At 45.7% G+C, this 57,671-nt stretch carries 53 protein-coding genes (1 of these 53 only partly in view); 27 read left to right on the forward strand and 26 right to left on the reverse strand.

The annotated features are described in order from the left end of the window. Positions 1-232: 232 nt before the first annotated feature. Together CWO08_RS16235 and aspA are read right to left on the reverse strand one after the other, a co-directional pair. A complete protein-coding gene (locus tag CWO08_RS16235; RefSeq protein ID WP_048659195.1) occupies positions 233-1,540 on the reverse strand; it encodes an anaerobic C4-dicarboxylate transporter in 1,308 nt (435 codons plus the stop codon). Positions 1,541-1,720: 180 nt separating this feature from the next. Next, on the reverse strand, positions 1,721-3,172 hold the full coding sequence (gene aspA, locus CWO08_RS16240; protein ID WP_102433322.1) for an aspartate ammonia-lyase: 1,452 nt from the start codon (positions 3,170-3,172) through the stop codon (positions 1,721-1,723). 284 nt (positions 3,173-3,456) lie between these two features. Between aspA and CWO08_RS16245 the strand changes: the two genes are divergently transcribed. Beyond that, complete coding sequence (locus tag CWO08_RS16245) at positions 3,457-3,981, forward strand: FxsA family protein (RefSeq protein ID WP_108020778.1); 525 nt, start codon at positions 3,457-3,459, stop codon at positions 3,979-3,981. Positions 3,982-4,124: 143 nt separating this feature from the next. Here the strand turns inward: CWO08_RS16245 and trmL are convergent, their stop codons facing one another. From trmL to CWO08_RS16265, 4 genes are all read right to left on the reverse strand, one after another. Beyond that, positions 4,125-4,604, reverse strand: coding sequence for a tRNA (uridine(34)/cytosine(34)/5-carboxymethylaminomethyluridine(34)-2'-O)-methyltransferase TrmL (gene trmL, locus CWO08_RS16250; protein WP_009844716.1), 480 nt, complete (start codon positions 4,602-4,604; stop codon positions 4,125-4,127). Between the two features lie 77 nt (positions 4,605-4,681). After that, positions 4,682-5,299 carry a superoxide dismutase gene (locus CWO08_RS16255; protein ID WP_108020779.1) on the reverse strand — a complete coding sequence of 206 codons (618 nt, stop codon included), beginning with the start codon at positions 5,297-5,299 and terminating at the stop codon, positions 4,682-4,684. Positions 5,300-5,375: 76 nt separating this feature from the next. After that, complete coding sequence (gene cpxA / locus CWO08_RS16260) at positions 5,376-6,755, reverse strand: envelope stress sensor histidine kinase CpxA (protein WP_108020780.1); 1,380 nt, start codon at positions 6,753-6,755, stop codon at positions 5,376-5,378. Beyond that, the gene (locus CWO08_RS16265; protein WP_048659190.1) at positions 6,755-7,444 is read right to left on the reverse strand and encodes a response regulator; all 690 of its coding nucleotides are present in this window, start codon (positions 7,442-7,444) and stop codon (positions 6,755-6,757) included. The genes cpxA and CWO08_RS16265 overlap by 1 nt, the downstream gene beginning before the upstream one ends. A gap of 187 nt (positions 7,445-7,631) precedes the next feature. Between CWO08_RS16265 and CWO08_RS16270 the strand changes: the two genes are divergently transcribed. The 3 genes from CWO08_RS16270 (at position 7,632) to pfkA (ending at position 10,494) form a co-directional block, all read left to right on the forward strand. Next, on the forward strand, positions 7,632-8,141 hold the full coding sequence (locus tag CWO08_RS16270) for a CpxP family protein (protein ID WP_048663014.1): 510 nt from the start codon (positions 7,632-7,634) through the stop codon (positions 8,139-8,141). A gap of 164 nt (positions 8,142-8,305) precedes the next feature. After that, positions 8,306-9,214 carry a CDF family cation-efflux transporter FieF gene (fieF, locus tag CWO08_RS16275; protein ID WP_048659217.1) on the forward strand — a complete coding sequence of 303 codons (909 nt, stop codon included), beginning with the start codon at positions 8,306-8,308 and terminating at the stop codon, positions 9,212-9,214. Positions 9,215-9,531: 317 nt separating this feature from the next. Beyond that, on the forward strand, positions 9,532-10,494 hold the full coding sequence (gene pfkA / locus CWO08_RS16280; protein ID WP_017061160.1) for a 6-phosphofructokinase: 963 nt from the start codon (positions 9,532-9,534) through the stop codon (positions 10,492-10,494). A gap of 150 nt (positions 10,495-10,644) precedes the next feature. On the opposite strand, the gene tpiA is transcribed toward pfkA, so the two are convergent. After that, on the reverse strand, positions 10,645-11,415 hold the full coding sequence (gene tpiA, locus CWO08_RS16285) for a triose-phosphate isomerase (RefSeq protein ID WP_017061158.1): 771 nt from the start codon (positions 11,413-11,415) through the stop codon (positions 10,645-10,647). Between the two features lie 249 nt (positions 11,416-11,664). Here tpiA and CWO08_RS16290 point away from each other — a divergent pair, with 249 nt between their 5' ends. Together CWO08_RS16290 and CWO08_RS16295 are read left to right on the forward strand one after the other, a co-directional pair. Next, positions 11,665-12,012: a 5-carboxymethyl-2-hydroxymuconate Delta-isomerase gene (locus tag CWO08_RS16290; RefSeq protein WP_017061157.1), complete on the forward strand. Its 348-nt coding sequence runs from the start codon at positions 11,665-11,667 to the stop codon at positions 12,010-12,012. Between the two features lie 45 nt (positions 12,013-12,057). Further along, entirely contained in the window at positions 12,058-12,486 is a 429-nt protein-coding gene (locus CWO08_RS16295) for a DUF805 domain-containing protein (RefSeq protein ID WP_048659188.1), read from the forward strand. A gap of 54 nt (positions 12,487-12,540) precedes the next feature. On the opposite strand, the gene CWO08_RS16300 is transcribed toward CWO08_RS16295, so the two are convergent. The 3 genes from CWO08_RS16300 to glpX form a co-directional block, all read right to left on the reverse strand. Beyond that, positions 12,541-12,888: a DUF3135 domain-containing protein gene (locus CWO08_RS16300; protein ID WP_102433318.1), complete on the reverse strand. Its 348-nt coding sequence runs from the start codon at positions 12,886-12,888 to the stop codon at positions 12,541-12,543. Between the two features lie 122 nt (positions 12,889-13,010). Continuing rightward, on the reverse strand, positions 13,011-13,631 hold the full coding sequence (locus tag CWO08_RS16305; RefSeq protein WP_102433317.1) for a metalloregulator ArsR/SmtB family transcription factor: 621 nt from the start codon (positions 13,629-13,631) through the stop codon (positions 13,011-13,013). 198 nt (positions 13,632-13,829) lie between these two features. After that, positions 13,830-14,837: a class II fructose-bisphosphatase gene (gene glpX, locus CWO08_RS16310; protein WP_048659185.1), complete on the reverse strand. Its 1,008-nt coding sequence runs from the start codon at positions 14,835-14,837 to the stop codon at positions 13,830-13,832. 324 nt (positions 14,838-15,161) lie between these two features. Between glpX and zapB the strand changes: the two genes are divergently transcribed. Further along, positions 15,162-15,404, forward strand: coding sequence for a cell division protein ZapB (gene zapB, locus CWO08_RS16315; RefSeq protein WP_008219652.1), 243 nt, complete (start codon positions 15,162-15,164; stop codon positions 15,402-15,404). A gap of 112 nt (positions 15,405-15,516) precedes the next feature. Here zapB and rraA read toward each other — a convergent pair whose 3' ends face one another. From rraA to priA, 7 genes are all read right to left on the reverse strand, one after another. Further along, entirely contained in the window at positions 15,517-16,038 is a 522-nt protein-coding gene (rraA, locus tag CWO08_RS16320) for a ribonuclease E activity regulator RraA (RefSeq protein WP_054542259.1), read from the reverse strand. Between the two features lie 73 nt (positions 16,039-16,111). Next, positions 16,112-17,029, reverse strand: a complete 918-nt coding sequence (locus CWO08_RS16325; RefSeq protein ID WP_017080187.1) for a 1,4-dihydroxy-2-naphthoate polyprenyltransferase — start codon at positions 17,027-17,029, stop codon at positions 16,112-16,114. Positions 17,030-17,184: 155 nt separating this feature from the next. Continuing rightward, positions 17,185-18,525: an HslU--HslV peptidase ATPase subunit gene (gene hslU, locus CWO08_RS16330; protein ID WP_017077598.1), complete on the reverse strand. Its 1,341-nt coding sequence runs from the start codon at positions 18,523-18,525 to the stop codon at positions 17,185-17,187. A 58-nt stretch (positions 18,526-18,583) separates the two neighbouring features. Continuing rightward, a complete protein-coding gene (gene hslV, locus CWO08_RS16335; protein WP_004729692.1) occupies positions 18,584-19,132 on the reverse strand; it encodes an ATP-dependent protease subunit HslV in 549 nt (182 codons plus the stop codon). 222 nt (positions 19,133-19,354) lie between these two features. After that, positions 19,355-19,888: a cell division protein FtsN gene (ftsN, locus tag CWO08_RS16340; protein WP_108020781.1), complete on the reverse strand. Its 534-nt coding sequence runs from the start codon at positions 19,886-19,888 to the stop codon at positions 19,355-19,357. A 122-nt stretch (positions 19,889-20,010) separates the two neighbouring features. Then, positions 20,011-21,015, reverse strand: a complete 1,005-nt coding sequence (cytR, locus tag CWO08_RS16345; protein ID WP_004729690.1) for a DNA-binding transcriptional regulator CytR — start codon at positions 21,013-21,015, stop codon at positions 20,011-20,013. 240 nt (positions 21,016-21,255) lie between these two features. After that, a complete protein-coding gene (priA, locus tag CWO08_RS16350) occupies positions 21,256-23,457 on the reverse strand; it encodes a primosomal protein N' (protein ID WP_102530067.1) in 2,202 nt (733 codons plus the stop codon). Between the two features lie 331 nt (positions 23,458-23,788). On the opposite strand from priA, the gene rpmE reads away from it, so the two are divergent. Both rpmE and CWO08_RS16360 read left to right on the forward strand, forming a co-directional pair. Then, positions 23,789-24,007, forward strand: coding sequence for a 50S ribosomal protein L31 (gene rpmE, locus CWO08_RS16355; RefSeq protein WP_004737142.1), 219 nt, complete (start codon positions 23,789-23,791; stop codon positions 24,005-24,007). 334 nt (positions 24,008-24,341) lie between these two features. After that, complete coding sequence (locus tag CWO08_RS16360; protein ID WP_108020782.1) at positions 24,342-25,631, forward strand: malic enzyme-like NAD(P)-binding protein; 1,290 nt, start codon at positions 24,342-24,344, stop codon at positions 25,629-25,631. Positions 25,632-25,794: 163 nt separating this feature from the next. On the opposite strand, the gene metJ is transcribed toward CWO08_RS16360, so the two are convergent. Continuing rightward, positions 25,795-26,115, reverse strand: a complete 321-nt coding sequence (metJ, locus tag CWO08_RS16365; protein WP_004415993.1) for a met regulon transcriptional regulator MetJ — start codon at positions 26,113-26,115, stop codon at positions 25,795-25,797. 208 nt (positions 26,116-26,323) lie between these two features. Between metJ and CWO08_RS16375 the strand changes: the two genes are divergently transcribed. From CWO08_RS16375 to metF, 3 genes are all read left to right on the forward strand, one after another. After that, positions 26,324-27,505 (forward strand): O-succinylhomoserine (thiol)-lyase, encoded by a 1,182-nt coding sequence (locus CWO08_RS16375; protein ID WP_102433313.1) that lies wholly within the window; start codon positions 26,324-26,326, stop codon positions 27,503-27,505. Positions 27,506-27,507: 2 nt separating this feature from the next. Beyond that, positions 27,508-29,919 carry a bifunctional aspartate kinase/homoserine dehydrogenase II gene (locus tag CWO08_RS16380; protein WP_108020783.1) on the forward strand — a complete coding sequence of 804 codons (2,412 nt, stop codon included), beginning with the start codon at positions 27,508-27,510 and terminating at the stop codon, positions 29,917-29,919. A gap of 276 nt (positions 29,920-30,195) precedes the next feature. Next, positions 30,196-31,095, forward strand: a complete 900-nt coding sequence (metF, locus tag CWO08_RS16385) for a methylenetetrahydrofolate reductase (protein WP_029405383.1) — start codon at positions 30,196-30,198, stop codon at positions 31,093-31,095. A 165-nt stretch (positions 31,096-31,260) separates the two neighbouring features. Here the strand turns inward: metF and CWO08_RS16390 are convergent, their stop codons facing one another. The 3 genes from CWO08_RS16390 to argE form a co-directional block, all read right to left on the reverse strand. Beyond that, complete coding sequence (locus CWO08_RS16390; RefSeq protein WP_017061141.1) at positions 31,261-31,800, reverse strand: PadR family transcriptional regulator; 540 nt, start codon at positions 31,798-31,800, stop codon at positions 31,261-31,263. A 349-nt stretch (positions 31,801-32,149) separates the two neighbouring features. Further along, a complete protein-coding gene (ppc, locus tag CWO08_RS16395) occupies positions 32,150-34,786 on the reverse strand; it encodes a phosphoenolpyruvate carboxylase (protein ID WP_170960799.1) in 2,637 nt (878 codons plus the stop codon). A 251-nt stretch (positions 34,787-35,037) separates the two neighbouring features. Then, positions 35,038-36,174, reverse strand: a complete 1,137-nt coding sequence (gene argE, locus CWO08_RS16400) for an acetylornithine deacetylase (protein WP_050619829.1) — start codon at positions 36,172-36,174, stop codon at positions 35,038-35,040. 154 nt (positions 36,175-36,328) lie between these two features. On the opposite strand from argE, the gene argC reads away from it, so the two are divergent. The 4 genes from argC (at position 36,329) to argH (ending at position 41,681) form a co-directional block, all read left to right on the forward strand. Beyond that, the gene (gene argC, locus CWO08_RS16405; RefSeq protein ID WP_108020784.1) at positions 36,329-37,333 is read left to right on the forward strand and encodes an N-acetyl-gamma-glutamyl-phosphate reductase; all 1,005 of its coding nucleotides are present in this window, start codon (positions 36,329-36,331) and stop codon (positions 37,331-37,333) included. A 12-nt stretch (positions 37,334-37,345) separates the two neighbouring features. Beyond that, positions 37,346-38,134: an acetylglutamate kinase gene (argB, locus tag CWO08_RS16410; RefSeq protein WP_108020785.1), complete on the forward strand. Its 789-nt coding sequence runs from the start codon at positions 37,346-37,348 to the stop codon at positions 38,132-38,134. 113 nt (positions 38,135-38,247) lie between these two features. Continuing rightward, positions 38,248-39,459 (forward strand): argininosuccinate synthase, encoded by a 1,212-nt coding sequence (locus CWO08_RS16415; protein ID WP_017632086.1) that lies wholly within the window; start codon positions 38,248-38,250, stop codon positions 39,457-39,459. A gap of 347 nt (positions 39,460-39,806) precedes the next feature. Next, positions 39,807-41,681 (forward strand): argininosuccinate lyase, encoded by a 1,875-nt coding sequence (gene argH / locus CWO08_RS16420; protein ID WP_017061136.1) that lies wholly within the window; start codon positions 39,807-39,809, stop codon positions 41,679-41,681. Between the two features lie 254 nt (positions 41,682-41,935). Here the strand turns inward: argH and CWO08_RS16425 are convergent, their stop codons facing one another. Further along, entirely contained in the window at positions 41,936-42,184 is a 249-nt protein-coding gene (locus CWO08_RS16425; RefSeq protein WP_080967687.1) for a DUF3624 domain-containing protein, read from the reverse strand. 87 nt (positions 42,185-42,271) lie between these two features. Between CWO08_RS16425 and CWO08_RS16430 the strand changes: the two genes are divergently transcribed. Continuing rightward, on the forward strand, positions 42,272-42,619 hold the full coding sequence (locus tag CWO08_RS16430) for a RidA family protein (RefSeq protein ID WP_004729674.1): 348 nt from the start codon (positions 42,272-42,274) through the stop codon (positions 42,617-42,619). A gap of 240 nt (positions 42,620-42,859) precedes the next feature. On the opposite strand, the gene CWO08_RS16435 is transcribed toward CWO08_RS16430, so the two are convergent. The 3 genes from CWO08_RS16435 to CWO08_RS24255 form a co-directional block, all read right to left on the reverse strand. Continuing rightward, positions 42,860-44,326 carry a dihydrolipoyl dehydrogenase gene (locus CWO08_RS16435; RefSeq protein WP_108020786.1) on the reverse strand — a complete coding sequence of 489 codons (1,467 nt, stop codon included), beginning with the start codon at positions 44,324-44,326 and terminating at the stop codon, positions 42,860-42,862. A 289-nt stretch (positions 44,327-44,615) separates the two neighbouring features. Further along, positions 44,616-45,344 (reverse strand): glutathione peroxidase, encoded by a 729-nt coding sequence (locus CWO08_RS16440; RefSeq protein WP_108020787.1) that lies wholly within the window; start codon positions 45,342-45,344, stop codon positions 44,616-44,618. A 44-nt stretch (positions 45,345-45,388) separates the two neighbouring features. After that, entirely contained in the window at positions 45,389-45,568 is a 180-nt protein-coding gene (locus CWO08_RS24255; protein ID WP_108020788.1) for a hypothetical protein, read from the reverse strand. Here CWO08_RS24255 and oxyR point away from each other — a divergent pair. Next, positions 45,567-46,460, forward strand: coding sequence for a DNA-binding transcriptional regulator OxyR (oxyR, locus tag CWO08_RS16450; RefSeq protein WP_102433305.1), 894 nt, complete (start codon positions 45,567-45,569; stop codon positions 46,458-46,460). The genes CWO08_RS24255 and oxyR overlap by 2 nt on opposite strands. Positions 46,461-46,571: 111 nt before the next feature. Here oxyR and CWO08_RS16455 read toward each other — a convergent pair whose 3' ends face one another. Then, a complete protein-coding gene (locus CWO08_RS16455; protein WP_170960798.1) occupies positions 46,572-49,133 on the reverse strand; it encodes a penicillin-binding protein 1A in 2,562 nt (853 codons plus the stop codon). Positions 49,134-49,284: 151 nt separating this feature from the next. Here CWO08_RS16455 and pilM point away from each other — a divergent pair, with 151 nt between their 5' ends. The 9 genes from pilM to CWO08_RS16500 all read left to right on the forward strand — a co-directional run. Next, on the forward strand, positions 49,285-50,310 hold the full coding sequence (gene pilM / locus CWO08_RS16460) for a type IV pilus assembly protein PilM (RefSeq protein WP_102433303.1): 1,026 nt from the start codon (positions 49,285-49,287) through the stop codon (positions 50,308-50,310). After that, the gene (locus tag CWO08_RS16465; protein ID WP_102433302.1) at positions 50,294-50,893 is read left to right on the forward strand and encodes a PilN domain-containing protein; all 600 of its coding nucleotides are present in this window, start codon (positions 50,294-50,296) and stop codon (positions 50,891-50,893) included. Before pilM ends, CWO08_RS16465 begins: the two co-directional genes overlap by 17 nt. Then, complete coding sequence (locus CWO08_RS16470; protein WP_048659164.1) at positions 50,886-51,497, forward strand: type 4a pilus biogenesis protein PilO; 612 nt, start codon at positions 50,886-50,888, stop codon at positions 51,495-51,497. The genes CWO08_RS16465 and CWO08_RS16470 overlap by 8 nt, the downstream gene beginning before the upstream one ends. Next, complete coding sequence (locus CWO08_RS16475) at positions 51,484-52,002, forward strand: pilus assembly protein PilP (protein WP_048659163.1); 519 nt, start codon at positions 51,484-51,486, stop codon at positions 52,000-52,002. The genes CWO08_RS16470 and CWO08_RS16475 overlap by 14 nt, the downstream gene beginning before the upstream one ends. Positions 52,003-52,061: 59 nt before the next feature. Continuing rightward, positions 52,062-53,756: a type IV pilus secretin PilQ gene (locus CWO08_RS16480; protein WP_102433300.1), complete on the forward strand. Its 1,695-nt coding sequence runs from the start codon at positions 52,062-52,064 to the stop codon at positions 53,754-53,756. Positions 53,757-53,932: 176 nt separating this feature from the next. Next, positions 53,933-54,451: a shikimate kinase AroK gene (gene aroK / locus CWO08_RS16485; protein ID WP_017061125.1), complete on the forward strand. Its 519-nt coding sequence runs from the start codon at positions 53,933-53,935 to the stop codon at positions 54,449-54,451. Between the two features lie 24 nt (positions 54,452-54,475). Continuing rightward, positions 54,476-55,564, forward strand: a complete 1,089-nt coding sequence (gene aroB, locus CWO08_RS16490) for a 3-dehydroquinate synthase (protein ID WP_108020789.1) — start codon at positions 54,476-54,478, stop codon at positions 55,562-55,564. 79 nt (positions 55,565-55,643) lie between these two features. Then, positions 55,644-57,161, forward strand: coding sequence for an SPOR domain-containing protein (locus tag CWO08_RS16495; protein ID WP_055319910.1), 1,518 nt, complete (start codon positions 55,644-55,646; stop codon positions 57,159-57,161). Positions 57,162-57,230: 69 nt separating this feature from the next. Beyond that, on the forward strand, positions 57,231-57,671 hold the 5' portion of the coding sequence (locus CWO08_RS16500; RefSeq protein WP_048659159.1) for a Dam family site-specific DNA-(adenine-N6)-methyltransferase. It continues 405 nt past the right edge of the window; 441 of the gene's 846 nt are visible here — the first part of the coding sequence; it begins with the start codon at positions 57,231-57,233; its stop codon lies off the right edge, out of view.

Below are 57,671 nucleotides of genomic sequence, written 5' to 3' on the forward strand. Positions count from 1 at the left end.
TTAGTTAGCTTGGATTAATATTCGCTATGGATTAAAGGAAAGCGAGGGGGGATTGATTTGATAGGTGTTGTTTCTAGTTGGGTTGAATAATCTTGGAATTTTATTCAAACTTTATTTTTAGGCGGTTTTTAAAGTTTATAATGGTTATTTGATGTGTATCAAACAACACGTTGAGTAGAAAATAAAAAAGGAAGCCGAAGCTTCCTTTTAAATGTTCAATCATCAGCGAATATTAGATAAACAGACCGCCGAACGCGAAGCCTAGTGCTACCGCTGTACTGATTGTTACCACACCTGGAATGAAGAATGGGTGGTTGAAAACGTAGTTACCGATACGCGTTGAGCCTGTGTCATCCATCTCAACCGCTGCTAGTAGCGTAGGGTAAGTTGGAAGTACGAACAGCGCACTTACCGCAGCAAAAGAAGCAACGGCTGTTAGTGGTGCTACGCCAATCGCTAGTGCTGCAGGCATCAGTGCAACCGTTGTTGCGCCTTGAGAGTAAAGCAGCATCGAAGCGAAGAACAGAACAAGAGCCAGCATCCATGGGTAGTCAGCCAGTAGAGCGCCTGCTACGTCTTTGATTTCAGCAACGTGTGCGTTTACAAATGTTGAACCTAACCAAGCCACACCAAGTACACATACACATGCCGTCATACCAGAGCGGAATGTTGGCGCTGAAGAAATCTTAGCTGCATCAATCTTAGTGAACAGAACGATAGCCGCAGCTGCTGCCAGCATCACAGACATGATCGCTTCGTTACGACCTAGCGCAGGGTTTTCAATTAGACCAACAGAGCTAGAGATAGCTGCTGCGTAGCACACCACGAAACCAATCGCTGCTAGGAAGATGTACGTTGCTTTCTTCGCTGTTGGCAGAATTTCGCGTTTCTCTTCTGTTGCTAGTTTGATTAGACCTTTCTCTAGACGCTCTTGGTAAACAGGATCGTCTTTCAGCTCGCTACCCATGTAGTTAGCGACAACCGCGCCAACCATACAAGCGATGAAGGTTGTTGGGATACAAACCATCAGTAGCGTTAGATAATCAACACCGAACGGTGCCAGCATTGCCGCGAAAGCCACAACCGCTGCCGAGATTGGCGAAGCCGTGATAGCGATTTGAGAAGCGACAACTGCGATAGACAGTGGACGAGAAGGACGAACGCCTTGGCCTTTCGCTACTTCTGCGATAACAGGAAGTGTTGAGAATGCTGTGTGACCAGTACCCGCCATTAGCGTCATTACAAAGGTCACGATTGGCGCATAAAAGGTGATGCGTTCAGGGTGCTTACGCAAAAAGTTTTCTGCAATTTGCACCAACCAGTCCATACCGCCAGCAACCTGCATTGCAGCAATTGCGGTGATAACAGACATGATGATCAAGATTACGTCGATCGGGATGAAAGATTGGCTTGTTGGAACGCCAAGAATAAGTGAAAGGGCAATAACACCAGCACCACCGGCAAAACCGATACCGATACCGCCAATTCTGGCCCCCAAAAAGATAAAGAGCAGGACGACAAATAGTTCTACTGCAATCATAAGTAACACCTCATTTAGATTTTATTATGTGAACATTCGCCGCTGGAATGTTCACATAATAGTTCTATGGTTTAGGTTCAATTAAGCAAAAGTGCAACATACAGAAATCCACAAAATAAACATGGTTAACCGTATTGGAGCCTAAAAAAGGGCTCCGTTTGGAGCCCTTTCTCGCTAACTTTATTCGTAGCGCTTCGCTTTATACTGAGGATGCATCAAATTTTCAACAGAGAAAATGTCATCAAGCTCTTCTTCGCTCAATAAACCGCGCTCTAGAACCACATCACGCACGCTCTTACCTGTTTCTGCACAGATCTTACCAACAATGTCACCTTCGTGGTGGCCAATGTATGGGTTTAGGTAAGTTACGATACCGATAGAGTTAAATACGTGAGATTCACACACTTCTTTGTTCACAGTAATGCCGTCTACACACTTGTCGCGTAGGTTCACACATGCGTTTGTTAGGATGTCTAAAGACTCAAACATGCTTTGTGCGATAACAGGTTCCATTACGTTCAATTGAAGCTGACCGCCTTCTGCTGCGAAAGAAACCGTGTTGTCATTACCTAGAACTTTAAAGCAAACTTGGTTTACTACTTCAGGTACAACTGGGTTTACTTTAGCAGGCATGATTGAAGAGCCAGCTTGTAGTTCAGGTAGGTTCAGTTCGTTCAGGCCAGTACGTGGGCCAGAAGAAAGTAGACGTAAATCGTTACAGATCTTAGATAGCTTAACGGCTAGACGCTTAAGTGCGCCGTGCGTCATTACGTATGCGCCACAGTCAGACGTTGCTTCGATAAGATCTTCAGCCGCTACACACTCAAGGCCCGTTACTTCTGCTAGGTGTTTAACTGCTAGGCCTTGGTAGCCAGGAGCTGCATTCAGACCAGTACCGATAGCTGTTGCGCCTAGGTTAACTTCAAGCAGTAGCTTTGAGGTGTATTCTAGGTTTTTGATTTCTTCATTGATGGTTACAGCCCAAGCGTGAAACTCTTGGCCAACCGTCATTGGAACTGCATCTTGAAGTTGAGTACGACCCATCTTCAAAATGGTGTTGAATTCTTGGCTCTTAAGCTCGAATGCACCTTTTAGGTATTCAATCGCGTCGATCAGTTTTAGTACGCTGTTGTAAACAGAGATACGGAAGCCAGTTGGGTAAGCACAGTTTGTAGATTGGCTACGGTTTACATGGTCGTTCGGGTTGATGAACTCGTATTGGCCTTTTTCTTTGCCCATAAGCTCAAGTGCCACGTTCGCAACCACTTCGTTCGCGTTCATGTTTACAGAAGTACCAGCACCACCTTGGAAAACGTCTGATGGGAACTGATCCATGCACTTACCCGTGTCTAGAATTAGGTCACAAGCTTGGATGATGTATTTAGCCACTTCGCTAGGAATTACACCTAACTCTTTGTTTGCTAAAGCCGCCGCTTTCTTTGTCATCACCATACCGCGAACGAATTCAGGTACATCTGAGATCGTTACATTTGAGATGTTGAAGTTTTCAACTGCGCGTAGGGTGTGGATGCCATAGTAAGCATCAGCCGGAACATGACGTTGACCTAAAAGATCTTCTTCGAGACGAGTAGCTTGAGGAGCATCAACTTGTGCTTCTGATAGAGTAGCCATAACAGGATCCTTAGAGAATTATTCTGATTATATAGTTAGTTATTAGCCTATTCTGTGTGCAAATACTCCGTTCGCTAGAATATTGGGCTGATAAATCCGTCCTGACTTATGTGGCACATGATACTGTACTTAGCGCATAAAAATATTAAGTTGATCACCTTTTTCGGTTTTGTTTCGTCAATATTTTGCAAAGTTATTCTCGGTCAATAAACACGCTTATTTACAGGATAAATTTGAGATTGATAGGGCTTTCAGCGTAAACTGAATGCAACAAAGGAGGGCGTGTGTTTCCTATCTTATTATTACTATTTATCTTCGTACCCATCATTGAGATTGGGCTATTTATTCAAGTTGGTGGCTTCTTAGGATTGTGGCCAACTATTGCGTTAGTGTTGATTACTGCATTTGTTGGTGCCTCACTGGTTCGTAGCCAAGGCATTCAGACACTTATGTCTGTACAAGGTCGATTACAACAAGGGGAAATGCCAGCACAACAGATTCTTGAAGGCGTGATGCTTGCGGTTGCAGGCGTATTGCTGCTGACTCCGGGCTTCATGACAGACGCGTTGGGTATGTTGGTGTTGCTACCAGCACCAAGAGCCATGATTGCCAAGAAAATGATGGAAAAAATGGTGGTTAAAAATATGTCTGGTGGTTTCCATACCGGTGGGCAAGCTGGCTTTGGTCAGAGTCCTTTTGGACAAGACCCATTCAATCGCGACCCATTTGACCAGTCAAAAGACGGCAACACCTTTGAAGGTGAGTTTGAGAAGAAAGGCGACGACAACGATCGTAACCGATTAAACTAATTGATTTTTTCTCTTCTTATATAGAGGAAAAACAGAAAAGGCTCTTACCTTTATCCTTCGCAAGCAAGTGATAATGGTAAGAGCCTTTTTTATTGCGTGTTAGCGATCATTGGTAGCAGATAACCGCCCTAGTAAGCGATCGGTTATACCGCGCCTTCAAACCCCATTTGTCGCCACGCTTCAAAAGCAATAATCGCAACCGCGTTAGATAGGTTTAGGCTGCGTGCGTCTGGCATCATTGGAATGCGAATGCGTTGTTCCATTGGCATGCTTTCGATGAACTCAGCAGGCAGGCCGCGTGTCTCTGGGCCAAACATCAACACATCACCTTGTTGGAATTTTGCATCCACGTGGTGACCTGTGGTTTTCGTTGTGCAAGCAAAAATACGGAAGTCACCTTCGCGTTCATTTTCTAGATACTCAAGGAAGGCTTCTAGGTTCTTGTGACGCTTCACACGCGCAAGGTCGTGGTAATCCAAGCCAGCACGACGAACTTTCTTCTCTTCAAAATCAAAGCCAAGCGGTTCAATCAGGTGCAGGTTTGCGCCGCAGTTAGCACATAGGCGGATGATGTTACCCGTATTGGGCGCAATTTCTGGTTCGTATAGAGCGATATCAAACATGTTGGTTCACAAGAATAATCAAAGATAGCCCGAGTATACGGTGGCAAGCTGAGTGAGTACAGTTCACCACCATTCGCTTACGCTTTATTCGTAAGTGCTTGTGCGTAGTTTTCAGATACGGCATTCCAATTCACCACATTCCACCATGCGTTGATGTAATCAGGGCGACGGTTTTGGTAGCTGATGTAGTAAGCGTGTTCCCAAACATCCAGCGCAAGAATTGGCTCACCATTGCTGGCGATGGTATCCATCCACGGGTTGTCTTGGTTTGAGGTTGAGATGATTTTCAGTTGTCCTTCTTCTACCACCAACCACGCAAAGCCTGAGCCGAAGGTATTGATTGCTGCTTGAGCGAACTGATCTTGGAACGTCTTGAAATCTCCGAATGTGCTCTTGATAGCATCACCAAGTTCGCCTGTCGGTTCTCCACCGCCGTCTTGCGACATACAATTCCAATACAAGATATGGTTGTAGTAGCCGCCACCATTGTTACGCACGGCAGGGCTGTGCTGCGAGATGTTAGCGAAGATTTCGGTCAGAGATTGCTGTTCTAGTTCGCTGCCAGACACCGCCGCAACAAACTTATCGTAGTAGGTTCTATGGTGCTTGCTGTAATGCACTTCCATCGTTTTGGCGTCAATGTAAGGTTCTAGGGCGTCGTAAGCGTAGGGTAGTTCAGGGAAAGTGTGCGACATGGTAAATCCTTCATAATTAGAGGATTTACCATAATGATAATAACAATCATTATCAACTGTGATCTTTGTAAGGGTATTACACCGGTAAGATAGGTAGGGTGATTTCGAGCTGCAATCCACCTAACTGGCTGCGGGTTGCTGTGATGGTTCCGCTGTGTTGGCGAATCGCACTTTCAGTAATGGTTAACCCAAGCCCTGTGCCTCCGGTATTACGATCACGGGCAGTTGAGACACGGTAGAAAGGCCTGAAGATAGAATCTAATTCATCATCAGGTACACCATCACCATTATCGTTGACGCAAATTGTTAGCTGATCTTGCACCACGTGGAACTGCACATCGACTTGGTCTTTGCCGTAGTAGATGGCATTACGCGTAATATTGTCTAGCGCACTCATCAGCAGCTTAGGGTTACCCGAAATAGAACGCTCGGGGATCTCCGAGAACGTCAGCTGTTTACCCATCTGCTCGGCTTCAAACTGTGCGTCTTTCAAGATCTCTTCCCACAGGCTCGAGATAGGTTGAACCTCACGAGTAATGTGGCTGTCGACCTGCATACGAGATAGCGTCAGTAGCTCACTGATCATCTGTTCCAAACGTTGTGCTTCGGTGTCAATGCGTTCTAACTCTTGGCTCTCACCTTGTTTACGAATTGCCAAAGCATTGGCCATACGCAGACGAGTCAGTGGGGAGCGGAGCTCGTGTGAAATATCAGAGAGCAGTCGCTGTTGCCCCGAAATCATTTGGTTCACCGCTTCTACCATCTGGTTAAAGCTTTCACCTGCTTGTCTAAACTCTGAAGTGCCTTTTTCAAGTGTTGGATCGACTTCAAATTGACCTTTCGCTACGCGCTGAGCTGCGCGTTCGAGCCTGCGAGCAGGTTGGCTCAAGGCCCAAGCTAACCATAGCAATAGCGGGGTACTTGCTAGCATTACCGCAAGCAATAGTTGTAAAGGTCTATCAAACAGTCGTAGCAAAAATGGCGGTGGTTGATTCCATTTCACTCCTGCGTACATCAGCAACTCTTCACCGGCAAGCGTAATAGGCACAGGCCCAGCCACCATGTAGTGCCCGTATAGCTTCTGCTTCGGCACTTCAGGGTTCTCAATTGAGGTCACAAAGTTTCGAATTGCCTTCAACTTGTAGTCTGAATGTCTCTTAGAGGTAAGGACTGCTCCTTCAAGGTCGGTTAAGTAGATGCGGGCGCGAGAATCCTTGCGGCTACGTGGTGCCTCAAGTTGGAACACAATTTTGCCCAGATTCGGTTCTTTGGCGTAGCGTTTCTCTGTGAATTTAGCGATACGCTCTAACTTATTGAGATGATCCGCGGGCACATCACGTGCTACACGTGGATCTAAATGGGGAAGTGACAGCACCGACAAAAGCACCAGTAACATGGTGAACCAAAAGATAGCAAAGATACGTCCATATAAGCTGGTGATTTTAGGGATACGCATTAATCTTCCTCTACCAATAAGTAACCACGGCCTCGTAAGGTTTTGATGCGAGATTTGCCGTCGCTACGCTCAGGAATCTTTTTACGCAGATTGGAGATGTGCATATCAATTGCGCGGTCAAACGCCGCAAGCCTTTTACCTAACACATCTAGGCTCAATGCTTCTTTGGTGATCACTTGCCCTGGATTTTGGATAAGGTGACTCAGTAGTGCGAACTCGGTTGTGGTGAGGTCGATGAGCTGACCATTGCAGTAGGCTTCTTGTTTACCAGGGAAGACTTCGATGTCTTGATATTGAACCTTGTCACTGACCGCTTTAGGTGCAGTGGTGGTTTGAGTCCGACGCAAAATGGCACGAATACGCGCTAACAACTCTCTGTCACTGAAAGGCTTAGGTAGATAATCGTCTGCGCCAAGTTCAAGGCCAATTACACGGTCGATCTCTTCGCCTTTTGCGGTCAGCATCAGCACGGGCGTTTCCCAATTTTCTCTCAGTTTCTTTAGTGTCTCCATGCCATTAAGACGCGGCATCATCACATCCAAAAGAATCAGGTCAATCTCATCATTGATAGCTTCAAGTCCCGCATAGCCATCATTGGCTTCGGAAACAGTGAAGCCCTCAAAGCTCAGAATGTCTTTGAGTAAGCTGGTTAACTCGGTGTCGTCATCAATAAGAAGAATGTTCGCCATTGGGAAGCCTTAATCGGTTATCTGCTATTTACAGGTTAATAATACTGCTAATTATTCGTCAACTTTCACTCTTTACGATTCTTTACGCTTTCTAAACGTCACTTTACGAGGGAAAGACTAATCTATATTCAAGCGCTGAGAAACAGACGCAACACATGACTTATTATACCGAATTGAGGCAACAATTATGAAAATGACTAAGAAACTTGTACTAGCAGCTGCGGCACTTCCACTTATTTTTGGTACAGCAAGCGCATATGCTTACGGTGGTGGTGATAAAGGCGACCACAAAGGCATGCACGGTAAATGTGGCGGCTTCGATAAGAAAGTGATGCGTCAGCTAGACCTGACTGATGCTCAAAAAGCAGAACTAAAAGAGATGCGAGAAGCGAACCGCGCTGAGATGAAAGCAAAACACTCAGGCAATAAAGCTGACAAGATGGCGAAAATGAAAGCGCATCAAGAGAAAGTTCAAGCATTGGTACTGGCTGACAACTTCGATGAAGCAGCAGCAAACGACCTAGCAAGCCAAATGGTTGAGAAGCAAACTGAGCGTCGCGTAGCAATGCTTAAGAAACAACATCAAATGATGAGCGTACTAACACCTGAGCAAAAGACTCAACTGAAAGAAATCCAACAAGAGCGCATGACTAAGTGTGCTGACAAAATGGAAAAACGCATGAACAAAGACAAGTAATTCATTGCTTGAGAAATCAGCGTTGCATGAAAGTGTTTAGAAAGAAGCGGCCGTGTGCCGCTTTTTTTGATCCTTAAAAATGAATGTTTTACATCATGGCTGTCATATTCAATTGGTTGTTTGCGGGTTATACTTTGTGCTATCAGTCACTTTATAGCCAAGTTATGAAACAAGAATACGCACGTTTAGTTACGCTCGCCGCTTGGGCAGCCACAACCATCGCCACTATTTTATTGATAGTGAAAGTCGCAGCGTGGTGGGTGACAGGTTCTGTGAGTCTGTTGGCTTCCGTCGTGGACTCCATGCTTGATATCGCAGCCTCTGTCGTTAACCTTATCGTGGTTCGCTACTCTCTGCAGCCTGCCGACAAAGAGCACACCTTTGGTCATGGTAAGGCCGAATCCCTTGCTGCATTAGCGCAAGCGATGTTTATTTCAGGCTCAGCATGTTTCCTTATTCTCAATGGTATTGAGCGCTTCTTCCGACCTCATGAACTGAACTCTCCAGAAATTGGTATCTACGTCAGCCTGTTCGCGATAGTGATGACCTTTGGTCTGGTTCGCTTCCAAAAACATGTGGTCAACAAAACGGGTAGCCAAGCTATTGCAGCCGATTCATTGCACTATCAATCAGACCTTTATATGAACGCCGCGATTATGCTAGCACTGGCATTGAGTTGGTTTGGGCTTGGCCAAGCGGACTCTGTATTTGCGGTCGGTATAGGTATCTACATTCTGTACAGCGCTTATCAAATGGCGATGGAAGCGGTTCAATCTCTGCTTGATCATAAGCTACCTGATGAAGAACTAAAGCAGATAAAAGAGACATCATTGAGCGTGGAAGGCGTTTTGGGTGTGCATCAATTACGAACGCGTCGTTCGGGGCCAATTCGCTTCATTCAACTGCATCTAGAATTAGAAGATAATATCCCACTTATTGAAGCGCATCGCATTTCAGACGAAGTAGAGGCTAAGCTTATCTCCGTGTTCCCTGATGCTGATGTATTAATTCACCAAGACCCGTATTCGGTCGTATTTGGACCAGAGAAGCAGCAGAAATTCCACTCGTGGTAATGCGTGCTAAAAATTAGCTGGCAAATGGTAAGTGGGTGGCTTTTGAACTAAAGTGAGTAAAAATTACTAACTCTTTGGTGATTCAAAAAACACCTTAGTAACAATTAATGTTGATTCTGATGTGAATCAACAAAGTTACTGAGTAAAACTGTAATACTCTTACAGAAGTAGAAATGTTACATAAATTTACGCGATTTAAGTGCTATTCCCTTTGAGGAAATGTAACATAAAGCACAAATACAGATTTAAAATCTTGTTGATATACAATCAGCAAGTACAAGAATTGAATAATAGATTCCCAAAAATCGAGGGTGAGCATGATTAAGAAGATCGGTGTTTTGACCAGTGGTGGTGACGCTCCAGGTATGAACGCAGCAGTTCGCGGCGTTGTTCGTACTGCGTTATCAGTTGGCATTGAAGTTTACGGCATTTACGACGGCTACCAAGGCCTTGTTGAAGACCGTATCGAAAAGCTTGACCGTTCAAGCGTATCTGACGTGATCAACCGTGGTGGTACTTTCTTAGGTTCTGCACGTTTCCCTGAGTTCAAAGACGTTGCTGTTCGTGAGAAAGGCATTGAGAACCTTAAGAAGCACGGCATCGAAGCACTTGTTGTTATCGGTGGTGACGGTTCTTACATGGGTGCTAAGAAACTGACTGAAATGGGTTACCCATGTATCGGTCTTCCAGGCACAATCGATAACGATATCGCGGGTACTGACTACACAATCGGCTACCTAACAGCGCTTAACACTGTTATTGATTCAATTGACCGTCTACGTGACACGTCTTCTTCTCACCAACGTATTTCTATTGTTGAAATCATGGGCCGTCACTGTGGTGACCTTACGCTTATGTCAGCAATCGCGGGTGGTTGTGAGTACATCATTACTCCAGAGACTGGCCTAGATAAAGAACAGCTTATCAGCAACATCCAAGATGGTATTGCTAAAGGTAAGAAGCACGCAATCATCGCTCTAACTGAGCTAATGATGGATGCGAACGAACTGGCTAAAGAGATCGAATCTTCAACTGGTCGTGAAACTCGTGCAACGGTTCTTGGTCACATCCAACGTGGTGGTCGTCCTACTGCATTTGACCGTGTACTGGCTTCTCGCATGGGTAACTACGCTGTTCACCTTCTTCAAGAAGGTCACGGTGGTCGTTGTGTTGGTATCGAGAAAGAAGAACTTGTTCACCACGACATCATCGACTGTATCGAGAACATGCAGAACCCAGACCGTTCTGAGCTGTTCCGCGTTGCAGAAGAGTTGTTCTAAGTCACGCCTAGCGTTCGCTTAAAGAATTTAAAAACCGCTGATTGTTCAGCGGTTTTTTTGTGCCTGCCGTTTGAGGTTTCTGGAATGACAGGCAACAAAAAAGGCCAACCTAAGTTGACCTTTCATCTAATCTAAACGGTGACGTTTAAATTAAGCTTTTGCTTCAGCTGCTGCTTTAGCGATAGCTGCGAAGCTTTTCGCGTCTAGAGCTGCGCCGCCAACTAGAGCACCGTCGATGTCTGGTTGTGCGAAGTAAGCTGCTGCGTTTTCTGGCTTAACAGAACCGCCGTATTGGATAACAACTTTCTTAGCAACTTCTTCAGATTTCTCTGCGATGTGTGCACGGATTTGAGCGTGGATGCGTTGTGCATCTTCAGCTGTAGCTGCTTTACCAGTACCGATAGCCCAGATTGGTTCGTAAGCGATGATAGCGCCTTCAAGAGCTTCAACACCTTGAGTGTTGATAACAGCGTCAAGTTGACGAGCACATACAGCAACAGTTTCGCCGGCTTCGTTTTGTGCTTCAGATTCACCGATACAAAGAACAGGAGTTAGGCCGTTCTCTTTTAGGAATGCGAATTTCTTAGCTACGAACTCATCTGATTCGTTGTGGTATTCACGACGCTCAGAGTGACCGATGATGATGTGAGATGCACCGAACTCTTTAAGCATTGCTGGAGACATGTCGCCAGTGAATGCACCGCTGTTGTTTAGGTCAGAGTTTTGAGCACCTAGGATGATCGCGCTGCCAGCTTCAGTAAGCGTACGCTCAGCAAGATCAACGAAAAGTGCTGGTGGAGCAACTGCTACGTCTACGCCTGTTACGCCTTCAAGTTCAGCGTTAAGACCGTTTAGTAGATCAACAACCATTTCTTTGCTGCCGTTTAGTTTCCAGTTACCCATAACTACAGGATGACGCATAGGAATATCTCCAAAGTATTTAAATAAATCGAATGTAAAAAAGTAAACTTTATTACGAAATAATATAACAGATTAATATCAACAGATCATGACTGTGGTCATGACTTTCTTGGATCTTACTCAATGGTCAGAGTAGATTTTGAGCATATATCAGTGATCCGGCAGACAGAATAATAGCTAACTTCTCGGATTTTTCATCGTTAGTTGTTATTAAGGGACAAACGATTGCGTTAACAACAGGAAGTAACAATGCCGAATCTAGTTCTAGAGTACTCCAATTCAGTGGATGAGCGAGTGAATATCCAAGGCTTACTGGAAGATCTCCACCAAGTCGCTCTCACATGTGGCTTGTTTGATGTGCCATCAGTGAAGTCTCGTTCACTGCGTTGCCATAATTGGTTGGTCGGTGATGAGGAAGATAGTGTAGACTTTATTCATATCAGCTTTGAGTTACTTTCGGGACGAACGGAAGAGCAAAAGCGAGAATTGTCACGATCGTTAATGCAGATCCTGCAAGAGCAAGCGAGTCATGTAAGAAGCTTAACGGTGAATATTCGTGATATGGATAAAAGTTGTTTTCAAAAAGTAATAAACTAACCATTGCTGCTGACTTTTAGCGGCGTATAAATTTGAGTATTTAAGATGTCGATGAAAGATTTACTGCTCTCTTTCAAGGGGAGAATTGGTCGTAAGACTTACTGGATTTGGAATATTTTCTACTACATAGCGATTACTGGTTTTGCTTCTGGTATCTCTGTGTTGTTCCCTGCTTATTCGTATATCCTGCTACCAATCTTCCTATTGATGCTTGTGATCCCAGATCTTGCGGTCACCGCTAAGCGCTGGCACGACCGCAATAAGTCGAATTACTGGCTATTGCTAAATGTGCCGCTAGTACTGGGTCGTTTAGCTTCGCCAATGGCTGCGACTACCACAGAGCCTGTATCGCCAATTCATATGGCGGCAACCGTCGCGGCATTAGTGTGTGGCTTATGGATTCTGATTGAGTGTGGCTTGTTGAAGGGCACTGAAGGCCGTAATGACTACGGCGAAGACCCATGTAAATATTGATAGATAAGAAGGGAGCATTAGGCTCCCTTTTTTCTTTTTAATGCCTTGCTACTTTCAGTACATTTTAGGTTCGGTATTCGGCTTAAAAGGCACGACATTTTCAGGCAGAGATTCTTTAAAGCCGCTGCGCCCTTCGAGTGCATCTTGGAACTTACAGACCTGACAGCGTAACTCTTGCATGAGCACGACATTGGCATGGTGTGGGTTTTTACAGCGACTAACCACTAAGTCGATGTGACTTTGTTGAGCGCGAAGCCTACCTTGCATGGTCTCTGAAGCCGAACAAATCATCTGTTCGCACATCTCGTGTTTGAATTGGTTGAATGCTTTAGGATCGCTTTTCGCGAGTTGGACAAGTTCGTCAAAGGGTGGCAGTTTTTGAGCGGGTTGAGGATGCGCCATCATTCCTTCCTTAGCATTAAGCGTGTTTCATATGCTATAAGCTTAAGAAAGAAATCTGTACAAATTTTAATCTATTTGTGTTTTCTCAATATTGAGACAGTATCAACCGTTTACCGTTACGATCAAAGTGCGGGTGTTAATGTGTAAGTACAGCGTCTCTCGCCAGCAATTATGTGCTCTGTACGGCTCACGTGACACTCACCTTTTAGTAACTCAGTAAACACATTGAGCTCAGATTGGCACAGGCTAGGGCAGCGAGTTGCAGCCTTGCAGATAGGGCAGTGGTTCTCAATCAAGATGTAGTGATCGTCATGCTCTTGAAGCTCTGCCATGTAGCCTTCGTCTTCACGAAGCTGGGTGAGTTTTTTAAGCTTGCTGATGAGTGAATCACAGTCAGACAGCGCAGTTTGATATTGCTTGAGTGTGTGTTGTTCACGCTCGGCCGCAACCTTAGCCAGCCCTTCTTTACCAAATAGATTCTCCACAGCATCAATCACTTGAATAGTGAGTTCACCATGTCGGTCTGTAAATTGGCTGTGGCCTTGTTGAGTCAGGGACCAGTGGCGAGTCGGGCGACCCACTTTCACTTTCACATCATGAAAAGCAAGAATACCGTCATCTTCCAGGCTTTGCAGATGTTGCCTTGCACCCATTGTCGTCATGCCAAATTCTTCTGACAGTTGTTTCGCGGTTACCGCGCCTTGACGCTTAATGGTCTGTAAGATTTTGTCGCTTGTTTTCATACTATCCCTACCTCATGAACCTTACTATTATGAGGCAAGGTGTTTATAAAGCAAACCATTTACTATATTGATGATGATTTACTCTATAGCTCGCGTTTTACTCTATCGGCAGCCATGATGAGATTCTACTGCGCCAATAAAGCAAAAGGCTGATACTTGGTATCAGCCTTCGAATATTCTGTTTCACCGAGTTTAGGCTTACAGGATATGACCTACTACTTCTGGATCTTTACGCTCTAGGTAGTGGATAGATTTGATGCGGCGAATCGTACGGCAGCGGCCACGGATAAGCAGAGTTTCTGTTGTTGCGATATTACCCTGACGAGTAATGCCTTCTAGCAAATCACCCTTAGTGATGCCCGTTGCTGAGAATACAACGTTGTCGCTGCGAGCCATGTCTTCCATCTTCAACACGATACCCGCTGTTACGCCCATTTCAGCACAACGCTCAAGCTCAAGTTCACCGTGTTTACGGTTCTCTGCTGTGTCGCCTTTCACTTCGTGGCGAGGCAGTAGACGACCGTGCATATCACCATCAAGTGCGCGAATTACCGCGGCAGAAACCACACCTTCAGGTGCGCCGCCGATGCAGTACATGACGTCCACTTCGCTGTCTGGCATACACGTTAAGATAGAAGCCGCAACATCACCGTCTGGCACAGCGAATACACGAACGCCCATAGCTTGCATGTCGGCGATGACTTGATCATGACGAGGCTTAGCCAGTGTGGTTACGACTAGAGTATCGAGTGTTTTACCTAACGCTTTAGCGATGTTTTCTAGGTTTTCTGTTAATGGTAGTTCTAGGTCAATCACACCTTTAGCACCTGGGCCTACAACCAACTTCTCCATGTACATATCAGGCGCTTTAAGGAAGCTGCCTTTTTCGCCTGCAGCCAATACAGCCAATGCATTTGATTGGCCCATTGCTGTCATGCGTGTCCCTTCAATTGGGTCAACTGCGATGTCGACAGCATCGCCGCCCACACCTACGTTTTCGCCGATGTACAGCATAGGTGCATCATCGATTTCACCTTCGCCGATAACGATCTCACCGCTAATTTCAGTTTTGTTTAATAGGCTACGCATTACTTCTACAGCAGCGCCATCTGCAGCGTTTTTATCGCCACGGCCAAGCCACTTGTAACCAGCTAGTGCTGCACCTTCTGTGACACGAGAGAATGACATTGCTAAATCGCGTTTCATGCGGACTCCAAAATTTTCAAAGGGGGAATAGAAATTTCGCGGCGAATTTTACCATATCCAAAAGGAAACGTTTGCCTTTTTGTTTTTTGGAGATTGCTCTCGATCAATTCGCAGTGGAAAACAGTTATTATTCATCAAAATAATCGGTTTGCCGTTGTGGCGCTAATCGTTCACGTCAATATTCGGTAAAAAGCGCTGTTTTTTTCATCGAATGGCGCAAAATATCGAATATATTGAGTGTTTATCCTTGCTCTGCTGAGTAGAATGGGGAAATAAGTGGAGTGAACCTTCACCATCAAACGGATAACTTAAAGGTAGGCCAGAATGTCTTTTGAAGTACTAGAGCAGCTAGAAGCAAAAATTCAAACAGCAGTAGATACAATTGCACTTCTTCAAATGGAAGTGGAAGAGCTTAAAGAAGAGAAACAAGCATTAGCAACAGAAGCTGGTGAGCTTAAAGCAAGCCGTCACGAACTAGAGCAAAAAACTCAGCAAATGCAGGAAGAGCATTCAGCATGGCAAGATCGCATCCGTAACCTTCTTGGTAAAATGGATGAAGTAGAGTAATCGACTCTTCAGATTTAAAAAAACGCCCGCTACTGAGTAGCGGGCGTTTTTGTTTGTATTCTTATGCTTCGTGTTCTTATGGTTTGTTTTATTATTTGAAGCTGAGTGAGAGTTACTCGATCTCTTCTTCTTCTTCAACATCCAGATCAAGTTCGACATCTAAAGGCTCTGCCGAAAGAATAATGCCGGTGTTATCAGCGTAGAGGTAATCTTCCGGTAAGAAGGTTACGCTGCCAAAGTTGACCGGTACGTCCAATTCGCCGACACCTTCTTGGCTCGCACCAACAGGGATAGAAGCCAAAGCCTGAATACCAATGTTCATGTCTTCTAGCTCATCGACTTCACGAACGCAGCCGTAAACCACAATACCTTCCCACTCATTGTCTTCGGCAAGTAGGGCAATCTCAGCATCGATCAGCGCTTTGCGTAGTGAGCCGCCACCATCGATTAACAACACACGCCCCAGACCATCTTGCTCTAATACGGAGCGAATCAAAGCATTGTCTTCAAAACACTTTAATGTCGTGATCTGTCCTGCGAAGGATGCACGTCCACCGAAGTTGCTGAACATGGGCTCCACGACATCAACTTGATCCAAATATATGTCGCACAGTGCTGAAGTGTTGTATTCCATTAGTATACCTTTTGAACAATGAGCTTACTTTGAGTATATCGGTGCTTGATCCCTTTGCAATGATTAGTCTCATTTAACTCAATAGAGTTTGAGCTACGACAACCCCTGCAAACAATAGGTTAGTGACCAGTGAGCATTTCACAATCACTGGCATCATTGGTGCAATCTGCGCTGGTTTTTCGGTTTCCCAAACGGCCTTGCCATGTTTGTAAACAATAACAATGCTCAATAAAAACGGCAGGCTGATCCAGACCGGTTTTTCTTGAATCAGTAGGTAGATAGCGAAAGAAGCAAGGGCGAGCCCAAGCAGTGCAAAATGATAGTGTTTGGCTTTGCGTTGCCCTAGGCGAACCGCCATGGTGCGCTTACCACATTCGCTGTCGTTCTCTATATCACGCATGTTGTTGATGTTGAGTACCGCAACCGCCATTAATCCACAGCCTAAGGCCGGAAGAAATAGGCTTGGCTCAACATGACCAGTGTGTAGGAAGTATGTGCCTGAAACGCCTAACAAACCGAAGAAGATAAATACCGATAAGTCGCCAAGGCCAATATAACCATAAGGTTTATTGCCCACTGTGTAAGCGATGGCAGCCATTATGGCTAATACGCCTAACGCGATGAAAGATAAGATGCTTTCAATCGAGGTTAAGGCATGAAAAATAAGAATCAGCCCAGCGAGCATGGTAAACACGATGTTGAGGATGATCGCTTGCTTCATGGTTTTCGCGGTCACCGCGCCGGATTGCATTGCGCGTGTTGGCCCCAGACGGTTTTCGTTGTCTGTGCCTTTTACTGCGTCACCATAGTCATTGGCTAGGTTCGATAAAATTTGTAATAAGGTGGCAGTTAAAAAAGCCAGTAGGGCTATTGATAGAGAAAACTGACCGCCGGCGAACGCTAAACTACTTCCTGTAAGAATAGAGACGAGTGCGAGAGGCAGAGTTTTTGGTCGTGCGGCATCAAGCCAAATCAGTAGAGATTGTTTCATCGTAGGTCTATTTCTTTGTAAGTCTTCGTTTCAAACTGTGATTTGAGTATACGCCCATTTTTCGGGTAATAAAAAGCCCACTCGAAAGTGGGCCTTGAATTCGCTTATTAGCTGCTATTTCTTTGAGATAGAGCAATAAGTTGGAGTTTTGTGTGCTACAGGATGAAGCGACTTAGGTCTTCGTCTTCCACGAGCTCGCCAAGCTTAGATATTACATAAGCTTCATCAATCAGCAATTTACTGCCTGCTCGGTCTGTTGCGTCAAATGAAATTTCATCCATTAGGCGCTCCATGACTGTGTGTAGACGACGCGCACCGATGTTTTCAGTGGTTTCGTTCACACGCCATGCTGCGTCTGCAATTTGGTTGATGCCATCTTCAGTGAACTCAATGCCGACATCTTCTGTTTTCATCAGGGCAATGTACTGTTCTGTCAGTGACGCCTTTGGTTCAGTAAGAATACGTTTGAAGTCATGTGCTGATAGTGCTTCAAGCTCTACGCGGATTGGCAGACGACCTTGCAGTTCAGGGATCAGGTCTGATGGCTTAGCTACTTGGAAAGCACCTGATGTGATAAACAAGATGTGGTCAGTTTTAACCATGCCGTGCTTCGTTGATACTGTGCTGCCTTCGATTAGAGGCAGTAGGTCGCGCTGAACACCTTCACGAGATACGTCTGGGCCTGAGCTGTCGCCACGCTTACAGATTTTGTCGATCTCATCGATGAATACGATGCCGTTGTTTTCAGCGTTGAAGATCGCGCTCTCTTTTAGCTCTTCCTGGTTCACAAGCTTCGCAGCTTCTTCTTCAGTCAGTGCTTTGAATGCGTCTTTGATTTTCATCTTACGCTTTTTCTTGGTGTCGCCAGCCAGGTTTTGGAACATGCCTTGTAGCTGATTAGTCATCTCTTCCATGCCAGGAGGTGACATGATTTCAACACCCATTTGTGGTGCCGCTACATCAACTTCGATCTCTTTGTCGTCTAGCTTACCTTCGCGCAGTTTCTTGCGAAAAATTTGGCGAGTGTTTGAAGAGGTGGTGTCTTCAGTTGATTGCTCGTTCTGACCCCAAGCATCACGTGCTGGTGGTAGAAGGGCATCAAGAATACGTTCTTCAGCTTGCTCTTCAGCGCGGTATTGTACTTTTTCCATCGCTTGTTGATGTGTCATCTTGATCGCAACGTCCGTTAGATCACGGATGATGGTCTCAACTTCTTTACCAACGTAGCCAACTTCGGTGAACTTAGTCGCTTCTACCTTGATGAACGGCGCATTAGCGAGTTTCGCTAGACGGCGAGCAATTTCAGTTTTACCCACACCGGTTGGGCCAATCATCAGGATGTTTTTTGGCGAAACTTCAACACGCAGGCTTTCTTCAAGCTGCATACGACGCCAGCGGTTACGTAGAGCGATAGCCACTGAACGCTTAGCGTTGTCTTGGCCGATAATGTGGCGATTGAGTTCGTGAACAATTTCGCGAGGAGTCATCTCAGACATGGTTTTTCCTTAATTCTTTAATCACTGTTGAATACAACGTTATTGATGGAAGCGGTCATTACTCTGGCTTTGGCAGCTCAACGGTGCTTTCTAGTTCTTCAATAGTGTGGTGATGGTTGGTGAATACACAGATATCGCCAGCAATGTTTAGCGACTTTTCTGCGATTTCACGCGCATCTAAATCAGTATTTTCTAATAGTGCAGTCGCTGCTGCTTGAGCGAAGTTACCGCCCGAACCGATCGCAATCAGGTCGTTCTCTGGTTGAACGACGTCACCGTTACCAGTGATGATCAGTGAAGCGGTTTCATCCGCGACTGCTAGCAGTGCTTCTAATTTACGTAGAGCACGGTCGCTACGCCAATCCTTCGCCAGCTCAACGGCAGCTTTGGTCAGGTGGCCTTGGTGCATTTGCAGCTTGCTTTCAAATTTTTCGAATAGCGTGAAAGCATCTGCCGTACCGCCAGCAAAACCAGCCAGTACTTTGTTGTTGTATAGGCGACGTACTTTACGGGCATTGCCCTTCATTACAGTATTGCCTAGAGATACTTGTCCATCACCCGCGATGACGACTTTATTATTACGACGTACAGATACAATGGTAGTCACGAGTAGGGCCTCTTAATATTTCTTATCTTTGGGTATAAAAAGTATATGAGGATGGTGCTCGGATAATTCAAGGAAGGGCGAGTGATGTCGCGCAACTTATCGGCGGAAGTTGTAAGGAAAACTGACTAAAGGGAGTAAATAAAAGAAAACCTCCACAATGGGAGGCTTTCGGTGTTTGGTTTTCGGCTTTTGCTAAGATTAAGACTGAGACTATCGCTAAATCTAATCGGTGTCTTTCCAAATAGCGCAAGGTTCGATTTTCGCCCGTTGCAGCTTATGACGATCGCGCTCGGCGTCACGCTTCAACTTGTATGGCCCTAGAACCACGCGGTACCAGCTACTGCCGTCTTTTTTACGGATTTCACTCGAGATACCTTGGAACGCAATATCTAACTTGCGCGTTTCTGCCTGTGCTGACGTTTTGTAAGCACCACACTGCATCACGTAAGGGATCTTAGAGATCTCTTGCTCTTTGGCTTTAACTTCAATCTCGCGGCTTGGCAGCGTTTCAACGTAGTCCCACTTCTCTTCTGGAGGCGGTGGAATCACTTTCGCTGGTTTTGGCTTAGGTTTTGGTTTGGTAGCCACAGGTGCTGGCGGCTCAGGATCATTACTCAATAAGTAAAGTCCATAACCAAAACCACCGGCAAGGAGGATCGCCAAAAGACCACTGCGCCAAGGTTTACGGCGAGGGGCTTGTTTCTTGGTCGGTTTTTTCGTGCCACGACCGCGCTTTACATAATCTCTATTAGCCACAAGACAATTCAATAGTTGCTGATTCTGTCCTCATGGTAATCCAGATTGCGCGAGGATAATAGTGCAGAAATGGAAGCGGCACATCAAAATGTGCCGCAGATTTATAAGGGTATTTCTGAGGGTTACATTCGAGGTGGTGCGGTGCTGCCTCTAACGACTAATTTAGCTTCAAGCAGACGCGAACCTGCTTGCACATCGTTGCCCTTCAATAGATCAAGCATCATCAACATCGCTTGGCGTCCAATCTCATAGCGAGGCTGAGAAATAGTGGTTAGCGGTGGATCGCAGTATTGAGCGAATTGGATGTCATCGAAGCCAACAATCGATAGGTCTTGAGGAACGCGTAAACCTAGCTTCTTCGCTTCTTGAATCGCACCAATCGCCATCGCATCGTTATGACAGAAGATCGCTGTAGGTTGTTCAGGAAGTGCAAGTAATTGACGAACCGCTTGCGCACCCGCTTCAAAGGTGAAATCGCCAACCGTGCTGTAAGCTGGGTTCATTGATACTCCAGCGCGGCGCAATGCTTGTTGGTAGCCTTGTTGACGGAACTTACACAGGGTTGCAGTCGTTGGCCCAGAGATCTGAGCGATGCGCTTATGACCTAACTGAGCGAGGTAATTCACGGCTTCAAATGCAGAGGTTAGGTTGTCGATGTGAACCGTTGGCAGTTCAAGCTCAGGTGCGAATTCACACGCCATAACCATTGGCGGTAAATTCTTTTGCTCAGGCTTACTGACATCAAACGGATGATCAGTACCAAGCAGTAGCATACCGTCTGCTTGTTTTGTGAAGACCAAGTTAACAAATGAAGACTCACGCTTCTTTTGTTGACCACTGTCACCCAGTAGCACGAGGTAGTCATTCTCTACAGCGGCATCTTCGATACCACGAATGATTTCGGCGAAGTAAGGGTCACAGATATCAGGAACGATAGTGATGATGGTTTTTGATTCGTTGCGACGTAAATTTCTAGCTAATGTATTGGGTGAGTATCCAGCTTCAAGTACTGCTGTCTCAACTCGTTTACGAGTAGAAACCGAGACTTTTTCAGGGTTCATCAATGCACGTGATACCGTTGCCGTTGAGACGCCTGCTAGCTGGGCAACATCCTTCATTGTCGCCATAAATTAAACCCTCTTTTAAGTTCCTTTGTCGCCTAAGTATTTAAGGCGTGAATAATTAATACAATCGGATAGATATTATGAAAGTGTTGCTAACACTTTTTTTATTGCAATATTTTATTCGTTTCATCCGTGTAAAGTTACGGCTAGATTAACAAAAATCACATGACTAGTGTGAGGTTGCTCACGAGAAATATGAAATATTTGTGAACAAACTTATCATTAGTTTTAACCCAAGTAGGTTTAGCTCAAATCTTGCGGCTCAATATCGAGTGACCAACGGACTTTTTTCGCAGCAGGTAACATATTAATTGCCGGCTTCGCACTCATTAATAACTTCTGCATTAACGAACGAGTCTGAGTTTGTAGAATCAATTGCCAGCGTGATTTGCCTGCTCGCTTGGCCAGTGGCGCTGGGGTGGGGCCTAGAACCATGCAATATTGGTCAAACAAGGGGTGCGATTCTAATGTATGACGAACCTGACGCAAGAACTCTTCCACCAAGCGAGTGTCATTGGCTTCTGCTCTAAACAGAGTCATAAAGGTATAAGGCGGTAACATTGCCTGCTTACGTTCTGCCAGCGCCGTCTGAGCAAAGTGGTTGTAGTCTTTATGCAGCAAAGCTTGCAGCAACCCATGTTCTGGGTGGTGAGTCTGTAAGATCACCTCACCGGGTTTGCTTGCTCGTCCTGCGCGTCCCGCTACTTGGATGAATAGCTGGGCAAGACGTTCAGACGCTCGGAAGTCACTGCTGTATAAAGAGCCATCGACATCCAATAACGCCACAAGTGTCACATCAGGGAAATGATGACCCTTAGCAAGCATCTGAGTGCCGATAAGAATTTGGAATTCACCCTTACGAATCGACTCGAGTGCGCTTTCTAAGCTGCCTTTACGGCGGGTGCTGTCGCGGTCAATACGAATGGTTTTGTATTCAGGGAATAGTTGGCCAAGCTGAGCCTCTAACTGCTCGGTACCGACACCCACTGTCACTAAGTTCGCAGACCCACAACCTTGGCAATTGTGCACGATATGCTGCTGAGAACCACAGTGGTGGCAGCGCATCTCATTACTGTATTGGTGATAGGTATAGTAAGCATCACAGCGTTTACATTCAGCTGTCCAACCACAGTCGTGACACATCAATGCCGGAGAGAACCCACGGCGATTGAGAAACAGCATCACTTGGTTACCTGCTTTGAGATGTCTTTGCATCTCTGCAATTAACGACGCAGACAAACCACTTTCCAGATATTCGCCTTTCACATCCAATACTTTATTGGTGGTCGGCAAAGCTACACCCGCACGTGAAGTAAGGGTGAGATAACTGTATTTGCCTATCTGAGCATTATGCAGCGTTTCAAAAGCGGGTGTTGCTGAACCTAACACAACCGGGATCTGCGCTTTATGAGCACGCATTATCGCCACATCACGAGCGTGGTAGCGCAGGCTGTCTTGCTGTTTATAAGAAGCATCGTGCTCTTCGTCGACAATGATAATACCCAGATCCGCAAACGGCGTGAACAGAGCCGAACGGGTACCAATTACGATACCTGCTATTTTATCGCGCGCTGATAACCAAGCATTCAGTCGCTCAGAATCGTTTAAACCCGAGTGGATAACCTCAACAGGCACATTAAAGCGTCGCTTAAAGCGGTTAATCGTTTGAGGGGTGAGGCCAATCTCAGGCACGAGTACTAACGCTTGTTTACCTTGATCGAGAATCGGCTTAATCATATTCAGGTAAACCTCGGTCTTACCTGAGCCAGTGACGCCTTCTAACAGGAAACAACCAAAGTCGGTTTGGCTATTTACGGTCGCAATCGCGATGGCTTGTTCGGCATTGAGCTTAGGTTTGTCTTGGTCGTTCTCAAGTTCAACTGGCCACGGTTGACGCTTCGGCTTTTTCTCTACCGATTCAATCCAGCCTTTCTCTTCTAGCGTTTTGAGTACGGCGCTGCCAACTTCTTCATCAATGAACTCTTGATGAGGAACCGGGCCGTGCTCAAGCATGTGCATCACTTTGGCTTGCTTGACCGCGCGACCAAAACCTTGCATCAGTTGGTCTTTGCCTGATGGCGTTAACTGCCATTCAACCAGCGTCGCGAAGTCGGCGGCTTTGCCTTTTCTTAGAGCGCTCGGAAGGGCGTTAGCAAAGGTTTCGCCAAGAGGGTACTGATAAAAATGACTACACCACATTAACAGTGAATAGACAGATTCCGGCCAAACGGGCTGATTGTCTAATAAGGCTTTAATGGGTTTGAGCTTATCGAGCTCGAATTCAGATTCGTTAACCAGAGCCGTTACAACACCGGTTAAGGTTTGTCGTCCAAAAGGCACAGAGACTCGTCCACCAATAATCGGAAATAGGTGGTTTGGAATCTTGTAATCGAACTGCTTGTCGAGTGGAACAGGCAGCGCCACACGGGCAATCATTGGACGCATAAAGGGACGGCTTTATCTGAGTTGACGAGAGCGAACAGTCTAAAGGATAAGGCGCTTAAATTCGAGAAGCAGTTTGGTTGAAGGCGGCGAGTTAGCGTATACAGACAACGACAGCCCGAAATCTCAGGCCGATAAAGGAAATAAAGAGAGAATTGGTGAAAAATGTATCAAATCAGTTGATCCTACCTTATAGATTCATTACTATACTGCGCCTTAAAGGTATGGCTTCATCACTCTTTTGTGTCGATGCGGTGTCTTTATTTCTTTTTTAAACTACGTGTGGTGTGCGGCTTAGAATCGTATAGCGACACGGCCTACTTGAGGTTATCCCATGAAAGCTGGAATCCACCCAGAATACAAAGCAGTTACTGCAACTTGTTCTTGCGGCAACACATTTGAGTTCAACTCAACTCTTGCAAAAGAATCTATCCACCTAGACGTATGTGACAAATGTCACCCGTTCTACACTGGTAAGCAACGTATCGTAGATACTGGCGGCCGTGTTGATCGCTTCAACAAGCGTTTTGGTGCTCTTTCTAGCAAGAAGTAATTCTCGCTATTTAGACATGAAAAAGGACACTTCGGTGTCCTTTTTTGTTGCCTGCAATTTAAGAAAGCACTGATTTTCATTCAAGCTTCAATCCCGCCCAACGATTAAGGTGCCTACCTTTCTATTGCAGGGCAATTCCTTGCGTATCTCTCTTCACCAAAATTCAGCTCGAAAGTTCAACAAGCGACAGTAATTTCAACTGCTCACTGGTCTTATTAGTAGTGAAATCTCGTTTTTTAATGAGACAGAGGCTCCAACCACCTAGGAACTTTGAAGTACATCCATTAACATGAACAAGATCCCCCAAATAATAATATCCTAGGAACCTACACCTATGTCTGAAGACAGCAGCCAAGCTCAATCCTCTCAAGAATTATCGCCTCAAGAACAATTCCGTCAGCAAGCTCTTGATTATCATGAGTTCCCGATTCCAGGCAAAATTGCCGTAGAACTGACGAAGTCTGCAAACTCTGCAGAAGACCTAGCACTTGCATACAGCCCAGGCGTGGCTGAGCCTGTTCGCGAGATCGCACAGAACGTTGATAACGTCTATAAGTACACAGGTAAGGGCAACATGGTTGCTGTTATCTCTAACGGTACAGCGATTCTTGGCCTAGGTAACCTTGGTCCTATTGCTTCTAAACCTGTAATGGAAGGTAAAGCGCTACTGTTTAAGCGTTTTGCTGGTTTAGATTCTATCGATATTGAAGTAAAACACCGCACAATCGATGAGTTCGTTGATACGGTTGCGAATATCGCAGATACATTCGGCGGTATTAACCTGGAAGACATCAAAGCACCAGACTGTTTTGAGATTGAACGTCGCCTGATTGAGCGTTGTGATGTACCGGTATTCCACGATGACCAACACGGTACTGCGATTGTAACGGCAGCGGGTATGCTGAACGCGATCGAACTTCAAGGTAAGAAACTTGAAGAGTGTAAGATCGTTTGTTTAGGTGCTGGCGCAGCAGCGGTTGCATGTATGGAACTACTGATTAAGTGTGGCGCTCAGCGTGAGAAGATTTACATGCTTGACCGTAAAGGCGTGATTCACACTCGTCGTGATGATCTGAACGAATACAAAGAGCTATTCGCAAACAACACGGATAAGCGCACACTTGAAGATGTTATCGAAGGCGCTGACCTGTTCTTAGGTGTATCGGGTCCTAACCTACTGCCTGCTGAAGCACTAACGTTGATGGCTGATAAGCCAGTTGTGTTTGCATGTTCAAACCCAGATCCAGAGATCAAACCTGAGCTTGCACACGAAGTTCGTTCTGACCTTATCATGGGTACAGGCCGTAGTGATTACCCTAACCAAGTAAACAACGTACTTTGTTTCCCATTCATTTTCCGTGGTGCATTAGATGTGCGTGCAAGCGAAATCAATGACGAAATGAAGCTAGCGGCGGTTAAAGCGATTCGTGAACTGGCGAAAGAAGCAGTTCCAGCTGAAGTACTAGCAGCGGCGGGTGAGACCGCACTGGAATTTGGTAAAGGCTACATCATTCCTAAGCCAATGGACCCACGTCTACTTCCTCGCGTAGCACGAGCAGTTGCGGAAGCGGCTGTTGAATCTGGCGTAGCTCGTATCGAGATGCCTGCTAACTACATGGCGTAGTAGCTGCTGCTCTATTGAGAGAAAAGGATAATAAAAAACCGACTCATCTGGAGTCGGTTTTTTTATGTCTATCATTCGCAGCGTAGTCATAAAAACGCAATGCATAATGTGATAGATGGGTCAGCTATAGCGAATCAATAATGAAGGCAGTGACTGAGTTGTTTTATTCTTCGTCAAACGCTTCGAACTCGATACCCATTTCTGTCATCAGTTTTTTAACTTCAGCAGGGATATCGTCAGGACGATCTTTACGAAGGTCTTCATCCGTTGGTAGTGGTTGGCCTGTGTACGCATGTAGAAAGGCTTCGCACAGTAGCTCACTGTTTGTTGCATGGCGTAGGTTATTAATCTGGCGGCGAGTACGCTCGTCAGTAAGAACCTTTAACACTTTTAGAGGGATAGAAACTGTAATTTTCTTTACTTGTTCGCTTTTCTTTCCATGCTCAGCATATGGGCTTATGTATTCACCATTCCAGTCGGCCATTGCGTACCTTCATCACTTTAGTTGTTAGAATAAATTAATAGTGGTGATTTTAGCGGGATTTACTGCCATAAGCAAAGACATATAGACGTCTAGAAGTGTTGACGTCTCACGTTTATGAAAGTAAAGTGAATAACATATATCTAACACAGCCGCAAAATGCCGACAAGCAGCTGTGATTCTCAGACGCAAAACTTGTAAGGAAGCACCTATGAGCAGCCGGAAGCCAGCAACCATCGCAGTACGTACTGGTATCGAGTCAGACACGCAACACCATGCTGTTGTCCCACCTATTTATCTTTCGACTAACTATGGGTTTCCCGCTTTTGGTGAAGTGCCAAAGTATGATTACACCCGTTCTGGTAACCCAAACCGCGGTTTACTAGAAACTGCACTGTTTGAGCTTGAATCGGGCAAAGGCGCGGTGGTCACTAACTGTGGTACTTCGGCGCTTAACTTATGGGTTTCTGCTTTCTTAGGTGGCGATGATCTTATTATTGCACCACACGACTGCTACGGCGGTACTTACCGTCTGTTTAACACTCGCTCACTGAAAGGTGACTTCAAAGTTCTGTTCGTTGATCAATCGGATCAAGCTGCGCTAGATGCGGCGATCGCGCTTAAGCCAAAGTTGATCTTAATCGAAACCCCATCGAATCCACTGGTTCGTGTGGTTGATATTGCAGAAACTTGCCGCAAAGCGAAAGAGGTTGGTGCTCTGGTTGCTGTCGACAACACGTTTTTGACACCTGTGTTCCAAAAGCCTTTAGAGCTGGGTGCGGATTTTGTTATCCACTCAACCACTAAGTACATCAATGGACACTCAGATGTGATTGGTGGCGTTGTGGTCACTAAGACAGAAGAGCACGCTGAAGAGCTAGCCTGGTGGGGCAACTGTATTGGTGCGACCGGCACACCATTTGATAGCTACATGACTTTACGTGGTATTCGTACGCTAGGTGCGCGTATGCGAGTTCACGAAGAAAGCTCACGTGAAATTCTGGCGTCTCTGCAGCAGCAAGATCTCGTTGGCACTATTTATCACCCAAGCCTCCCTGAACATCCAGGTCATGATATTGCGAAGAAACAGCAGTCTGGCTTTGGTTCAATGTTGAGCTTTGAGTTTGCGGGTTCATTCGAAGCGCTTAAGTACTTTGTCGATAAATTAGAGCTGTTCTCTTTGGCTGAATCACTGGGTGGTGTGGAAAGCTTGATTTGTCACCCTGCGTCGATGACTCACCGTGCGATGGGCGAAGAAGCACTGGCAGAGGCGGGTGTTTCTCAACAGTTACTGCGTCTTTCTGTTGGCCTTGAAGATGCTGATGACTTGATTGACGACCTCAAGCAAGCGTTTGAAAAGACACAAGGCTTTATCGCTGAAGGGGAGGGTTAATAATGGCAACCTTTCGCCAGCTACATAAATTTGGTGGCAGCAGTTTAGCGAATCCTGAGTGTTATCAGCGCGTGGTCAACATTCTTAGAGAATACTCAACAGCAACTGATTTGGTGGTGGTATCAGCAGCGGGCAAAACAACCAACCGCTTAATTGAATTTGTTGAAGCGCTCGACAAAGATGGTCGTATTGCTCATGAATGCCTACAGGCACTTCGTCAGTTCCAGCTTGAACTGATTGAAACACTGCTTGAAGGTGAGTCTTCGGCTCAGCTAACGGCAACCATTCAACAAGAATTTACCGCTTTGGGGGAGCTAACGGCTCCTTTAAGTGAAGCACAAAAAGCAAAAGTGCTTGGACACGGTGAGGTTTGGTCTTCACGTCTACTCGCTGCTTTGTTATGCCAGCATGACTTACAAGCAGTTGCTCAAGATGCACGTGCCTTTTTACGTGCAGAAGCGGGTGCTCAACCTGAAGTTGACCGCGCACGTTCTTATCCTCTGATCAAAGAAGCCTTAGCGCAGCATGCACATTGCCGCGTGGTGATTACGGGCTTTATGGCTCAGAACTTCGAGGGTGAAACGGTATTACTTGGTCGTAACGGTTCGGATTACTCAGCAACCGTGATTGGTGCTTTGGCTGAAGTTGAACGCGTGACGATTTGGAGTGATGTGGCGGGCGTTTACAGCGCTGACCCTCGTTTGGTTTCAGATGCGTGTCTACTGCCTCTACTTCGCCTTGATGAAGCCAGTGAATTGGCTCGTCTTGCCGCTCCAGTGCTTCATAGCCGAACGCTACAGCCTGTGGCTCAAAGTGCTATGGATCTCAGCTTACGCTGCAGCTACCAGCCGGAGGCGGGCTCTACACAGATTGAGCGCGTACTGGCATCGGGTCGTGGCGCCAAAATCATTACCTCTCTGGATGAAGTGCTTATCGTGCAACTGACCTTTGGGCACGGCCATGATTTCGACCGTCTCGAGAGTGAAGTCCTTGAAGGGCTTAAGCGTGCTCAACTGGAGCCGCTTGCCTATGAGCTTGAACCGGATCAACACTGCTTGCGTCTTGCCTACACGGAAGAGATAGCTGGTGGTGCATTAGAATATCTTCAAGACCACGCGATTGAAGCTGAGATTAAGCTTAAAGAAGGTTTTTCTCTGATTGCTGCTGTGGGTGCGGGTGTGACTAAGAACCCGAACCATTGCTACGGTTTCTACCAACAACTTAAGAGCTCGCCGGTTGAGTTCATCTCAGAAGCGAACTCAGGCTTAAGCTTGGTGGCAGTCATTCGTAAGAGTGAAACATCAAGCCTAGTGAAAGGCATTCACTCTCAACTGTTCCAAGCGCAGAAGCGTGTTGCGATAGCCTTGTGTGGTAAGGGCAACATTGGTTCAAGCTGGTTAAGCCTGTTTGCAGAGCAAAAAGCGGAACTTGAAAAGCGCCGTGGAATGAACTTTGAATTGGTTGCCGTGGTTGATAGCCAAACCTATTGGTTCGACGATCAAGGCATTGATGCGACCTCAGTGAGTAAGTGTTTTGACGATGAAGCGATTGCTAACAATGGTAATGACTGGTTAGAGCGTTTAGGTTCTATTCAGGGCTACGATGAAGCGGTTGTGTTAGATGTTACGGCAAGCCCAGTGCTTGCAGCAAAGTACCTACAAATTGCGCAACAAGGTATCCACCTGATCTCGGCTAACAAGGTGGCTGGTTCTGCATCGAGCGAGTATTACCATCAAGTACAAGATGCTTTCGCTAAGATCAGCCGTCATTGGTTGTACAACGCGACAGTGGGTGCAGGCTTACCTATCAACCACACAGTACGTGACTTGCGTGAAAGCGGCGATGACATTATTGCGTTGTCAGGTATTTTCTCAGGCACGCTGTCTTGGTTGTTCCAACAGTTTGATGGCACAGTGCCATTCAGCGAGTTGGTCGACTTAGCATGGCAACAAGGCCTGACTGAACCAGACCCGCGTGCTGACCTAGATGGTTCAGACGTGATGCGTAAGCTGGTGATTCTAGCGCGTGAATCGGGTTTAGATATCGAACCTGAAAACGTCAAGGTGGAATCTCTTGTACCAACAGAGCTGCAAGAGCTATCAGTGGATGACTTCTTCGATAAAGCTTCTGTACTGAGCGAAGAGTTGGCTGAGCGTTTAGAGAAAGCACATTCTCAGCAGAAGGTTCTACGTTACGTAGCGCGTTTGGAAAAGAATGGTAAGGCAACCGTAGGCGTTGAAGCTCTGTCCAAAGAACATGCTCTGGCGAACTTGTTGCCTTGCGATAATATCTTTGCGATTGAGAGCAAATGGTACAAAGATAATCCATTGGTTATCCGTGGCCCGGGTGCAGGACGTGAAGTCACAGCTGGTGCAATTCAATCTGACCTAAACAGAATGTCTAGCCTGTTTTGATTTTCAGATCGGTTGGTTTAGTGTCTAAATAGCATACTATTCACTAAGATAAATGAGGCTGAAAGCACGATGTGTTTCTCAGCCTTTTTTCTTCCTTATTTCTGCTTTGCGACCCATCTAACGACTTGAGTTTTACTCACGATCTACTTGAAAAAAATTCATAATGGATCTGTTGACATTAAATCGTATTCAATACATTCTACAGACATATAGACGTCTAAACGTCGTTTAAGGATTTGAGTTTTTAGTGGTTGCTTTTGCCACAGGGAGAGTAAGATGGGATACACACACGCTAGTCATATCGACGCTTTAAATCAGAATATCGCTGAGCTTTCTGACAACATCAATGTGTCATTTGAGTTTTTTCCACCAAGCAATGAGAAGATGGAAGAGACCCTGTGGAATTCTGTTCACCGTCTTAAAACACTTCAACCAAAGTTTGTATCGGTAACTTACGGTGCAAACTCGGGCGAACGTGACCGTACTCACTCAATCATTAAAGAAATTAAGAACCAAACCGGCCTAGTGGCTGCACCGCACCTAACGTGTATTGATGCGAGTCGCGAAGAGCTGATTCAAATTGCCGACGATTACTGGGCGAATGGTATCGAGAGTATTGTTGCGTTGCGTGGTGATATTCCAGCAGGCGGCGGCGCGCCAGATATGTACGCATCTGACCTAGTCGAGCTACTTAAATCTCGCCACGATTTTGATATCTCAGTAGCGGCATTCCCTGAGGTTCACCCTGAAGCAAAAAGCGCTCAATCGGATCTTATTAACCTTAAGCGTAAAGTCGATGCGGGTGCTAACCGTGCTATCACTCAGTTCTTCTTCGATGTTGAAAGCTACCTACGTTTCCGAGACCGCTGTGTGGCGGCTGGTGTAGATGTTGAAATTGTTCCGGGCATCCTACCGGTTTCTAACTTCAAGCAAGCGTCTCGCTTTGCTGCGATGAACAACGTAAAAGTACCGGGTTGGATGGCGAAGCAGTTTGAAGGTTTGGATGATGATCCAACGACTCGTCAGCTTGTTGGTGCTAGCCAAGCGATTGATATGGTTCGTACACTGAGCCGCGAAGGTGTGAAAGACTTCCACTTCTACACGCTAAACCGTGCAGAAATGACTTACGCACTTTGCCACACATTAGGTGTTCGTCCGCAAGTCGCTGCGCTTTAAGCAAAGTCTAGAAGTAAAGCCTAAGCGTTTGTAAAAAGCCTCTGACTGTAAAATTTCAAATCCTATAGATACAAAAAAGGCTTGGACTCATAGAGTTCAAGCCTTTTGCTTTTCTAGCTTCTAGCTTCTAGCTTCTAGCTTCTAGCTTCTAGCTTCTAGCTTAACTTAAGCAAGAGCGCCAAGTTCAAGCAGTACTTCTTCAGCCCATACAATCCATGCTTCACGGATAAGTAGGTTACGACGAAGAGTAAGACGCTCAAGGCGTGCTTGCTTGTCTAGAGTTGATGGCGTTGCGTAGTAAGCCGCTTCGATTTCACGGTAGTGAGAAACCAGTTTGCGAGACTCTTCTACTAGCTCAGCAAGTTGTACACGGTAAGCGTCAGAAGGTTGTACAGCGCAAGCCATTAGCTTAGCTGAGAACTCGTCACGAACGGTTGGGTGTGCAGTTGGTTGTTCAAACCATTCACCTAGCGCGCCACGGCCAGCATCAGTGATAGAGTAAACTTTACGATCAGGTTTGCCTTCTTGAGGCTCAAGCACGCAAGTTACCTGGTCGTTCTGAGCCATTTTATTTAGCTCGCGGTAAACTTGTTGGTGGCTAGCTTTCCAGAAGTAACCAATGCTTGCGGAGAATTCTTTTGTGATATCGTAACCAGTAGCATCGCGTGTACTTAAAACGGTTAGAATTACGTGTGGTAATGACATGTCTGAAATCCAAATGGTAAACAGTAAACAAATACTTAAACAACAAGTGTGCTTCTAATGGCACGTTATATTGGTTATGTTTAAGTAGCACCAACTCATCGGTTGGTTATGTCACCTTACAAAGCCGTTTATCACCTAGGTTGACCAGTTTATTGGTCAAATTGCTGCAGATTATTTTTTTGGAGTGTTTCCGCAGCGGAGCAGTAGTATATCTAAATAATAAGCATAAAGTAGAATACATGGACAAAATAACCCAAAAAACTGACAAAATACTCACTAGTGGTTATTTTGCAAAACAAAAAGGTCGTGCGTGGCGACCTTTTGTTCTTTTTATAGTAGGAATCACTAATTAACCAGTGTTTCGCATACCTGCTGCAATGCCTGCAATCGTCACCATTAGCGCTTCTTCTAGCTCTGCTGGTGGTGTTTCACACTTACGAGTACGGTAAAGCAGTTCTGCTTGAAGCATGTTTAGTGGCTCAACGTAGATGTTACGTAAGCGAATTGACTCAAGCCCCCAAGGGTCGCTCTGCATCAAGTTCTCGTTATTTTCTACATTCAGTACCGCTTTGATGTCTTTTTGTAGCTGTTCACGCAGTAACTCACCCAGAGGCAATAGCTCTTCGTCAACAAGACGTTGATCGTAGTACTTCGCAATTTCCATGTTGCACTTCGAGTACACCATTTCCAACATACCCAGACGAGTTGAGAAGAATGGCCATTCACGACACATCTCTTCCAGTAGCGCTTGATGGCCTTGGTCTACAGAGTATTGAATGGCTTCACCAGCACCTAGCCATGCAGGAAGTACCAAACGGTTTTGGCTCCAAGAGAAGATCCATGGAATTGCACGTAGGCTTTCTACGCCGCCATTCGGGTTACGTTTTGCAGGGCGAGAACCAAGAGGCAGTTTACCTAGCTCCAGTTCAGGCGTCGCTTGACGGAAGTAAGGTACGAATTTCTCTTCACCACGAACCACGTTACGGTAAGCCTCACAAGAGACTTGAGACAGCACTTCCATTAGGTCGCGCCACTCTTGTTTTGGCTCTGGTGGCGGCAGAAGGTTCGCTTCTAGAATCGCACTTGCGTAAAGGTTAAAGCTGTTTACAGCAACGTCTGGTAAACCAAGCTTAAAGCGGATCATTTCGCCTTGCTCAGTTACACGTAAACCGCCTTTCAAGCTCTTAGGTGGCTGAGAAAGGAGAGCAGCGTGCGCTGGCGCACCACCACGACCAACCGTACCGCCACGACCGTGGAATAGAGTCAGTTCAATGCCTTCTTCATCACAAACCTTAACCAGCTTGTCCATCGCATCATACTGAGCCCAACCAGCAGACATTACACCCGCATCTTTCGCTGAGTCAGAGTATCCGATCATCACCATTTGGTGGTTCTGGATAAATCCACGGTACAAGTCGATGCTCATTAGCTGCTTCATTACCGCTTCTGAGTTGTTCAAATCGTCTAGCGTTTCGAACAGTGGACATACGTCCATGCGGTATGGGCAACCACATTCTTGCAGAAGCAAGTGAACAGCCAGTACATCCGATGCAGTACGAGCCATAGAAATCACATAAGCGCCGAAGGCTTCACGAGGTTGAGCTGCAATTACCTTACAGGTGTCTAAAACCTCTTTCACCTGTTCAGATGGCTCCCAGTCGCGCGGTAGCAGTGGGCGTTTTGAGCTTAATTCATTGGTTAAGAAAGCAATCTTGTCTTGCTCGCTCCACTGGTCGTAATCGCCAATGCCTAGGTAGCGAGTCAGTTCAGATAGGACATCTGAGTGACGTGTACTTTCTTGACGAACATCGAGACGAACTAAATGCACACCGAATGCTTTTAGGCGACGTAGGGTATCAAGCAGAGAACCATCTGCGATTACGCCCATGCCACATTCGTGCAGCGATTGGTAACACGCGTAAAGTGGTGTCCAAAGTTGGTCGATGTTCTGCAGTGTTTCTTTCTTCGGTACTTCAGCATCATGCAGTTTTGCATCCAGCACTTCTAGCGTGTTGTTCAGCAGAGTGCGTAGGCTCTTCAGGATTGCACGGTAAGCTTCGTGCTCATCACCTGCTAGTTCACGAACCGCATCATTACACTTAGTCATCGACAGCTCGGTAATCAGCTCATTAACGTCGCCTAGGTAAAGGTCTGCAGCTTTCCAGCGAGATAGGCGCAGCACTTCTTTAGTGATGGTGTGCGTTACGAATGGGTTACCATCGCGGTCACCGCCCATCCAAGATGAGAAGTGTACTGGGCGTGCATCGATCGGCAGGCCTTCACCAAGGTAGCCTTTTAGTCGGCCATCCATGTCGCGTAGAAAATCTGGTACTGCTTCCCATAGAGAGTTTTCTACAACCGCAAAGCCCCACTTAGCTTCATCAAGTGGCGTTGGGCGTTGTTGACGAATCACATCTGAGTGCCAACCTTGAGCGATCAGTTGCTCTAGGCGACGTTCGGTTTTCACGCGCTCTTTGTGTGATAGGTCGCTTAATTCTAATTTAGACAGACACTCGTTGATCTTAACCAGCTTGTTGATCATGGTGCGACGAGTGATTTCTGTTGGGTGTGCAGTCAAAACGAGTTCAATGTTCAGGTCGCGAACAGCTTGAGCCGCATCTAGCTTGCTGATGTCGTTTTGGTTTAATTTGGAAAATAGAGATTGCAGCACGTCTGGTTCGCAAACATGCTCCTCACAGTGGCGAGAGATGGTGTGGTACTGCTCTGCCATGTTGGTGAGGTTGAGAAATTGGTTAAATGCACGAGCAACAGGAGTGAGTTGTTCGTTCGGCAGGTTTTTGATTTCTTCAACTAGGCTGTCACGGTCAGCTTTGTTGCCTGCGCGGGCGGATTTGGAAAGTTTACGGATAGTTTCCACTTTCTCTAAGATAACGTCACCATGTGCATCTTGGATTGTGTTACCTAGCAAGCGTCCCAGCATGCTTACGTTACTCTTGAGAGCGGCGTATTTCTCGTTCATTGTCATCCTGCCTCGTAAAAAAATTACATCCATTGTTCCTTGTTAAGTACACAATCTAGCGAAAACTGCTGTATCTAGTCAAATAAAGCATTCTAAGTTTGCAATTATTAGGTTTAGAAATGTGGGAGAAGTAAATTTTTCAATACTGTGGAATAAAGTGAAATTTAATTACAAGAACAGGCTATGTCAGAGATAACAGAATAAAAGCCACCTTTTTGGGTGGCTTTTGTATAAAAATATCGAACGGGTAGCAATAACTAGAAACAATATTTACGGATCGATTTACTCAGAACATCAATTGTAGGGTCAATAAAATCGAAGCTTAAGAACTCATCCGGTTGGTGAGCCTGGTCGATTGACCCCGGACCTAGTACTAAGGTTGGACACAGCTCTTGAAGGAAAGGTGCCTCTGTACAGTAGTTCACGGTTTGCGATTCAATCTCGCACACCGATTCCATACCACCAATAAATGGATGGTCGTGTTGGCACTCGTAACCCGGAATCGGCTCATGCAGCGGAGTAATCTCAATTCTGCCCGGCCATTTTGCTTCTACTTCCTTGAGTGCGCTGCGCAGCATGTTATCCAACCCATCTAAGCTGATGCCTGGTAAAGGACGAACGTCGTAATGTAGTTCACAACAGCCACAGATTCGGTTAGCGCTATCACCGCCGTGAATATGCCCCAGATTTAGCGTCGGACTTGGAATCGCGAAACCCGGGTGGTGATACTCTTTAACTAACTTGTCACGCAGCTGCATCAAAGCAAACAGCACTTCATGCATGATTTCGATGGCGTTGACACCTAATGCAGGATCCGAAGAGTGACCTGATTTACCGGTTACTCGCACGGCATTGGCGACATGACCTTTATGACCACGTATAGGCACAAGGCTGGTTGGCTCACCAATGATGCAGTAATCCGGCTTAAACGGCGCATTTTCAGTGAAATGACGCGCACCTAACATGGTGGTCTCTTCATCGCAGGTGGCCAATACATATAGCGGCTTGGTCTGTTTGCTCCAATCCATCTTCTTTGCCGCTTCATAAACGAAAGCGAAAAAGCCTTTCATATCGGCCGTGCCTAACCCATAGAAGCGATTGTTGTGTTCTGTTAGTGCGTGAGGATCGAAGTTCCAACGTCCTTCATCGAATGGCACTGTGTCGCTGTGTCCCGCTAATAACAAGCCACCTTCACCTGAGCCCATCTTTGCGACCATATTATGCTTGCCGGGCTCGACCTCCACGACCTCAACGCTAAAGCCCAAGTCTTTAAACCATTGAGCCATTTTTTCGATCACTTTTTCGTTGCCATGATCCCAGCTTGGATCGGTAGAACTAATAGAGTCGGTGGAAATTAGGCCTTTGTAGACCTCAAGAAAACTCGGTAATTGCATAATATCTTCACTTCTACTATTGACAGGAAAACCATAAGTCGGTAAAACACATATTAAATCATATTTAATGCATAAGAAATCAAATAAAGCCAAAAATTAAGTATGAATAGTCAAATTTTGAAATGTAACTTACCTCAGGAATGGATGTGTTGAGATGTTGAAAACCACGATCATTGGCGCAAGCGGCTACACAGGAGCAGAACTGGCTTTAATGATAAACAGACACCCTGAGCTCACGCTATCAGGTTTATATGTCTCAGCCAATAGTGTAGACGCAGGTAAACCTATTGCGGCACTGCACGGTAAGTTAGCTGGCTTGATTGATATGCCAGTACAGCCGTTAACGAATCCGGAAGAAGTGGCTAAACAGTCTGATGTGATTTTCTTAGCTACCGCACACGAAGTAAGTCACGACCTAGCGCCAATTTTTCTAGAGAACGATTGCCAAGTGTTCGATCTATCGGGTGCATTCAGAGTTAAAGGCGAGAACTTCTACCAAGAGTTCTACGGCTTTGAACACCAACACGAACAATGGCTAGATAAAGCCGCTTACGGTTTAGCGGAATGGAATGAGCAAGCGATTAAAGAGGCTCAACTTGTCGCAGTCGCGGGTTGTTATCCAACCGCATCACAATTGGCGATTAAGCCTTTGGTTGAAGCGAAGTTGCTGGATGAGAACCAATGGCCGGTGATTAACGCGACCAGCGGGGTTACTGGAGCGGGTCGTAAGGCGACTATGGTTAACAGCTTCTGCGAAGTGAGTCTGCAAGCTTACGGCGTATTCAATCACCGTCATCAGCCTGAAATGGCTGCACATTTAGGATGTGATGTGATTTTTACTCCGCACCTCGGCAACTTTAAGCGCGGTATTTTAGCGACCATCACCATGAAATTGGCTGAAGGCGTGACAGAACAACAGATACAAGATGTCTTTGAGCAAGCTTACCAAGATAAACCTGCGGTGAGATTACTCGAAGAGACATTGCCAAGAATTCAAGACGTAGAACAGACGCCTTTCTGTGATTTAGGTTGGAAGGTTCAAGGTCAGCACATCATCGTTGTTTCAGCGATTGATAACTTATTGAAGGGTGCATCTAGCCAAGCGATGCAGTGTTTAAATTTACGTTATGGTTTTGCGCCATTAACTGCGTTAGTGTAAGGAAATCTAGATATGAGCCTTAATAATCAACCATTAATCATAAAGTTAGGTGGCGCTGCGCTATCTTGTGGTGAAACACTTAGCAAGTTATTTGGAGCTATCTCTACTTACCAACAACAGGCAGAACGACCAATCGTGATTGTTCACGGTGGTGGTTACCTTGTTGATAATTTGATGAATAAGTTGAACCTCGAAACCGTCAAGAAAGAAGGGCTACGTGTTACTCCTTATGACCAGATCCCTGTGATCGCTGGTGCACTAGCGGGCACGGCCAACAAACTACTTCAAGGTCAGGCAATTAAAGATGGTATCAATGCCGTTGGTTTGAGCCTTGCAGATGGTGGTTTATGCAAAGTGAGCGAACTGAACCCTGAGCTGGGCGCAGTAGGAAAAGCGGAGCCGGGCGACTCAACCGTTCTGCAAGCGATTCTTAATGCGGGCGCACTGCCAATCATTAGCTCAATTGGTCTGACTGAGCAAGGCCAACTGATGAACGTCAATGCCGATCAAGCAGCGGTTGCCGTTGCAGGCGCACTTGATGCTGAACTGGTGCTACTTTCTGATGTAAGTGGTGTGTTGGATGGCAAAGGCCACCTCATTCCAAGCCTTAATCAACAGCAAGCTGATGACCTTATTACAGGCAAAGTGATTACTGACGGCATGATCGTTAAGGTTCAAGCTGCACTAGAAGCCGCTAACGACCTTGGACGACCAATCGAAGTTGCCACTTGGCGATACCCAGAAAAGCTAACACAACTGTTTTCAGGTAAAAGCATAGGAACACAGTTTTTACCTCAGTAGGTCTTACAACGAGTCACTACTTAAAGAATTTAGACAAATTAAATAAACATATAATTATGAAGTCATTTCCAACGCTGACCGCCATGTGCAGTATGGAAACTAGGAGAAAGAAAATGAGCAAAGTTAACGTAAAGAAAGTTGTAGTAGCCTACTCTGGCGGTCTAGACACATCAGTAATCATTCCATGGTTGAAAGAGAACTATGACTGTGAAGTGGTTGCGTTTGTTGCGGATGTTGGTCAAGGCGACGAAGAGTTGATTGGTATCGAAGAGAAAGCGAAAGCTTCGGGTGCTTCTGAGTGTTACATCGCTGACCTTAAAGAAGAGATGGTGGCAGATTACATCTACCCAACGCTAAAAACGGGCGCTTACTACGAAGGCAAATACCTACTAGGTACTTCTATGGCTCGTCCAATCATTGCGAAAGCGCAGGTTGAAGTTGCTCGTAAAGTAGGAGCAGACGCACTGTGTCACGGTTGTACTGGTAAAGGTAATGACCAAGTTCGTTTTGAAGGTGCATTCGCAGCACTAGCACCAGACCTACACGTAATTGCACCATGGCGTGAGTGGGATCTAGTGAGCCGTGAAGAGTGTCTAGATTACCTAGCAGAGCGTAACATTCCTTGTACTGCTTCTTTGACTAAGATTTACTCGCGTGATGCAAACGCATGGCACATCTCAACAGAAGGTGGCGTTCTAGAAGATACATGGAACGCACCGAACGAAGATTGCTGGGCTTGGACTGTAGACCCAGAGCAGGCACCAAACGAATCTGAAACAGTGACGCTTAAAGTTGAAAAAGGCGAAGTGGTAGCGGTTGATGGTGAAACAATGACGCCATACAACGCACTGGTTTACCTAAATGAGAAGGGCGCTAAGCACGGTGTTGGTCGTATCGATATCGTAGAAAACCGTCTTGTTGGCATGAAGTCTCGTGGTTGTTATGAAACTCCGGGTGGCACAATCATGATGGAAGCACTGCGTGCAGTAGAGCAGCTGGTTCTTGATAAAGCGGCATTCGAATTCCGTGAAGAGCTAGGTGTTAAAGCATCTCACCTTGTATACGATGGTCGTTGGTTCACTCCGCTATGTAAGTCAATCCTTGCAGCGACAGAAGAACTAGCACAAGACGTGAATGGCGAAGTGGTTATCAAACTTTACAAAGGCCATGCAACGGTGACTCAGAAGCGTTCTGACAACAGCCTGTACTCAGAAGAGTTTGCAACCTTTGGTGAAGATGAAGTTTACGACCAAAGCCACGCTGAAGGCTTCATCCGTCTTTACTCGCTATCAAGTCGTATTCGTGCTCTGAATAGCCAAAAGTAATGCTAACAATGAGTTAGTGAGCTAGCCTTTGATGAAAGCTTAAAGGTCAGTAAACAGACATTATTATGCAAAGCCCATTCACTATTGATTAGTGAGTGGGCTTTTTAGTTTCTATTCGCCGAATAAATCAGCTTCGGTTTTTACTATCGAATGGCATATAATTCGCGCTCCACGCTGAAAATAATCGATGGATTGAACTTCTGGTGAATAAATATGTTAAAATAATGAATTAATACTTTATTTTCATTTTGAATTGCCGTAAGTTTAAACCATCAGAAAAATACTGAATCTTAATCAGAATTATCATTTGCAAAAACAGTGAGCACTGTGCAATTAGGAGATACACAATGGCATTATGGGGCGGTAGATTTACCCAAGCAGCAGACACCCGGTTCAAAGATTTTAACGATTCTCTTCGTTTTGATTACCGATTGGCTGAGCAAGACATTGTGGGCTCAATTGCCTGGTCTAAAGCTCTACTGTCGGTCAACGTATTAACAGAAGAAGAGCAGCAGAAGCTTGAGTTAGCGCTGAATGAGCTAAAACTTGAGGTGATGGAAGATCCTGAACAGATTCTACGTTCTGATGCAGAAGATATTCACAGCTGGGTTGAGCAACAACTTATCGGCAAAGTCGGTGATTTGGGCAAAAAGCTTCACACAGGCCGTTCTCGTAATGACCAAGTGGCGACCGACCTGAAACTGTGGTGTCGTCAGCAAGGTAACCAACTGCTATTGGCATTGGATCGCCTACAGAGCCAAATGGTCAACGTTGCTTCTCAGCATCAAGAAACTGTGCTTCCTGGCTACACTCACTTACAACGTGCTCAGCCGGTAACTTTTGCTCACTGGTGCTTGGCTTACGTTGAAATGCTTGAGCGTGATTATTCTCGTTTGAATGATGCGATTAAGCGTCTAGATACATGTCCGCTGGGTTCTGGTGCCCTTGCCGGAACTGCTTACCCGATGGACCGTGAAGAGTTAGCTCACAACTTAGGTTTCCGTCGTGCAACGCGCAACTCTCTAGATTCAGTCTCTGACCGTGACCATGTGATGGAGCTGATGTCGATCGCTTCTATCTCTATGCTTCACCTTTCGCGTCTTGCAGAAGATATGATTTTCTACAACTCAGGTGAATCAAACTTCATCGAGTTAGCAGATACCGTGACTTCAGGTTCATCTCTGATGCCACAAAAGAAAAACCCGGATGCGTTAGAACTTATCCGTGGCAAAACTGGCCGTGTTTACGGTTCACTAGCTGCAATGATGATGACAGTAAAAGCTCTGCCTTTGGCGTACAACAAAGACATGCAAGAAGATAAAGAAGGTCTGTTCGACGCTTTAGATACTTGGAATGATTGTATGGAAATGGCAGCGCTCTGTTTTGACGGCATTAAAGTGAACGGCGAACGTACACTTGAAGCGGCGAAACAAGGCTACGCGAACTCAACTGAACTGGCTGATTACCTAGTAGCGAAAGGGATTCCTTTCCGTGAAGCTCACCATATTGTCGGTGTAACAGTAGTAGCGGCGATTGCTAAAGGCTGTGCATTAGAAGAATTAACCATCGCAGAGATGAAAGAGTTCTCTGAGGTGATTGAAGAGGATGTATATGACATCCTGACCATTGAATCGTGTCTTGAAAAACGTAGCGCGCTAGGTGGTGTATCTCCACAGCAAGTGGCTTACGCGGTTGACCAAGCTGAGAAACGTTTATCACAGCGTGACACTTCCATCGTTAAGGTTCGTCCTGCTCGTCTGACTGATATTGAAGCGTTAGAAGGCATGGTCGCTTACTGGGCGAACATGGGTGAAAATCTACCTCGTTCTCGTAATGAACTGGTGCGTGATATTGGCTCGTTTGCGGTCGCGGAACATCATGGAGAGGTGACAGGTTGTGCATCACTCTATGTGTATGACTCTGGCTTAGCAGAAATTCGCTCACTCGGTGTTGAGGCTGGCTGGCAAGGTCAAGGGCAGGGTACTGCGATTGTGCAGCACTTGGTTGAGAAAGCGCGACAAATGGCCATCAAGAAGGTGTTTGTGCTGACTCGTACACCAGAGTTCTTCATGAAGCATGATTTCTTACCGACATCGAAATCTCTACTGCCTGAGAAGGTACTGAAAGATTGTGACCAGTGTCCTCGTCAACATGCGTGTGATGAAGTGGCGTTGGAAGTGAACTTGGTAGAGCAGATTATCGCTAAGGTTAATGTTGCATAAGACATTGATTTTATAGCTCCTAAAAAAAAGATCAAAAATCTGATCTTTTTTGGGAACAAACTAAGAAAAGCCCGGTCTATTAAAGTACCACTGCTTTTTCTTAGAATTTTCTAAGAAAGCCCTAGAATCGATTGGTTCTGGGGCTTTTTTCTATCCGCCGTTTGGTAAATGATAATAGCTCGATAATTACGGTGCACGATTGATGTATTGAACCTATCATCTAACCATTATTGCCTATCCAGCAAACTCCTCAGCTAACGCTTTTTGTTCCTTAAAGGCAGCACCACTAACTTCATTATCCAATGCAGCGATAACAAGCCACTGAACGCGAAAGCGGCCATCATCAAGGCGATGGCATTGATGGTTTTCGGGTCTTCCCTGAAAAGTAACCACCATGTTCCCCAACTCAAGAGCGACAGCACCATGAGTTGGTTCATACAACGTTGGCAGCGACCGAGTTTGTTGAAGATTTTTTCATTTTTATTGCAATGAATACATGTCATCTTGGGCTTGATTCGCGTTATGCTTGTTGCCCTGATAATACCACGTCACAAGATATTGGATCACGGTGACATAGAGAGAGAAGATCGATGATTGAGCGCCAAGAAACCAAGCAACGTATGAGCCGTATTGTTAAACACAACGGTACTATCTACCTATGTGGCCAAGTTTGTGCTGATGCAACTAAAGACATCACTGAACAAACACAGACCATGCTAGATAAAGTAGAAGCGCTACTTGAGCAAGCAGGCAGCGACAAAGAGCACATGCTGTCAGCAACGATTTACTTGAAAGACATGAAAGACTTCCAAGAAATGAACGCAGTATGGGATGCATGGGTTCCAGAAGGTCACGCTCCAGCTCGCGCATGTGTGACTGGCGACATGGCTCGCGAAGCACTGCTAGTTGAGATCTCTGTGATTGCAGCTGAGAAGTAATTCTCTCGCATTTAGCGATAAGTAACGGTTTTAAGAGATTCCAGATACCTCGTCCCTCGGTTCTGGAATGACGGTTTAAGTTTTGGTTTAGTGGCTTAAATAAATCAACGTCATTCCCGAAAGCGACGAAGGAGCGTAGTCGGGAATCTGTTATTTGTTCGTTGCCGAAAAACAAAAAGGAAAGCCAATGGCTTTCCTTTTTAGTATCTAATTTATGTGTTCTGTCTCAATCAACCGAGATTAACAACCAGGTCCACAATCTAGACAGTGTTTCACCATCTCTGGGCCTAAGTGCAGTTTCGCGTTGAGGTCACGCAGCGCTGTTCGTACACCCTCTTCAATTACTGGGTGATAGAACGGCATGTCTAGCATTTCAGAAACCGTCATCTTGTTCTGGTGTGCCCATGCTAACAAGTGAGCTAAGTGTTCTGCGTTTGGTCCCATCATCTCAGCACCAAGGAAGCGGCCTGTACCTTGCTCGCCGTAAACGTGCATAATACCTTTGTTGCGTAGCATCACTCGTGAACGACCTTGGTTCTCGAACGACACTTCACCGGTTGCGAAACAACCACATGTGCCTAAGCGGGTGGTGATCTCTTTGTAGGATTCACCAACCATCGCGATTTGCGGGTCAGAGAATACCGCTGAGATTTTAGAGCGGCGTAGACCTGCACGAATCTCAGGGAAGCGACCAGCGTTGTCACCTGCAATGCGGGCTTGGTCTGCTGCTTCATGTAGCAGAGGTAGTTGGTTGCTTGCATCACCTGCAATGAATACTGATGGCAATGATGTTTGTAGCGTGTAGTGGTCAGCGATTGGAACACCACGCTCATCAAGTTCTAGAGAGGTATTCTCTAGGCCAAGTTTGTCGGTGTTGGGACGACGCCCCGTTGCTGCCAGTACGTACTCAACGACGTTAGTTTCTAGTTCACCTTGCTTATTGATGAACTGGATTTCGACGCGAGCCTCACCCGATTCAGTGGTAATACGCTTCATGCTTTCGATTTTCACGTCGGCATCTAGGTAGAACTCTTCATTGAAGGCTTTATCTGCGTAAGCCATGATCTCTGGGTCGGTTACTGGGCCAACTTGACCACCTAAACCGAACAGTTTGGTCTTCACACCTAAGCGGTGTAGTGACTGGCCAAGCTCAAGACCAATAACACCAGGGCCAAATACTGCAACCGATTCTGGTAAATCATCCCAGCTGAACACGTCATCGTTAATGATCAGACGGTCACCAAGCTCATTCCAAACGGCAGGGTATGCAGGGCGAGAGCCAGTTGCGATAACAATACGTTTAGCGGTGACAACCGTGTGGTCATCAATTTGTAGTGTGCTGTCGTCTAAAAACTTTGCGTAGCCAGAGATCTTGTCTTGCTCTGGGATTTCATCAACACCTTCTAAAACAAAACCAACAAAACGGTCACGTTCAAACTTCACTCGGTCCATCACTTCACGGCCGTTAATCACGATATCACCTTGTGGGTGAACGCCAAAAGCTGGTGCTTTCTCGATTTGGTGTACGCTTTCCGCTGCTGCAATAAGCAGTTTAGATGGCATACAACCAACACGAGCACAGGTTGTACCGTAAGGGCCGCCTTCAATCATCACGACACTGTCAGTGTGTGCTTTTGTAGCGCGGTAAGAACCTAAACCTGCCGTACCGCCCCCGATAACTGCTACATCTACATTGACTTGTTTCATAATAATTTTCTCGCAATGGCTAAATTTGGTTTGAACGAACCCCTCCAACTCTGGTGATTTTTTGAGAGTCAGGATAGTGGGTCAGTTTTGTGATTCTGTTTTATTAGGTTTAGCTTGTGGTTCTGCTTTTTGTTACTAACTATAGGTTAGTAAAAGACAGGCGAGTCACCAGCTATATTCTTTTTTCCAAAACTCAGATAAGAGCGTTTGGAATGGCTAACCCACAAGAGGGTGGGTTAGCTGGTATTACTGCTATTTATTTACTAAGCGTTTACTTGCGACTAAGTGATTAACCTAGGAAAGCTTCTAGTTCTTCGCTACCACCGATGTGTTTGCCACCGATGAATACTTGAGGAACGGTAGTGCGACCAGAGATTGCACGTAGGCTTACTGTTGTTGCATCTTTACCTAGAACCACTTCTTCGTAGTTCAGACCTTTGTCGATTAGGTTCTGTTTTGCTTTCATACAGAAAGGACAGCCTGGCTTAGTGAATACTGTGATTGACTCTTGCTCTTTGTGCTCAGGAGCAAGGTAGTTAAGCATAGTATCTGCATCAGAAACCTTGAACGGGTCGCCTGGTACGTCTTCTTCGATGAACATTTTTTCTACCACGCCGTTTTTAACCAGCATGCTGTAGCGCCATGAACGTTTGCCGAAACCGATGTCGTTTTTCTCAACTAGCATACCCATGCCGTCTGTGAAATCACCGTTACCATCTGGGATGAATGTGATGTTTTCTGCTTCTTGGTCTGCTTTCCAAGCGTTCATTACGAATGTGTCGTTTACTGAAACACACAGAATGTCATCAACACCGTTTTCTTTGAATACAGAGTGTAGCTCGTTGTAACGAGGTAGGTGGCTTGAAGAACATGTTGGCGTAAACGCACCTGGTAGGCTGAATACGATAACTGTTTTGTCTTTGAATAGCTTTTCAGTCGTTACGTTAACCCATGCATCACCTTGGCGAGTTGGGAATGTTACTTGAGGGATTGATTGACCTTCTTTAGATGCAAACATATTGATTTCCTTAAATAGTATTTTTAATTTTGTTCTATCAGAGCTTAACGTTTTTCTTCGCTCTGTTTCGTTTCGTTGAGCCCATTATTAGATAAATCCTTTGATAGCTCTAATCGTTTGGTGTTATGGTTTTGATAGGTAAATTCTATCAATGGCATTTTTCTTTTAAATGTTTTTGTTAGAACCCTTGTTCTTATTAAAACCTGAGGTAAGAGACTGATCATGAACATTCGTGACTTTGAATACTTGGTAGCGCTCGCAGAGCATAAACACTTCCGAAAAGCGGCAGAAGCGTGCTTTGTCAGTCAGCCAACACTAAGCGGTCAAATACGCAAACTAGAAGATGAAATCGGACTTCAGTTAACCGAGCGTAGTCCAAGGAAGGTGATATTTACAGAATCAGGGTTACAACTTGTTGAACAAGCCAAGCGTATTCTCAATGAAGTGAAAACTTTTAAAGATATGGCGAGTGGCCACGGTGAAGCGATGACGGGGCCAATGCACATTGGTTTTATTCCAACCGTGGGTCCTTACATCTTGCCTAAGATTGTTCCTCATCTTAAAGAGAGCTTCCCAGATCTTGAGCTTTACTTGCATGAAGCTCAGACCCATCAGCTAGTGAGTCAACTTGAAGATGGCAAGCTTGATTGCTTGGTACTGGCTGCAGTTGATGAAACCGCGGTGTTCAAAGAGATTGATGTGTATGACGAGCCCTTAAGTGTTGCCGTTCCATGTGACCACGAGTGGGCTCAGCAAGACACTATCGATATGCTGCAGCTAAATGGACAGACCGTACTGGCGCTAGGTGACGGTCACTGTTTAAGAGACCAAGCCTTGGGCTTCTGTTTTGCGGCGGGCGCCAAAGATGATGAGCGCTTTAAGGCGACTAGCTTAGAAACGCTGCGTAACATGGTTGCGGCGGGGGCGGGTATTACCTTGCTTCCTCAGCTATCTGTGCCGAAAGAGAAGCAGAAAGACGGTGTGTGTTACGTACCTGCGGTGAATCCAACGCCTTCACGTAGAATTGTCGTGGCTTACCGTCCGGGTTCTCCATTGAAGGGACGTTTCGAGCAATTGGCTGAGACTATCCGAACTCAACTGGAGAAAACAGCTTAACACTCGATCTCAGAGCCCAAGCTGGTAAGGTATAGATATAAAAAAAGGGTTGATATGAATTCATATCAACCCTTTTTGTTGGTTCAACTTACTAGGTTCAACAAACCCTAGCTAGAACAGTTCTTCTACTGCTTCACCTGATGAGGTTGAGTAGATGTCGTCATTGAAACGTTCTGTGATGTACTCGGTTGGCTCAGTGCCTTTTTCGAAGTACTCGAACATTGATGAGCTATCGAACTTATTAGTCAATAAGCCAGTTTCACGGTCGATACGAACACGAACGATGTTCTCCGGAATCTCTTTACGTTCAGCAGGAACACCCGCTAACGCAGTACCCATGAAATCAACCCATGCAGGTTCTGCTGTTTTCGCGCCAGCTTCTGCACCCGTAATTTGGTTCTTACCAAGGTTTGAGTTCGCTTTGGTTCTGCCTAGGTTGCGGTTGTGGTTATCAAAACCAACCCATACCGTTGCAACCATGCCAGGGCCGTAGCCGCTGTACCAAGTATCTTTCGAGTCGTTAGTCGTACCGGTTTTGCCGCCAATATCACGACGTTTCAGTGGTTGTGCACGCCAACCTGTACCGTTCCAACCTGTACCCGCACTCCAATCACCGCCGCCCCAGATGTTGCTGTACATCATTTCACGAACTAGGAATGCGTTCTGCTCAGAGATAACTTGAGGTGCGTATTGAACTTTCGCATCCACGTCTTGCTCTGCAAACTCATCCGCCATTGGATCGGCTGTGATGGTCTGTTTGCAATCTTCTTTACAGACGACTTTTGGTGTCGCTTCAAACTCAGTCTCGCCAAATGGAGTCTCAACGCGGCTGATGTAGAAAGGTTCAACGTAGTAACCACCGTTAGCGAATACCGAGTAACCTTGCGCTACTTTCATTGGCGTTAAGCTACCAGCACCTAGCGCAATAGTTTCAGAGCGCGGTACTTCGTCAATATCAAAACCAAATCGAGTAAGGTAGTTACGAGTATCATCCAGGCCTACTTCGCGTAGTACACGTACCGCCATTACGTTTTTAGACTGAGCTAAGCCAATACGTAGACGAGTTGGACCCACATAAGTCGGTGGCGAGTTCTTTGGTCGCCATGCTGTGCCTTGGCTCTTATCCCATTGGTTAATCGGGGCATCATTGATCAGTGAGGCTAGCGTTAAGCCTTTCTCAATCGCTGCTGAGTAGATAAATGGTTTGATACCAGAACCCACCTGACGAATAGATTGCGTTGCACGGTTGAACTTGTTGTGTACGAAGTTAAAGCCACCCACCATCGACAACACAGCGCCGTTGTTCGGATTCATTGCAACAAATGCGGTGTTCGCATTAGGTACTTGGCTAAGTCGCCATACAACTGGTGTTTCTGATTCTGCAGTCGCTGACTCTTCTGTCGGCTCTTCAGAGACTTCATCGCCTGTAACGGCTTCATGGCGAACCCAGATTTGTTCACCAACAGCTAGAATCTCTTTTGCTTGAGAAGGCGCTGGTCCTTGGCGGTTATCCGTTAGGAATTTGCGTGCCCAGTTCATACCTTGCCATTCGATAGTGCCTTTACCTTGGTTCTTAACCCAAATTTGCGCACTTTTCGAATTAACTGCGGTAACAACAGCAGGGACTAGGTCACCATAGGTTGGTTGAGACTTAAGGTGTTTAACGATTTGTTCTTGATCCCACGCTGATTGCGCAGTCTGCCACAATACTTTTTCAGCGCCACGGTAGCCATGACGCTCATCGTAGCCAAGTAGGTTCTTAATTGCGGCTTGGTTCGCTGCTTTTTGCAGTTTCGAATCAACAGTCGTGTAGACCTTCATGCCTGATGTATAAGCTTCTTCACCGTAGCGTTCCACCATCCAAGCACGTGCAACTTCTGCAACATACGGCGCGCTCAGTTCGATCTCTGCACCGTGGTATTTCGAGATAAGTTCTTCGCTACGAGCGTCATCGAACTCTGCTTGAGTGATGTATTGCTCGTCTAACATACGACGCAATACGACGTTACGACGGTTAGTCGCGCGCTCAACAGAGTAAATAGGATTCATTGTCGAAGGTGCTTTGGGCATACCCGCAAGTGTCGCAATTTCACTCAGTGTTAGATCAGGAAGATCCTTACCGAAGTAAACACGTGCTGCAGCGCCAAAACCATACGAACGGTGACCAAGGAAGATCTTGTTTACGTAAAGCTCCATGATCTCTTCTTTACTAAGCAGTTGCTCAATGTGGATCGCAATGAAGATCTCTTTGATCTTACGCATAATCTTTTTCTCATTAGATAAGAAGAAGTTACGCGCAAGCTGCTGAGTAATGGTACTCGCCCCTTGTTTTGCTGAACCCGACATTGCAACCACGAGTGCTGCACGTGTGATACCGATTGGGTCAATACCAGGGTGCTCATAGAAACGGCTATCTTCGGTGGCAATCAGAGCCTCAACTAAGTGGCGAGGAATCTCGTCATAAGTCACCGGATTACGACGCTTTTCGCCAAATTGAGAGATCAACTTACCGTCTTGACTGAAGACTTGCATCGGCGTTTGGAGTTCTACGTCGCGCAAAGTGGCGACATCAGGCAACTCTGGTTTTACGTAATAATAAAACCCGAAAATTGTACTGACTCCAAGAATCATGCAAATCAATGTAAATATGAATAATCGCTTTATGAACTTCACCGGATAATCCCTGATTAGTTAAGGCTGATAAGCAGCAAACCCTTGTACTCTAGGCTAAAAACTTAGCTTTCGTTTATTAACGCTTATTTAACTAATAATCACAACCCCTAGATAATCAACGAAATGCTTGGCACTTCAGGAGCTAGGTCACATGGGTTCATCATTAATTACAGGTATAGATATAAATCATCACAGCATCAAAGCCGTGGTACTAAAACCCGTGGGGGAGTTGTATGCCCTAGTGGGATACAAAGAGCTGCCGATTTCGGACGACATTTTTACAGCTAACCATACTTTGGAGTATCAGAAAACTGTTAAGAAACTTAAAGAACTTAGGAAAGGACTGCCTTTTGGCTGTCGCAACGTCGCCATTTCGGTACCTGATAACACGGTGATCAGCAAAGTACTACAAATAGAGAGTGAGTTAGAAGACAGAGAAAAAGAGTTTTCTATCTATCAAACCTTCGCCCATCAATCTCCCTTTCCTATCGAGGAGCTGAGTTTAGATTTTGTAAAGCTGGAAGACAAACGATTTGGTAAAGGTTCGACAAGCAGTTATCAGGTGTACGCCACTCGTAAGGAAGTCGTCGATAGCCGAGCGGATACATTAACTAAGGCTGGTTTTAAACCTGTGGTGGTAGATACACAGGCCCATGGGCTGCTAAACATCTGGCAATTGGCTTCGCGCTTGTATCCCGATAAGAATAACTGGTTGCTGGTGGATGTTGGAATCGACCAAACGTCGTTAGGAGTTATCCCGCAGAATTCAGCGCCTTTCTATAAAGACATCGCTTTTGGTACTCAAGATCTTCGCAGCTCGGATAACCCAAGTGATATAGAAGGTGTGTTCGGCACGGCTGAAGATACCCATCAATTCATTGTTCATTTGATTGAGAAGCTCAAGCGCCAATTACAGCTCTATTCATCGGGAAATGCGCAGCAACCTATCTCTGGGATCTGGCTGATGGGTGAGGGTGCGAGTATTCCTATGGTAACCGAAGAGTTAGAGCGCCATTTTCAGCTGAGCTGTGAGTCATTGAATCCTTTGTCTCTGTTTGAGAACAAGGTCGCCAAGAGACGTCGACTGCCAATGGACTGGCAACACTTTGGTATTGCCGCGGGTATGGCGATGAGCGGACTCAAGTGGCAGGGAGAAAAGCATGTTGCATCAAATTAACTTGCTGCCGTGGCGTGATGAGATTCGTGCTCAGCATAAGAAGCGTTTTGTTCATTTGGTTATTCTTGGCGTCATCATTGCGCTTGGTGGGCAATGGGCGGTCGGTAACTACTTTTATGACCAACAAGCCAGGCAGCAAGCGCGCCTCAATTATCTTAATCAATACATCGCTGAGCTCGACCGACAAATTCAGTCATTAAAAGTCGCCGAACAAGAGCACAAAGCCATTCTCACTCGACTTGATGTGGTGGAGTCTTTGCAGCTTGGCCGCAATAAAACCACCGACTTCATGAACCTGATGCCAGAGCTGATTCCTGAGGGCGTGTATGTCGACAAGATAAAGATGAATGGTCAGGAGATTGAGATGTCGGGCATCAGTGACAGTACCGCTCGTCTTGCGACTATGTTGGACAACTTAGAGCGCTCAGATTCCCTGGAAGGGGTCGAGATGCACTCTATCGTTCATAACCGCAAACGCTTCAATAAAGAATTTCAGACCTTCAAGGTCTCTTTTGTGTTTAGCCCTGTCTCTTTAGAAAACACAACCGCGAGCAGAAAAGAGAAGGAGACGCATCATGGCTAACCTTCAAAATAGAATGAGCTTGCAAGATCTCGATGTTGATGAGATCACCGAGTGGCCATTGCTGCCTCAGCTTCTCGTGATTCTGGTGTTGATAGTGTTAATCCAAGGTGTAGGCACTTGGCTTTATGTGTTGCCACTCGACGATGAACTGCAACAGATGAAGCAACAAGAACAAACCTTAAAGACGACCTTGCGAATTAAGGCCAATAAGGTTGCAGCCTTGCCTAAATTGCAGAGTCAGCTGGATGAACTAACCAGTCGCTACGATTACCTGTTAGAGCAGCTGCCTGTTCAAAAAGAGCTAGCCAGTATGTTGGCGTCTGTGAATGAACTCGGCTTGGATAATTCGCTGACCTTTACTCGAATCGATTGGGGACAAAAACAGAACAAGGAGTTTCTCTATCGTTTACCGCTCAATATCGAGCTGACGGGTGACTACCATGAGATTGGTGACTTTTCGGCTGCCATCGCTAAGCTGCCGCGCATCATTAGCTTTGATGATGTGAACTGGCAGCGAGTTAGCCAAGAAAGTAGCACTCTGCACTTTAGGGTTCGAGCTTATACCTACCAGTTTAAATCGGAGGTCAATGATGAAACCCAATAGCGCGCTTTACTCAATCGTGTTGCTGCTTGCACTGTCAGGCTGCAAAGCAAATCAGGATTCACTCCCAGACTTCGTGGCACAGGTTGAAACTAAGGCGAGAAAAGATGTCGAGCAACTTGTCCCAGCAACTGAATTCACGGCGGCGACTTATCAGCGCCGAGCCTTTCGTCCTCCCTTTGAACTTCCTAAAGAAGCCATTGTGCAAAACCAGCCTTTGGTTAAGAAAGACTGTTGGCAACCTAGCGCTCGCTCTCGTAACGGAAAGTTAGAGAAGTACCCGCTGAGCAAGCTTCGTTTAAGAGGTGTAATGGGCAGTGGTTCAAGTGTGTTTGGGCTAGTGCAAACACCGAAAGGCAACGTGGTAAACGTCAAGAAAGGCCAGTTTATCGGCCTAAACAATGGCCGAGTTACTAAGGTGACCAGCCAGTACGTTCAGATTAATGAAACTCTTCCAGATGGCTTAGGTTGTTGGCATAAGCGCAACGTTAGGCTGGCTCTGAAGTAAACCAATGTCACATGATGTGGATATGAGATGTAAATATGATTAAAGGAATAAGTGAGTCAATGAACAAAGGGCTGAAAGGCTTGATGGTGTCTGTGATGTTGGTTTTTAGCGTATTTAGTTACGCAGAGAGCCTACCAAATAAATTAGAGAATATTGATTTTAGGGTTAATAAGGATAAAGACGCCGTCATTATCATTGAGCTAGCGACCAGCACCGCTGTGGTGGATGTTCAACGTGCTCAGGAAGGGTTAAGTATCGAGTTGATCAATACTCAGGTTGATGATGACAAGCTTTACCTACTAGATGTAAAAGACTTCGCTACCTTGGTTGAAGGTATTGAAGTCTATAAAGAGACACCAAGCACTCGGCTTCTAGCGACGATTAGCAATGACTATCAGTATGAATACAATCTAAAGGGACGTTTTATTGAGGTGGTGATCAGCAAACCAGTTATCGATCAAGTGACCAAAGAAAAAAGCGTTCTAGAGAAAGAGGGCAAGCTGATATCGATTAACTTCCAAGACATCCCAGTACGAAATGTCCTGCAGCTGATTGCTGACTATAACGATTTTAACTTAGTCGTATCTGATTCGGTCGCCGGAAACCTCACTTTACGTTTAGATGGCGTACCTTGGCAGCAAGTTCTCGACATTATCTTGCAAGTTAAAGGCTTGGATAAGCGAGTTGATGGTAATGTTATCTTGGTGGCACCTAAAGCGGAGCTCGATCTTCGAGAGCAACAAGCGTTAGAAAAATCGCGTTTAGAAGAGGAGCTTGGGGAGCTTAAGTCGGAAATCATCAAGATTAACTTTGCTAAGGCCACCGATATTGCCGACATGATTGGCGGTGAAGGTGCGGTCAGCATGTTGTCTGATCGCGGTTCGATTACCATTGATGAGCGCACTAACTCTTTATTGATTCGTGAGTTGGAGGAGAACATTACCGTGATACGAGGCATCATTGAATCCTTAGATATTCCCGTGAAACAGGTGCAGATAGAGGCGCGTATCGTGACCGTCACTGAGGGTAATCTTGATGAGCTTGGCGTGCGCTGGGGCGTTTCATCAACCAACGGAAGCTTCACCGTTGGTGGTTCAATAGAAGGTAATCATCCATCACAAATCACACCGTATGACGATGATGGTGGCAACAGTGCGATTGATGACTACCTCAACGTTAACTTGGGGGCGACATCGCCGAATGCATCGAGCATTGCTTTTCAAGTCGCCAAGCTTGGGTCGGATACTTTGCTCGACCTTGAACTGTCGGCACTTCAACAAGAGTCGAAAGCTGAGATTATTTCTAGCCCACGCTTAATCACCACCAATAAAAAGCCCGCTTATATTGAGCAAGGTACTGAAATCCCTTACTTAGAGTCTTCTTCAAGTGGTGCAACGTCGGTCGCATTTAAGAAAGCGGTATTGAGCCTCAAGGTGACGCCGCAGATCACACCCGACAATCGTTTGGTATTGGATTTGAGCGTGACTCAAGATAGACCTGGGCAAGTGGTCAAGACCGGAACAGGGGAAGCGGTAGCAATTGACACGCAAAGAATAGGTACGCAAGTGCTTGTTAATAATGGTGAAACTGTCGTTCTTGGCGGGATATTTCAACACAGCGTAAGCAGCACTGTGGATAAAGTTCCTCTGTTGGGAGACCTGCCAGTTTTGGGTGCATTGTTCCGTCGCAGCTATGAAAATGTGGGTAAAAGTGAACTACTTATTTTTGTCACACCCAAAGTTGTGATTCAGTAATGAACAATTAGATTAAAAATAAAGTTGCATTAGTGGCACCTAACCTTGATAATTTCGGGTCTTATCACGAATTATCTGTGAGGAATCGGTGCCACGGGCCTTTTAATTTCAGTACTTGTACTGACCTACCTTGTGGCGATGTCATTGAATTAACGTTGTAAATTACTGCTAAAAACATGGCTGAGAAACGCAATATTTTTCTTGTTGGCCCAATGGGCGCCGGCAAAAGTACAATTGGTAGACACCTAGCTTCCCAACTTCATATGGAGTTTCTAGACTCTGACACTGTGATTGAAGAGCGCACTGGCGCAGACATCGCATGGGTTTTTGATGTTGAGGGCGAAGAAGGTTTCCGTAAGCGCGAAGAATCTGTAATCAATGATCTGACAGAAGAACAAGGTATTGTTCTTGCGACAGGTGGTGGTTCAGTGTTGAGCAAAGAAAACCGTAACCGTCTATCTGCACGAGGCATTGTTGTATACCTAGAGACAACAATTGAAAAGCAACTTGCTCGCACTAACCGCGACAAGAAACGCCCTCTACTTCAAACAGACAACCCGCGTGATGTGCTAGAAGATCTAGCTGTATCTCGCAACGCACTATACGAAGAAGTGGCGGACTACACAGTTCGTACTGACGACCAAAGTGCAAAAGTGGTAGCCAACCAGATCGTAAAAATGCTAGAAGAACGTTAAGTTCATTTTTCGGAGAGCAAACCCATGGAACGGATTACGGTCAATCTAGCTGAGCGTAGCTACCCTATCTCTATTGGCGCCGGGTTATTTGAAGACCCGGCGTACCTTTCTTTTTTATCAGGCAAACAGAAAGTTGTTGTTATCAGTAATGTGACAGTAGCGCCTCTTTATGCAGATAAAATTTTATCGCTATTGGATCAAGTAGGCTGTCAGACATCTTTTCTCGAGCTGCCAGACGGTGAACAGTACAAAACCCTTGAAACGTTCAATTCAGTGATGAGCTACATGCTTGAAGGAAATTACAGCCGCGATGTGGTGGTGATTGCTTTAGGTGGTGGTGTAATCGGTGACTTGGTCGGTTTTGCTGCCTCTTGTTACCAGCGCGGTATAGATTTCATTCAAATCCCGACGACCCTTCTTTCTCAAGTGGACTCTTCTGTTGGTGGTAAAACCGCAGTAAACCATCCTCTTGGTAAGAATATGATCGGCGCTTTTTACCAACCGAAATCTGTGATCATCGATACTAACTGTTTATCAACGCTTCCAGAGCGTGAGTTTGCAGCTGGCATTGCTGAGGTGATCAAATACGGCATCATTTACGATGAAGCCTTCTTTGATTGGTTGGAGCAGAATCTAGAGAAACTTTATCAACTTGATGAAGAGGCACTGATCACCGCGATTGCTCGTTGTTGTGCAATTAAGGCTGAAGTGGTGGCTTTAGATGAAAAAGAGTCAGGAATCAGAGCGTTATTGAACCTAGGTCATACATTTGGTCATGCGATTGAAGCAGAACTAGGCTATGGTAATTGGCTACATGGTGAAGCTGTGTCGTCAGGCACTGTAATGGCAGCGAAAACTGCTCAATTACAGGGGCTGATCTCTCAGCAGCAACTTGAGCGAATTATTTCTATACTCAAGAATGCGAAATTACCAATCCATACGCCAGAAAGCATGTCTTTTGAAGACTTTATGAAGCACATGATGCGCGATAAAAAAGTGCTGTCTGGTCAGTTGCGTTTGGTATTACCAACAAGTATTGGTACTGCTGAAGTGGTTGCTGATGTGCCTCAAGACATCATTAAACAAGCGATCGATTTCTGCCGTACTCTTTAAATTTGGTTGTGAGGTTGCCTAGCTAAACTCTAGGCAACTGAAGCGTTTTACTGATCGATCTTATCAGTAGGGATCCCCAATGAGTTTGGCTCATGAATTAAGAGTATTAGAGTTAGAATCTCAAGTTGAGCTGCTAGAGCGCTTACAGCTTTTGACTAACTTTGGTTCAAACCTAGTCACGGTTGCTGGTAAAACTGGCTCGGGCCGTTCTTGGTTAGCTCAGCGTTATCTGGAAGCGTGGTCGACTGAAAAAAATCAGTGTTTACTGCTTTGTCATCCAAGCCAAGACGATCAACAACGCCGCGCGCTTATTCTTAGCCAAATTGTTTCTGATCCCCTGTTTAATCAACATGATTCTTTATCAGATAGCCTGACTAGGTTACTGGATGGAGAGCCGTGTAATGTGGTTATCGTCGTTGATGATGCCCAACGACTTTCTGAGCTATTGGTATCCGAATTATGGATGTTGGTACTAGAAGCTCAATCAAACCCTCAATGGACGATCAATATCGTTCTCTTCTCGGAACCTGGCCACTTAGATACGTTATTAACGCGTTTGAGTTACGGTCAACAACACAAGCCTATCGATCTCGAGATCGATGACCTTTCGCAACCAGAAGCTGAACATTTCTTTGAATCACTGGTGATTCGATATGTTGATGATGAGTCTGAAACTCGCGTGCGACGTGCGTTTAGTAAAGCGCAACCTCTGCCCGGTGAGTTAATGGCTTTAGGAGAATTGAAAGTGGAAAAAAGGATTATTATTCGCTCAATTATTGGCTCACCGATCAATATCGCGATTGTGGTGGCCTTGTTGTTGGTTTTAATTGGTGGCGGCTATTGGTGGATGTTCAGTCAGCCAACACCAGACGATAAAGCGCAGTCGCTTATCGCACCGATTGAACAGACAGCTATCCCAACTTTTGAAGTGGAAAGTGGTACCGAGCAAGCTGGTATCGACGGAATGGTAGATTCTGAAACCGAAGCTGACATGAGTTACCAAGGCGCTGACGACGATAGCTCATCTTTGCCGCCAACTGTCGTTGAAGATACCGCGAGTGTTGGGGAAGTGGAACAAGATCAGCAACGCGTTGTGATCACCTCTGACGTGGTTGATGCTCTGCTTGATGATAAGCCTGAAAGTGCCGATACCAGCGCGATTGATGCGGCTGTTGAGGAAAATACAGAGGCAGCGGCTAGCGCGCAACCTGATGCAGCACAAGCCGAACCACAACCAACAGTTGATGAAGAATCAGATCTAACTGATTCAACACCGCCGACTAAAAAGATTACCTTCTCATTTGCTCGTGAAGAGTTACAAGCTATCTCGCCGCGCGCGTATACCTTGCAGTTGAGTGCGATGACCTCATTGGAGGATGTGCAATCCTTCATTGAAGAATATGACCTTGAGAACAAGGTTCGTATTTACCCAACACTTCGTAACGACACCAAGTGGTTTATCATCACTTATCAAGATTACCCAACGATTCAAGTGGCGCGAGACGCGGTAAGTGCGTTATCAAAACCCCTTCAACAGTTGGAACCTTGGGCAAAATCGATGAATCAAGTGCATCGAGAGATAGAACGTGCGAAATAACCCTGAGCTTAGCCTCAAAATATGTTACATTCCGCAGCCTTATTTTTGAGTTGATAGATAGAGCAGTAAATGAAAAAGCAGCGTGCCTTTCTAAAATGGGCTGGTGGTAAATATGGCCTAGTTGAAGACATCCAACGTCACCTGCCACCTGCTCGTAAATTGGTAGAACCGTTTGTCGGTGCCGGCTCAGTATTTCTGAATACTGACTTTGAACAGTACCTGCTTGCAGATATCAACCCCGATCTTATCAACCTGTACAACCTACTTAAAACCGATCCTGAAACTTATATCACGGAAGCGAAGCGCTGGTTCTGTCCTGAGAACAACCGCAAAGAAGCCTTCTTAGATATTCGCGCTGAGTTCAATGGTACAGATAACGTCATGTATCGTTCGTTGGCTTTCTTGTATATGAATCGATTTGGCTTTAATGGCCTATGTCGTTACAACAAGAAGGGCGGTTTTAACGTCCCATTTGGTTCTTACAAAAAACCTTACTTCCCAGAAGCCGAG

Origin of the sequence: Vibrio sp. 10N.286.48.B8, assembly GCF_003050085.1 — a bacterium.
GTDB classification, from domain to species: Bacteria; Pseudomonadota; Gammaproteobacteria; order Enterobacterales; family Vibrionaceae; genus Vibrio; species Vibrio crassostreae.

What these genes read in the sequence shown, in the direction of transcription:
- CWO08_RS16235 (WP_048659195.1), bottom strand. Translation starts at nt 1,540, where the DNA reads ATGATTGCAGTAGAACTATTTGTCGTCCTGCTCTTTATCTTTTTGGGG.
- aspA (WP_102433322.1), bottom strand. Translation starts at nt 3,172, where the DNA reads ATGGCTACTCTATCAGAAGCACAAGTTGATGCTCCTCAAGCTACTCGT.
- trmL (WP_009844716.1), bottom strand. Translation starts at nt 4,604, where the DNA reads ATGTTTGATATCGCTCTATACGAACCAGAAATTGCGCCCAATACGGGT.
- CWO08_RS16255 (WP_108020779.1), bottom strand. Translation starts at nt 5,299, where the DNA reads ATGTCGCACACTTTCCCTGAACTACCCTACGCTTACGACGCCCTAGAA.
- cpxA (WP_108020780.1), bottom strand. Translation starts at nt 6,755, where the DNA reads ATGCGTATCCCTAAAATCACCAGCTTATATGGACGTATCTTTGCTATC.
- CWO08_RS16265 (WP_048659190.1), bottom strand. Translation starts at nt 7,444, where the DNA reads ATGGCGAACATTCTTCTTATTGATGACGACACCGAGTTAACCAGCTTA.
- CWO08_RS16270 (WP_048663014.1), top strand. Translation starts at nt 7,632, where the DNA reads ATGAAAATGACTAAGAAACTTGTACTAGCAGCTGCGGCACTTCCACTT.
- fieF (WP_048659217.1), top strand. Translation starts at nt 8,306, where the DNA reads ATGAAACAAGAATACGCACGTTTAGTTACGCTCGCCGCTTGGGCAGCC.
- pfkA (WP_017061160.1), top strand. Translation starts at nt 9,532, where the DNA reads ATGATTAAGAAGATCGGTGTTTTGACCAGTGGTGGTGACGCTCCAGGT.
- tpiA (WP_017061158.1), bottom strand. Translation starts at nt 11,415, where the DNA reads ATGCGTCATCCTGTAGTTATGGGTAACTGGAAACTAAACGGCAGCAAA.
- CWO08_RS16290 (WP_017061157.1), top strand. Translation starts at nt 11,665, where the DNA reads ATGCCGAATCTAGTTCTAGAGTACTCCAATTCAGTGGATGAGCGAGTG.
- CWO08_RS16295 (WP_048659188.1), top strand. Translation starts at nt 12,058, where the DNA reads ATGTCGATGAAAGATTTACTGCTCTCTTTCAAGGGGAGAATTGGTCGT.
- CWO08_RS16300 (WP_102433318.1), bottom strand. Translation starts at nt 12,888, where the DNA reads ATGGCGCATCCTCAACCCGCTCAAAAACTGCCACCCTTTGACGAACTT.
- CWO08_RS16305 (WP_102433317.1), bottom strand. Translation starts at nt 13,631, where the DNA reads ATGAAAACAAGCGACAAAATCTTACAGACCATTAAGCGTCAAGGCGCG.
- glpX (WP_048659185.1), bottom strand. Translation starts at nt 14,837, where the DNA reads ATGAAACGCGATTTAGCAATGTCATTCTCTCGTGTCACAGAAGGTGCA.
- zapB (WP_008219652.1), top strand. Translation starts at nt 15,162, where the DNA reads ATGTCTTTTGAAGTACTAGAGCAGCTAGAAGCAAAAATTCAAACAGCA.
- rraA (WP_054542259.1), bottom strand. Translation starts at nt 16,038, where the DNA reads ATGGAATACAACACTTCAGCACTGTGCGACATATATTTGGATCAAGTT.
- CWO08_RS16325 (WP_017080187.1), bottom strand. Translation starts at nt 17,029, where the DNA reads ATGAAACAATCTCTACTGATTTGGCTTGATGCCGCACGACCAAAAACT.
- hslU (WP_017077598.1), bottom strand. Translation starts at nt 18,525, where the DNA reads ATGTCTGAGATGACTCCTCGCGAAATTGTTCACGAACTCAATCGCCAC.
- cytR (WP_004729690.1), bottom strand. Translation starts at nt 21,015, where the DNA reads ATGGCGACAATGAAGGATGTTGCCCAGCTAGCAGGCGTCTCAACGGCA.
- priA (WP_102530067.1), bottom strand. Translation starts at nt 23,457, where the DNA reads ATGCGTCCAATGATTGCCCGTGTGGCGCTGCCTGTTCCACTCGACAAG.
- rpmE (WP_004737142.1), top strand. Translation starts at nt 23,789, where the DNA reads ATGAAAGCTGGAATCCACCCAGAATACAAAGCAGTTACTGCAACTTGT.
- CWO08_RS16360 (WP_108020782.1), top strand. Translation starts at nt 24,342, where the DNA reads ATGTCTGAAGACAGCAGCCAAGCTCAATCCTCTCAAGAATTATCGCCT.
- metJ (WP_004415993.1), bottom strand. Translation starts at nt 26,115, where the DNA reads ATGGCCGACTGGAATGGTGAATACATAAGCCCATATGCTGAGCATGGA.
- CWO08_RS16375 (WP_102433313.1), top strand. Translation starts at nt 26,324, where the DNA reads ATGAGCAGCCGGAAGCCAGCAACCATCGCAGTACGTACTGGTATCGAG.
- CWO08_RS16380 (WP_108020783.1), top strand. Translation starts at nt 27,508, where the DNA reads ATGGCAACCTTTCGCCAGCTACATAAATTTGGTGGCAGCAGTTTAGCG.
- metF (WP_029405383.1), top strand. Translation starts at nt 30,196, where the DNA reads ATGGGATACACACACGCTAGTCATATCGACGCTTTAAATCAGAATATC.
- CWO08_RS16390 (WP_017061141.1), bottom strand. Translation starts at nt 31,800, where the DNA reads ATGTCATTACCACACGTAATTCTAACCGTTTTAAGTACACGCGATGCT.
- ppc (WP_170960799.1), bottom strand. Translation starts at nt 34,786, where the DNA reads ATGACAATGAACGAGAAATACGCCGCTCTCAAGAGTAACGTAAGCATG.
- argE (WP_050619829.1), bottom strand. Translation starts at nt 36,174, where the DNA reads ATGCAATTACCGAGTTTTCTTGAGGTCTACAAAGGCCTAATTTCCACC.
- argC (WP_108020784.1), top strand. Translation starts at nt 36,329, where the DNA reads ATGTTGAAAACCACGATCATTGGCGCAAGCGGCTACACAGGAGCAGAA.
- argB (WP_108020785.1), top strand. Translation starts at nt 37,346, where the DNA reads ATGAGCCTTAATAATCAACCATTAATCATAAAGTTAGGTGGCGCTGCG.
- CWO08_RS16415 (WP_017632086.1), top strand. Translation starts at nt 38,248, where the DNA reads ATGAGCAAAGTTAACGTAAAGAAAGTTGTAGTAGCCTACTCTGGCGGT.
- argH (WP_017061136.1), top strand. Translation starts at nt 39,807, where the DNA reads ATGGCATTATGGGGCGGTAGATTTACCCAAGCAGCAGACACCCGGTTC.
- CWO08_RS16425 (WP_080967687.1), bottom strand. Translation starts at nt 42,184, where the DNA reads ATGACATGTATTCATTGCAATAAAAATGAAAAAATCTTCAACAAACTC.
- CWO08_RS16430 (WP_004729674.1), top strand. Translation starts at nt 42,272, where the DNA reads ATGATTGAGCGCCAAGAAACCAAGCAACGTATGAGCCGTATTGTTAAA.
- CWO08_RS16435 (WP_108020786.1), bottom strand. Translation starts at nt 44,326, where the DNA reads ATGAAACAAGTCAATGTAGATGTAGCAGTTATCGGGGGCGGTACGGCA.
- CWO08_RS16440 (WP_108020787.1), bottom strand. Translation starts at nt 45,344, where the DNA reads ATGTTTGCATCTAAAGAAGGTCAATCAATCCCTCAAGTAACATTCCCA.
- oxyR (WP_102433305.1), top strand. Translation starts at nt 45,567, where the DNA reads ATGAACATTCGTGACTTTGAATACTTGGTAGCGCTCGCAGAGCATAAA.
- CWO08_RS24255 (WP_108020788.1), bottom strand. Translation starts at nt 45,568, where the DNA reads ATGATCAGTCTCTTACCTCAGGTTTTAATAAGAACAAGGGTTCTAACA.
- pilM (WP_102433303.1), top strand. Translation starts at nt 49,285, where the DNA reads ATGGGTTCATCATTAATTACAGGTATAGATATAAATCATCACAGCATC.
- CWO08_RS16465 (WP_102433302.1), top strand. Translation starts at nt 50,294, where the DNA reads ATGTTGCATCAAATTAACTTGCTGCCGTGGCGTGATGAGATTCGTGCT.
- CWO08_RS16470 (WP_048659164.1), top strand. Translation starts at nt 50,886, where the DNA reads ATGGCTAACCTTCAAAATAGAATGAGCTTGCAAGATCTCGATGTTGAT.
- CWO08_RS16475 (WP_048659163.1), top strand. Translation starts at nt 51,484, where the DNA reads ATGAAACCCAATAGCGCGCTTTACTCAATCGTGTTGCTGCTTGCACTG.
- CWO08_RS16480 (WP_102433300.1), top strand. Translation starts at nt 52,062, where the DNA reads ATGAACAAAGGGCTGAAAGGCTTGATGGTGTCTGTGATGTTGGTTTTT.
- aroK (WP_017061125.1), top strand. Translation starts at nt 53,933, where the DNA reads ATGGCTGAGAAACGCAATATTTTTCTTGTTGGCCCAATGGGCGCCGGC.
- aroB (WP_108020789.1), top strand. Translation starts at nt 54,476, where the DNA reads ATGGAACGGATTACGGTCAATCTAGCTGAGCGTAGCTACCCTATCTCT.
- CWO08_RS16495 (WP_055319910.1), top strand. Translation starts at nt 55,644, where the DNA reads ATGAGTTTGGCTCATGAATTAAGAGTATTAGAGTTAGAATCTCAAGTT.